At 54.0% G+C, this 56,300-nt stretch carries 57 protein-coding genes, 1 tRNA gene and 1 pseudogene (1 of these 59 running past the window's edge); 21 read left to right on the forward strand and 38 right to left on the reverse strand.

From position 1 onward, the window contains the following. Positions 1-358, reverse strand: a pseudogene (locus tag B2952_RS08175) (hypothetical protein); the annotation flags it as partial. Between the two features lie 22 nt (positions 359-380). Here B2952_RS08175 and B2952_RS08180 point away from each other — a divergent pair. The 3 genes from B2952_RS08180 (at position 381) to B2952_RS08185 (ending at position 2,517) form a co-directional block, all read left to right on the forward strand. Further along, positions 381-1,109, forward strand: coding sequence for an FISUMP domain-containing protein (locus B2952_RS08180; RefSeq protein WP_290728772.1), 729 nt, complete (start codon positions 381-383; stop codon positions 1,107-1,109). 30 nt (positions 1,110-1,139) lie between these two features. Beyond that, positions 1,140-1,232, forward strand: coding sequence for an LEPR-XLL domain-containing protein (locus B2952_RS14210; protein WP_366140415.1), 93 nt, complete (start codon positions 1,140-1,142; stop codon positions 1,230-1,232). A 67-nt stretch (positions 1,233-1,299) separates the two neighbouring features. Further along, positions 1,300-2,517, forward strand: coding sequence for an FISUMP domain-containing protein (locus tag B2952_RS08185; protein ID WP_290728773.1), 1,218 nt, complete (start codon positions 1,300-1,302; stop codon positions 2,515-2,517). On the opposite strand, the gene B2952_RS08190 is transcribed toward B2952_RS08185, so the two are convergent. Continuing rightward, positions 2,489-3,007 carry a hypothetical protein gene (locus B2952_RS08190; RefSeq protein WP_290728775.1) on the reverse strand — a complete coding sequence of 173 codons (519 nt, stop codon included), beginning with the start codon at positions 3,005-3,007 and terminating at the stop codon, positions 2,489-2,491. The two genes, B2952_RS08185 and B2952_RS08190, sit on opposite strands and share 29 nt — an antisense overlap. A gap of 142 nt (positions 3,008-3,149) precedes the next feature. Here B2952_RS08190 and B2952_RS08195 point away from each other — a divergent pair, with 142 nt between their 5' ends. The 4 genes from B2952_RS08195 (at position 3,150) to B2952_RS08205 (ending at position 5,042) form a co-directional block, all read left to right on the forward strand. After that, a complete protein-coding gene (locus tag B2952_RS08195) occupies positions 3,150-3,887 on the forward strand; it encodes an FISUMP domain-containing protein (protein ID WP_290781577.1) in 738 nt (245 codons plus the stop codon). A gap of 21 nt (positions 3,888-3,908) precedes the next feature. Further along, entirely contained in the window at positions 3,909-4,007 is a 99-nt protein-coding gene (locus B2952_RS14215; protein WP_367280930.1) for an LEPR-XLL domain-containing protein, read from the forward strand. A 353-nt stretch (positions 4,008-4,360) separates the two neighbouring features. Further along, positions 4,361-4,819, forward strand: coding sequence for a type II toxin-antitoxin system VapC family toxin (locus B2952_RS08200; protein ID WP_073054798.1), 459 nt, complete (start codon positions 4,361-4,363; stop codon positions 4,817-4,819). Next, positions 4,809-5,042, forward strand: coding sequence for a hypothetical protein (locus B2952_RS08205; RefSeq protein WP_073054800.1), 234 nt, complete (start codon positions 4,809-4,811; stop codon positions 5,040-5,042). The genes B2952_RS08200 and B2952_RS08205 overlap by 11 nt, the downstream gene beginning before the upstream one ends. Positions 5,043-5,303: 261 nt before the next feature. Here B2952_RS08205 and B2952_RS08210 read toward each other — a convergent pair whose 3' ends face one another. From B2952_RS08210 to B2952_RS08255, 10 genes are all read right to left on the reverse strand, one after another. Beyond that, entirely contained in the window at positions 5,304-5,717 is a 414-nt protein-coding gene (locus B2952_RS08210; RefSeq protein ID WP_072810370.1) for a putative toxin-antitoxin system toxin component, PIN family, read from the reverse strand. Beyond that, positions 5,714-6,001, reverse strand: a complete 288-nt coding sequence (locus B2952_RS08215) for a type II toxin-antitoxin system RelB/DinJ family antitoxin (RefSeq protein WP_073116314.1) — start codon at positions 5,999-6,001, stop codon at positions 5,714-5,716. The genes B2952_RS08210 and B2952_RS08215 overlap by 4 nt, the downstream gene beginning before the upstream one ends. Positions 6,002-6,297: 296 nt before the next feature. Then, on the reverse strand, positions 6,298-7,113 hold the full coding sequence (larE, locus tag B2952_RS08220) for an ATP-dependent sacrificial sulfur transferase LarE (RefSeq protein ID WP_290734477.1): 816 nt from the start codon (positions 7,111-7,113) through the stop codon (positions 6,298-6,300). A gap of 40 nt (positions 7,114-7,153) precedes the next feature. Then, entirely contained in the window at positions 7,154-8,230 is a 1,077-nt protein-coding gene (locus B2952_RS08225; protein WP_290734475.1) for a LarC family nickel insertion protein, read from the reverse strand. Continuing rightward, positions 8,203-8,445, reverse strand: coding sequence for a nickel insertion protein (larC, locus tag B2952_RS08230; protein WP_290734473.1), 243 nt, complete (start codon positions 8,443-8,445; stop codon positions 8,203-8,205). Before larC ends, B2952_RS08225 begins: the two co-directional genes overlap by 28 nt. Next, positions 8,442-9,170, reverse strand: a complete 729-nt coding sequence (larB, locus tag B2952_RS08235; RefSeq protein ID WP_290734471.1) for a nickel pincer cofactor biosynthesis protein LarB — start codon at positions 9,168-9,170, stop codon at positions 8,442-8,444. The genes larC and larB overlap by 4 nt, the downstream gene beginning before the upstream one ends. 54 nt (positions 9,171-9,224) lie before the next feature. Further along, positions 9,225-10,166, reverse strand: coding sequence for a twin-arginine translocase subunit TatC (tatC, locus tag B2952_RS08240; protein WP_290734469.1), 942 nt, complete (start codon positions 10,164-10,166; stop codon positions 9,225-9,227). 117 nt (positions 10,167-10,283) lie between these two features. Next, a complete protein-coding gene (locus tag B2952_RS08245; protein WP_290734467.1) occupies positions 10,284-10,484 on the reverse strand; it encodes a Sec-independent protein translocase subunit TatA/TatB in 201 nt (66 codons plus the stop codon). An 81-nt stretch (positions 10,485-10,565) separates the two neighbouring features. Continuing rightward, positions 10,566-11,570 carry a DUF362 domain-containing protein gene (locus B2952_RS08250; protein ID WP_290728792.1) on the reverse strand — a complete coding sequence of 335 codons (1,005 nt, stop codon included), beginning with the start codon at positions 11,568-11,570 and terminating at the stop codon, positions 10,566-10,568. Between the two features lie 64 nt (positions 11,571-11,634). Then, the gene (locus B2952_RS08255; protein WP_290728794.1) at positions 11,635-12,039 is read right to left on the reverse strand and encodes a hypothetical protein; all 405 of its coding nucleotides are present in this window, start codon (positions 12,037-12,039) and stop codon (positions 11,635-11,637) included. Between the two features lie 147 nt (positions 12,040-12,186). Here B2952_RS08255 and B2952_RS08260 point away from each other — a divergent pair, with 147 nt between their 5' ends. The 3 genes from B2952_RS08260 to B2952_RS08270 are packed head-to-tail and all read left to right on the forward strand — an operon-like array spanning position 12,187 to position 14,359. Further along, a complete protein-coding gene (locus tag B2952_RS08260) occupies positions 12,187-12,633 on the forward strand; it encodes a MerR family transcriptional regulator (protein WP_290734465.1) in 447 nt (148 codons plus the stop codon). 42 nt (positions 12,634-12,675) lie between these two features. Further along, a complete protein-coding gene (locus tag B2952_RS08265; protein WP_290728798.1) occupies positions 12,676-13,257 on the forward strand; it encodes a flavodoxin family protein in 582 nt (193 codons plus the stop codon). A gap of 1 nt (position 13,258) precedes the next feature. Next, complete coding sequence (locus tag B2952_RS08270) at positions 13,259-14,359, forward strand: MBL fold metallo-hydrolase (RefSeq protein WP_290781579.1); 1,101 nt, start codon at positions 13,259-13,261, stop codon at positions 14,357-14,359. A gap of 1 nt (position 14,360) precedes the next feature. Here the strand turns inward: B2952_RS08270 and B2952_RS08275 are convergent, their stop codons facing one another. Then, a complete protein-coding gene (locus B2952_RS08275) occupies positions 14,361-14,840 on the reverse strand; it encodes a GNAT family N-acetyltransferase (protein WP_290727016.1) in 480 nt (159 codons plus the stop codon). A 63-nt stretch (positions 14,841-14,903) separates the two neighbouring features. On the opposite strand from B2952_RS08275, the gene B2952_RS08280 reads away from it, so the two are divergent. The 3 genes from B2952_RS08280 to B2952_RS08290 are packed head-to-tail and all read left to right on the forward strand — an operon-like array spanning position 14,904 to position 18,143. Continuing rightward, positions 14,904-15,950: a hypothetical protein gene (locus B2952_RS08280; RefSeq protein WP_290781581.1), complete on the forward strand. Its 1,047-nt coding sequence runs from the start codon at positions 14,904-14,906 to the stop codon at positions 15,948-15,950. Next, complete coding sequence (gene hisA, locus B2952_RS08285; RefSeq protein WP_290734463.1) at positions 15,950-16,732, forward strand: phosphoribosylformimino-5-aminoimidazole carboxamide ribotide isomerase; 783 nt, start codon at positions 15,950-15,952, stop codon at positions 16,730-16,732. The genes B2952_RS08280 and hisA overlap by 1 nt, the downstream gene beginning before the upstream one ends. Further along, the gene (locus B2952_RS08290; protein ID WP_290734461.1) at positions 16,701-18,143 is read left to right on the forward strand and encodes a glycosyltransferase; all 1,443 of its coding nucleotides are present in this window, start codon (positions 16,701-16,703) and stop codon (positions 18,141-18,143) included. The genes hisA and B2952_RS08290 overlap by 32 nt, the downstream gene beginning before the upstream one ends. Before the next feature lie 16 nt (positions 18,144-18,159). On the opposite strand, the gene B2952_RS08295 is transcribed toward B2952_RS08290, so the two are convergent. The 14 genes from B2952_RS08295 to B2952_RS08360 all read right to left on the reverse strand — a co-directional run bounded on the left by B2952_RS08295 (position 18,160) and on the right by B2952_RS08360 (position 33,064). Continuing rightward, the gene (locus B2952_RS08295) at positions 18,160-19,542 is read right to left on the reverse strand and encodes a TldD/PmbA family protein (RefSeq protein ID WP_290728809.1); all 1,383 of its coding nucleotides are present in this window, start codon (positions 19,540-19,542) and stop codon (positions 18,160-18,162) included. A 1-nt stretch (position 19,543) separates the two neighbouring features. Next, positions 19,544-20,335, reverse strand: a complete 792-nt coding sequence (hisF, locus tag B2952_RS08300; RefSeq protein WP_173365178.1) for an imidazole glycerol phosphate synthase subunit HisF — start codon at positions 20,333-20,335, stop codon at positions 19,544-19,546. Positions 20,336-20,339: 4 nt separating this feature from the next. Further along, complete coding sequence (gene trxA, locus B2952_RS08305; protein WP_072808313.1) at positions 20,340-20,663, reverse strand: thioredoxin; 324 nt, start codon at positions 20,661-20,663, stop codon at positions 20,340-20,342. Positions 20,664-20,704: 41 nt separating this feature from the next. Then, positions 20,705-21,355 (reverse strand): DUF3575 domain-containing protein, encoded by a 651-nt coding sequence (locus tag B2952_RS08310; protein WP_290734458.1) that lies wholly within the window; start codon positions 21,353-21,355, stop codon positions 20,705-20,707. Positions 21,356-21,409: 54 nt separating this feature from the next. Continuing rightward, positions 21,410-23,134 (reverse strand): PCMD domain-containing protein, encoded by a 1,725-nt coding sequence (locus B2952_RS08315; RefSeq protein ID WP_290734456.1) that lies wholly within the window; start codon positions 23,132-23,134, stop codon positions 21,410-21,412. Positions 23,135-23,143: 9 nt separating this feature from the next. Next, complete coding sequence (locus B2952_RS08320; RefSeq protein ID WP_290781583.1) at positions 23,144-24,673, reverse strand: PCMD domain-containing protein; 1,530 nt, start codon at positions 24,671-24,673, stop codon at positions 23,144-23,146. Positions 24,674-24,682: 9 nt separating this feature from the next. After that, a complete protein-coding gene (locus B2952_RS08325) occupies positions 24,683-25,486 on the reverse strand; it encodes a hypothetical protein (RefSeq protein ID WP_290734452.1) in 804 nt (267 codons plus the stop codon). A 67-nt stretch (positions 25,487-25,553) separates the two neighbouring features. Beyond that, positions 25,554-27,692 (reverse strand): FISUMP domain-containing protein, encoded by a 2,139-nt coding sequence (locus tag B2952_RS08330; protein WP_290734450.1) that lies wholly within the window; start codon positions 27,690-27,692, stop codon positions 25,554-25,556. A 52-nt stretch (positions 27,693-27,744) separates the two neighbouring features. Beyond that, on the reverse strand, positions 27,745-28,395 hold the full coding sequence (locus B2952_RS08335) for a DUF1007 family protein (protein WP_349678379.1): 651 nt from the start codon (positions 28,393-28,395) through the stop codon (positions 27,745-27,747). Further along, a complete protein-coding gene (locus B2952_RS08340) occupies positions 28,343-29,866 on the reverse strand; it encodes a hypothetical protein (RefSeq protein ID WP_290734448.1) in 1,524 nt (507 codons plus the stop codon). Before B2952_RS08340 ends, B2952_RS08335 begins: the two co-directional genes overlap by 53 nt. 28 nt (positions 29,867-29,894) lie before the next feature. Further along, positions 29,895-30,656, reverse strand: a complete 762-nt coding sequence (locus B2952_RS08345; protein ID WP_290734446.1) for an RNA methyltransferase — start codon at positions 30,654-30,656, stop codon at positions 29,895-29,897. A gap of 38 nt (positions 30,657-30,694) precedes the next feature. Next, positions 30,695-30,765, reverse strand: a tRNA-Gln gene (locus B2952_RS08350). Between the two features lie 53 nt (positions 30,766-30,818). Next, positions 30,819-32,210, reverse strand: coding sequence for a carboxypeptidase regulatory-like domain-containing protein (locus tag B2952_RS08355; protein WP_290727029.1), 1,392 nt, complete (start codon positions 32,208-32,210; stop codon positions 30,819-30,821). Then, positions 32,207-33,064, reverse strand: coding sequence for a TIGR02147 family protein (locus B2952_RS08360; protein WP_290728829.1), 858 nt, complete (start codon positions 33,062-33,064; stop codon positions 32,207-32,209). Before B2952_RS08360 ends, B2952_RS08355 begins: the two co-directional genes overlap by 4 nt. A gap of 247 nt (positions 33,065-33,311) precedes the next feature. Here B2952_RS08360 and B2952_RS08365 point away from each other — a divergent pair, with 247 nt between their 5' ends. The 3 genes from B2952_RS08365 (at position 33,312) to B2952_RS08375 (ending at position 35,459) form a co-directional block, all read left to right on the forward strand. After that, positions 33,312-34,094 carry an alpha/beta hydrolase gene (locus B2952_RS08365; RefSeq protein ID WP_290734444.1) on the forward strand — a complete coding sequence of 261 codons (783 nt, stop codon included), beginning with the start codon at positions 33,312-33,314 and terminating at the stop codon, positions 34,092-34,094. Positions 34,095-34,305: 211 nt separating this feature from the next. Beyond that, positions 34,306-35,001, forward strand: coding sequence for a hypothetical protein (locus tag B2952_RS08370; protein ID WP_173365191.1), 696 nt, complete (start codon positions 34,306-34,308; stop codon positions 34,999-35,001). Positions 35,002-35,018: 17 nt separating this feature from the next. After that, complete coding sequence (locus B2952_RS08375) at positions 35,019-35,459, forward strand: hypothetical protein (protein ID WP_173365192.1); 441 nt, start codon at positions 35,019-35,021, stop codon at positions 35,457-35,459. A gap of 7 nt (positions 35,460-35,466) precedes the next feature. On the opposite strand, the gene B2952_RS08380 is transcribed toward B2952_RS08375, so the two are convergent. After that, a complete protein-coding gene (locus B2952_RS08380) occupies positions 35,467-36,186 on the reverse strand; it encodes a UDP-2,3-diacylglucosamine diphosphatase (RefSeq protein WP_290734442.1) in 720 nt (239 codons plus the stop codon). A 101-nt stretch (positions 36,187-36,287) separates the two neighbouring features. Between B2952_RS08380 and B2952_RS08385 the strand changes: the two genes are divergently transcribed. The 4 genes from B2952_RS08385 to B2952_RS08400 are packed head-to-tail and all read left to right on the forward strand — an operon-like array spanning position 36,288 to position 43,335. Then, on the forward strand, positions 36,288-36,845 hold the full coding sequence (locus tag B2952_RS08385; RefSeq protein ID WP_290728835.1) for a hypothetical protein: 558 nt from the start codon (positions 36,288-36,290) through the stop codon (positions 36,843-36,845). A gap of 1 nt (position 36,846) precedes the next feature. Then, on the forward strand, positions 36,847-37,530 hold the full coding sequence (gene rsmI, locus B2952_RS08390) for a 16S rRNA (cytidine(1402)-2'-O)-methyltransferase (protein WP_097036602.1): 684 nt from the start codon (positions 36,847-36,849) through the stop codon (positions 37,528-37,530). Positions 37,531-37,563: 33 nt separating this feature from the next. Continuing rightward, positions 37,564-39,540 (forward strand): apolipoprotein N-acyltransferase, encoded by a 1,977-nt coding sequence (gene lnt / locus B2952_RS08395; RefSeq protein ID WP_290734440.1) that lies wholly within the window; start codon positions 37,564-37,566, stop codon positions 39,538-39,540. A 42-nt stretch (positions 39,541-39,582) separates the two neighbouring features. Beyond that, positions 39,583-43,335, forward strand: coding sequence for an SNF2-related protein (locus tag B2952_RS08400; RefSeq protein WP_290734438.1), 3,753 nt, complete (start codon positions 39,583-39,585; stop codon positions 43,333-43,335). Positions 43,336-43,455: 120 nt separating this feature from the next. Here the strand turns inward: B2952_RS08400 and B2952_RS08405 are convergent, their stop codons facing one another. The 10 genes from B2952_RS08405 to B2952_RS08450 form a co-directional block, all read right to left on the reverse strand. Next, a complete protein-coding gene (locus B2952_RS08405; protein ID WP_290781585.1) occupies positions 43,456-44,082 on the reverse strand; it encodes a hypothetical protein in 627 nt (208 codons plus the stop codon). 30 nt (positions 44,083-44,112) lie between these two features. After that, positions 44,113-45,024 carry a riboflavin biosynthesis protein RibF gene (ribF, locus tag B2952_RS08410; protein WP_290734434.1) on the reverse strand — a complete coding sequence of 304 codons (912 nt, stop codon included), beginning with the start codon at positions 45,022-45,024 and terminating at the stop codon, positions 44,113-44,115. Between the two features lie 42 nt (positions 45,025-45,066). Continuing rightward, positions 45,067-45,993, reverse strand: coding sequence for a tRNA pseudouridine(55) synthase TruB (truB, locus tag B2952_RS08415; protein ID WP_290734432.1), 927 nt, complete (start codon positions 45,991-45,993; stop codon positions 45,067-45,069). Then, a complete protein-coding gene (rbfA, locus tag B2952_RS08420) occupies positions 45,994-46,347 on the reverse strand; it encodes a 30S ribosome-binding factor RbfA (protein WP_072808365.1) in 354 nt (117 codons plus the stop codon). Continuing rightward, positions 46,347-49,349 (reverse strand): translation initiation factor IF-2, encoded by a 3,003-nt coding sequence (infB, locus tag B2952_RS08425; protein WP_290734429.1) that lies wholly within the window; start codon positions 49,347-49,349, stop codon positions 46,347-46,349. Before infB ends, rbfA begins: the two co-directional genes overlap by 1 nt. 39 nt (positions 49,350-49,388) lie before the next feature. Next, the gene (gene nusA / locus B2952_RS08430; protein ID WP_290728850.1) at positions 49,389-50,651 is read right to left on the reverse strand and encodes a transcription termination factor NusA; all 1,263 of its coding nucleotides are present in this window, start codon (positions 50,649-50,651) and stop codon (positions 49,389-49,391) included. A 14-nt stretch (positions 50,652-50,665) separates the two neighbouring features. Beyond that, complete coding sequence (gene rimP / locus B2952_RS08435) at positions 50,666-51,112, reverse strand: ribosome maturation factor RimP (protein WP_290722995.1); 447 nt, start codon at positions 51,110-51,112, stop codon at positions 50,666-50,668. A gap of 155 nt (positions 51,113-51,267) precedes the next feature. Further along, complete coding sequence (locus tag B2952_RS08440) at positions 51,268-52,101, reverse strand: Cof-type HAD-IIB family hydrolase (protein WP_290734427.1); 834 nt, start codon at positions 52,099-52,101, stop codon at positions 51,268-51,270. 17 nt (positions 52,102-52,118) lie between these two features. Then, positions 52,119-53,078: a fibrobacter succinogenes major paralogous domain-containing protein gene (locus tag B2952_RS08445; RefSeq protein ID WP_290734425.1), complete on the reverse strand. Its 960-nt coding sequence runs from the start codon at positions 53,076-53,078 to the stop codon at positions 52,119-52,121. Positions 53,079-53,135: 57 nt separating this feature from the next. Beyond that, positions 53,136-55,505, reverse strand: a complete 2,370-nt coding sequence (locus B2952_RS08450; RefSeq protein ID WP_290734423.1) for a sodium-translocating pyrophosphatase — start codon at positions 55,503-55,505, stop codon at positions 53,136-53,138. 104 nt (positions 55,506-55,609) lie between these two features. Between B2952_RS08450 and B2952_RS08455 the strand changes: the two genes are divergently transcribed. Then, positions 55,610-56,300, forward strand: partial view of a hypothetical protein gene (locus tag B2952_RS08455; RefSeq protein WP_173364872.1) — the 5' portion only. 92 nt of this gene lie beyond the right edge of the window; the window shows 691 of its 783 coding nt (coding positions 1-691); its start codon is at positions 55,610-55,612; its stop codon lies beyond the right edge, outside the window.

The raw sequence follows: 56,300 nt of genomic DNA on the forward strand, positions 1-56,300 counted from the left end.
CGAAGGGCCGGCTCATAACCATCTTCTTGTTGGCGGCATTCTTCGCCCTTTCCGCCTGCGATGACTCGTCGTCGGCTAGTTCCGATGAAACAAGTGTTTCCTGTTCATCGGTAGAGTCGTCTGATTCGGAAGAGTCGTCATCGTCTGTTGACAAGAAGTCGTCTGGCAATGAATCTACAGAAAAAAACAAGTCTTCCAGTAGTGTCAAGGGTTCAGAGCCTGCCGATGTATCGAGCAGTTCCGCGAAAGAAACAAAGAATTCATCCGACTCCAAGAGTTCCAGTTCTGTGAAGTCCGATGACTCATCCAGCAGCAACAAGGACAACTCTAGTTCATCGGTGAGCTCGTCTTCAAGCAAGAACCAAAGTAGTAGTTCTTCCGTGAAACAATCAAGTTCTAGTTCAAATGTTACTCAATCGTCAAGCAGTATTGTAAAAGGGGAGTACTTTAATCCAAGTCTCTCATATAGTGAGTTTGAAGATGATAGAGACCATCGTGTTTACAAGTATTTGACTATTACAGGGGAAAATCAAAAAGGTGAACGCGCTTCTGTTACCGTTATGGCTGAAAACTTGAATGTTGGCGAAATGATTGATGGAACGTTGAATCAGTCTAACGAATCTAAAATTGAAAAATACTGCTATAACAATGATACTGCGATTTGCTTGACTTATGGTGGACTTTACCAATGGGCGGAAATGATGCAATTGCCGAGCCGTTGTAATACAGAAAGTTGTGCAGATTTGATTCACGAAAACCATCAGGGAATTTGCCCGAAGGGTTGGAGACTTTTAACATACGACGACTTTTATATTGTTGCACATGCTGATAAAAACAAGAATGGTGTTTCTGATGTTCGGGCAACATTCTTTGGCGGCTTGAATTATAGTGGATACACCTTGATTGGAGCTGGAGAGAATTGGAATAAAAAATTCAAAAGTTTGAATGAACATACGTATTGGTTTTATCCAGAAGAATCAGATGAATACAAAAATGAAGGTGCTTGGGCGGGTTCTCAAAGTCGAACTTCTACGGGCGTCGGAAGATCTCAACAATATAAAACACAGGGCTTTTCTGCTCGTTGTGTAAAGGTTGAACAAAAAGATTAGACTCGTTTACAATTTTTTTAGGAGCTTTCAATGTCCAAGAAAAACAATAAAACAAAATCCACCTGTAATAATTTCAAAATCGAACAACTCGAACCTCGTTTGATGATGGATTTTGCGGTATAGATTCCACATTCCATATTTCACATTGCTTGGTTTGTGGGTGGTGAAAATTTTTACAGGAGATAACGGTATGAAGTGTGTCAAGGGTCTTGGTTTCTTGTGGGTGGCGGTGCTCGCGGCATTCTTCGCCCTTTCCGCCTGCGATGATTCGTCGTCTGCCTCTAGCAATGGACCGGATGAAAGTGCGACCGTTGATTCCTCGTCTTCAATTTGTAAGGATTGTGATGATGGGGATAGATCGAGTAGTTCTAAGAAAGTAGAATCCTCTGATAGTCAGAGTAAGGATGCTTCGAATGATGCAAAATTGAATAGTTCATCTTCCAAAAAAGGAAATGCTACAAATAGTTCGTCGTCTGAAAAAAATACATCGAACTCATCCGCAGATGTATTAAACGGTAATTGCCAAGATGGTGACACAAAATCAAATCTTATTGCTGATGTTGCCATGGCATATTACCATTGCGAAAATGGTATGTGGGTAAGGGACTCCCTTGTAGTGGTTGTAGACACTTCTGAAACGTGGATTCCCAGGCCGAATCTCGACAGCGTGTTCAACCCCGATGTGGAATACGGTGAATTTAAGGATAAACGCGACGGGAATGTGTATAAGACGATAACTTTTGTTGACGGGTATGGTGATACTCGGACGATGTTCGCCCAGAACCTGAACTACGGCACATTTGTGAAATTGGGTGAGAATTCCGATGCAGAGGTGCAGAAGCACTGTTACGATGATGACGAATGGTATTGCGACCATTATTTTGGTGGACTCTACACGTGGAGCGAAACCTTTGGTTTCCCGAGAGCCTGCGATACCATACCCGTAGGGACGAGTCCTGCGTGTCCTGATACTGTTTGGTACGATCCGGATCCGGATGTTAATAACGATGGATGGAAAAGCATCATACACAAACAGGGAATTTGTCCTGATGGGTGGCATATTCTAACTTATGATGAATGGAATGCTGCCATTGGACAAACTGTGTTGTGGCGAGCATTATCTAAAGCTTCTTGGTGGTATGAAAAAGATGCAACCAATCAGGCCGGAATTTCTCTTTTAGCAACTGGGTATATTGACGAAAAAACATTCAAATATAGAGGTGAACAAACTGAGTTCTGGTATAGTGTTCATGCAGGTTATGGTGTTGATATGTTAGGAACGGATAAGGCTAAAGGATTTCGTATTTATACTGATGAAAAATACATAAAAACGGCTACTTTGACTAAAGTTGCTTACTATCCCAAAAAAACGGCCTTTCCTATCCGCTGTGTAATGGATAAGGAATAAAAAAAAGGGGTTCAATATGTTCAATGAAAATAAAAAGACTGCAAAAAGGGTTTGTATGAAAAATAAAGTTAAAAAGGATGTTAATCTTTACCGAATTGAACAACTTGAACCCCGCATGATGATGGACTTTGCGGTATAAATTCCACATTCCATATTTCACATTGCTTGGTTTGTGGGTGGTGAAAATTTTTACAGGAGATAATGGTATGAAGTGTGTCAAGGGTCTTGGTTTCTTGTGGGTGGCGGTGCTCGCGGCAATCTTCGCCCTTTCCGCCTGCGACGATTCTTCGTCGGCTAGTTCCGATGAAACAAGTGTTTCCAGTTCATCGGTAGAGTCGCCTGATTCGAGTGTCACCCTGAGCGGAGCGTCAGCGGAGTCGAATGGGTCTAGTAACGAAACCAAAGACAAGTCATCGAGTAGTGAGAATAAGTCTAGCAGTTCCACAAAAGAACCAAAAGTCTCTTCTGATTCCAAGAGCTCCAGTTCCATAAAGTCAGGAGATTCTTCTAGCAGCAAGAAGGATGTATCTAGTTCGTCGGTGAGTTCATCTTCGAGTGAAATAACCGACTATGTTGGGTTGCCCTGTGAAGGCATACTTTCAGATGGAAATACGGGAAAAATATATTTGTGTGTGGATGGACGATATGTGCTTTATGTGCCTACGGAAAGTTCCAGTTCTGGGCCCTATGAACCGTTCGACCAAACTCTGCCTTTGAAAAAGTTTGAGGAAGAGCGCTACAAGACATTTACTGACTCGCGCAATGGCCGTGTCTATTATTACCTGACAATCATGGGCAAAGATGAAGATGGTGTCAAGGATACCATAGACGTTATGGCACAGAACTTGAATATCGCCGATGTCACCTTGAAGGCTGGCGAAAACATGACCGACGACACGAAAATCGAACGCTACTGCTACAACGACGACACCACCAAGTGCGACCGTTACGGCGGCCTTTACCAGTGGGCAGAGATGATGGGTTTCAATGACAGCTGTAATACTAAGAGTTGTGCCGACCTTATACGGCCAAACCACCAGGGAATTTGCCCAAAAGGCTGGCGTTTGATGACGCGGCATGATTTTGAAGTTGCCCGAAGCAGTACGGAATACGGGGTCTATGGCTTGCGTTCTGAATATAATTTTACAGGAAACAATGAAAGCGGACTTTCTCTTACCGGGTCGGGCAGGTATTTCTACCAAGAAAGATATGAATATATAGATGATAGCTTCTTTATGTTCTATCCCAAAGAGTTGTATGATGGGACCGTGGTTAGTAGTCAAAATATTTCGCGTGATTCAGACGGGTCTGCGCTTTCTGTGGAGTCCAAACTTAACGCCCTTTCCGTCCGTTGTGTCAAATTAAAATAAATTTCAACAAAGACATCCAAGATGAAAAACAAGTCTAAGAAATCTTCCAAGAAGAACTCTCAAAATAATTTCAATATTGAACCCCTTGAACCGCGCCTACTCATGGCTGCCGTCAAATAGTCATTCCACACCCCACACTACACATTCCACACTGGAATCGCGTTAGGGGGCGTCGCACCGCCACGCGGTGGCGAGACTTGCGATAGATCCTGCTCCTACGAACCTAACTCAACTAAGGCAACAAGTTGCCAAGTTTCGTATATCGACTTCGCCCTGACGGGCTTCGCTCAGGATGACGCATCGCAAGGCTCGATGAGCCGAGGGTGCTCGGCGAGCAGCACCCGACCCGGCCCCAGGCCGGGGAACGCCCATAAGAAAACAGATTTAGGTTATTGTCCTTATATTCCCGAATATATGAAATGGGGTGTTTGCTTTTTTGTGCAAAGAAAGGTATATTTTAGAAGAGGATTTCGATGGAACGCTTGAAGATATATTTGGACAACTGTTGCTATAATCGTCCTTACGACGACCAGTCTCAACTAAAGGTCAGTTTAGAGGCTCAGGCTAAATTGGAAATCCAACAGCAGATTCGTAATGGGGTGTTCGATTTGGTCACGTCGTATATTCTCGTTGCCGAAAATGCGGCCAACCGATTTGAGTCGAAAAGGAACGATATCCAGGATTTTATAGATACTTACACGCATACGTATGTGAGTGAAAATGTTGATGGACAAGTAAAGTCTCTCGCAAAGGAAATTACGGCGACTGGCGTTAAGTTGATGGATGCGTGTCATGTGGCAAGTTCAATTATAGCAGAATGTGATTATTTTTTGACGACCGACAAGCGCTTACTTAAATATCAAACCGATAAAATCAAAATCCTTAATCCCATGACTTTCATTCTTGAAGTGGAGGAAAACCATGAGCCCTAGTTCTGTCGATGTCATTGAAAAAGGAATGCGTTGCCTAAGTGAAAACATGGGTGCAATGGAGACCGAACTCTTTATAGCAACCCTGTTGCGAGAGCGCTTTGATTATACAAAGTGGCGTTCTTCTTTGGTGGACAACGTCAAGACATTTGATGATTTGGACAAGTTTGTCCAGTCTTCCCGTGGCGTGATGAAATTTTCGGGAAATCCGAAAGTAGTCTTGTAAGAGATTTCTTTATTAATGCTGGTTTCGTTCTGTTCGTTACCTCAAGGATTCCGATTAACCCGCCGATAAACAATCATTCCACACCCCACACTACACATTTCACACCCGCTTCTGCGTTAGGGGGCGTCGCACCGCCGTGCGGTGGCGAGACGCGCAAGCGGCTCGATGAGCCGACTCCGGATCAGGTCCGGGGTGACGAGAGGCGAGCAGCACCCGACCCGGCCCCAGGCCGGGGAACGCCCTGTTTTTACATTAGGCAGACTACAGGTTGTCCAGAATTCTCAGCATTTCCGCAGGGGTGACGACTTTCGGGTGTTGCGGAAAATGCTTCTGGTTGCCCGTGACCAGAAAGGTTTCATCGGTCTTGTTCTTCTCCATGGCGACCTCGAAAAACACCACGTCTTTCGGATCGGGAAAATCGCCAACGAGAGTTTCAACGGCAGCAAGGTTCACGCCGATGGATTTCAGGCGAGAAATCAAGAAATCCACGGTTTCTGTTGGAAAATGAAACTTCTTGCGCGACAGGACTTCTTCGTATTCCTGTAAAATGGAATCGTTGAAAACGGGAATAATCTCGTGGGCGTAGGTCTGTTGAACGACCTGCCCAGGAACGGAATCCCACCGCAAAAGCGCAGAAACTAGCACGTTGGTGTCAATGACGGCGTAGCACTTCATTTGCCTGCCCGCGCCTGTGCGATTTCGGCGTTGATTTCTTCAAGGGACATGTCGGCGACTCCTGCATCGGCGGCGGACTGTGAAGCCTGCTTCATGGCTTCAAGGACATCGTCGGGTGCGGTCGGGCGGAGTTTCATGCTGAAAGGAATGCCGTTTTCGAGAATGGTGCGGGCAAGGAACATTCGGACGGCTGTCGGCAGGTCTATACCGAGTCTTTCGAAAATACTCCCTGCTGCGGAACGGGTCTTTTCGTCCACCCTGACTTGTAGCAATGTGCTCTGCATGGCATACCTCCGTATTTACAAAATATACAAATGTATTCTGTGTGAATGCAGATGACTTTAATATTAATATATAATTTTTAAGGCTTTATAGGTTAATTTTCTCAAAAAATACGGAGAAATTAGCCCATTTCAGGACCCCCACACTACACACTGAAATCGCGTTAGGGGGCGTCGCACCGCCACGCGGTGGCGAGACGCGTAAGCGGCTCGATGAGCCGACCCCGGATCAGGTCCGGGGTGACGAGAGGCGAGCAGCACCCGCCCCGGCCCCAGGCCGGGGAACGCCCAATAGTGGGCTAAACTTGCTTTGTGGCTAAAGTTTCGTTCAGGCTGCCGCTGCGGAAGCCCTGAAGGTCAAGCGAAATGTAGGTAAATCCGATTTTCTTGAAGGCTGCGAGAATCTGGTCGCGCTTTTCTAGAACCTTGTTGAAATCTTCGGGCAACACCTCGATGCGTGCGAGGTTGCCGTGCAGGCGCACGCGGAACTGCTTGAAGCCCAGTTCAAAAAGCAGTTGCTCCGCATTTGATATCATGGAAAGCTTTTCCCGGGAAATGGGTTCTCCGTAAGGGATGCGGCTTGCGAGGCAGGCGAAGGAAGGCTTGTCCCACGTGGGTAAATCCAGTTGGCGCGAAAGTTCGCGGATGTCTGCTTTTGTGAGCCCGCATTCCAGGAGAGGGCTCCTGATGCCTAGTTCCTGGAGGGCGCGCATTCCCGGGCGGTAATCGTGAATGTCGTCGGCATTGCTGCCTTCGCAGACGGTTGAAAATCCTGCGGCTTTTGCGCATTCTGTAATTTTCGAAAACAGGTTGCGCTTGCAGAAGTAGCAACGTTCCCTGGAGTTTTCGGCAAAGCCTTCTACCTGCATTTCGTCAACTTCTATCAGCTGCTGCGGGATTCCGTGCAACTTGCAGAACTCTCGGGAAAATGCGATTTCGCGCTCGGGGACCATTCCCGCCTGGACGGTGTAGGCGACCATGTTGCTGCCCAGTGCGTCGTGGGCGACTTTCGCAAGGAACGTGGAATCTACGCCGGCAGAAAATGCGATGGCGACGCGGTCCATTTCGCGCAAGAGGTTTTTCAGTTTTTCAAACTTTTGGCTCAAGCTTTCCATGTAAAGTAAAATACAAAAATTGCGGCTTGGCAATTCACTTTTAGTGCAGTTTCTTCTCGATCGCTTTCTGGATTTCGCGGATGGGAACGCCCGCCTTGTCGGCGCATGCTTTCAGGTCGTCAAATTCGGGTTTGATTTTTTCGATGCCGCCCAAAACGGATTTCTTGACGCGAACCTTGCCAAATTCCGTTTCGACTTCGAAGGTGCTGCGGGCCATGCAGGTGCGTTCTACGGGGAAACGGCGTACGCCGACGGTCGATGTATGCAAGAAAATGGCTTTCTCTACGGCGGCCAAGTGCTCGCTGTCGGCGAGGGCGCACAGGAGAGTGCCCATGCGGTTTTTCTTCATGTAGCAGGGGATAAAATGGACGTCGCGGGCCCCCGCCTCGAAAATTTTATCCATGGCGTAGCCCAGTTCTTCAGGAGTGGAATCGTCAATATTCGCTTCAATCTGGAAAACGTTGCAGTCAAGAGCCGCGGACCCCGTGGTACCGGATGTTGCGTCGCCGCATTTGTCGCCTGCGGAGTCCTCGATGATTTGTGCCCGCAAGAAGTTCGCTCGCCCGAAATCACGCTTGCCGAGACCCACGCCCGATTTTAAAATTTTGTAGCTTGCGGGGAGGCTTTCGCTTGTCCGAAGGGCCGCCACGATGCCTGCTCCCGTTGGGGTGACCATTTCGCCCTTCGTTTCGGTGATGTGAAGCGCGATGCCCGCAGCTTCTGCAATGTGCGCTACCGCCGGGACGGGAATCGGGAGCATTCCATGTTGCGTTTCTACAAAGCCAGAGCCTTCGTTGAGCCCTGTAACGATGAAGTTCTCTATGCCAAGGTCATCGGCAAGGACGGCGACCGCCAAGATATCGACGATGGAATCGACGGCACCCACTTCATGGAAATGAACTTCTTCTACGGGCACGCCGTGCGCCTTCGCTTCGGCTTCGGCGATGATGCGGAAAATCTTCTTTGCGGTTTCAAGGGCGCGGGGCGTGACTGTCCCTGCATTTGCTGCGCGGTCCAGAATCTCGTAAACCTCGGACAAGTGCCGATGCTCGTGATGATGGTGCCCGTGTTCATGGTGATGATGATGCTCTACATACCCTTCTTCGTGAGAATGCACGTGGTCTGCGTCGTGGTCATGGACATGCACTGCAAAAGAAAGCCCGCAATGCTGTAACTCTTTGAATTCTCCACATGGACGTGGACGCCTTCTAGGCCGAGCCCCGCAATCGCCGCATCCAGTTTTTCGCGTGATGCCCCAAGTCCAAGAAGTGCGGCAACCGTCATATCGCCGCTGATACCGCAAGATCCATCAAGATAGAGATATTTCATCATTTTACCTTCAACATTCTAAATGCGGCGATGGCCGCCCCGAAACCGTTATCGATATTTACCACCGTCACGCCCTCGGCGCAGGTGTTGAGCATGGTGAGCAGCGCGCTAATCCCGCCGAAAGATGCCCCGTACCCGACCGATGTAGGCACGGCAATCACGGGCGCTTTCACGAGTCCGGCAATCACGCCGGGGAGCGCGCCTTCCATTCCGGCAACGGCGATAACTACCGAAGCCTTGCGGATGTCCTCTACCTTCGAAAGCAGACGGTGTAGCCCCGCAATCCCGACGTCGTACTGGCGCAAGACTTTTACGCCGTTAAATTCCAGCGTCTTGGCGGCTTCTTCGGCGATAGGCAGGTCCGCAGTTCCTGCGCAACATACGGCCACGGGCCCGAGTTTTGCAACCGTTTGCGCAGCCTTGCCGCCGGAACGCCCGCGATTCTGCCTGGCAGGCGTTTCATCTGCTAGCGAAATCGTCCGGGAAAGTTCGTCGTAGCAGATTTTCTCACCTGCATTTGCGATGAATTCCGCCTGTTCCTTGCTGCATTTGGTCCCTAATACGCGGCAGCCTTTGTCCCGGAACTTTCTAAGAATTTTCAGGAGCTGTTCCGACGTCTTGCCCGCGCAATAAACGGCCTCGCTGGTGCCTGTGCGCGATTCGCGACTCACGTCCAGCTTGGCAAAACCGAGGTCTTCAAAGGAATCTTTTGAGACAAACTTTTTCATACTTCTAATATATCACTTAGAGTTGGCTCTAAGGAAAATAAATTTTTCTAAAAATCAATAAGGTTTCCAGTTGTCGGCGTCTTTTTCTGCGCCGACCTGGAACTTGGAAGTGGGGGCTGCAAAATCGATGTCGTCGGCCGCGGGGGAGTCGGTTTCGGCGAGGTCTTTTGCGGATTCGTTCGTCGCAGCGGTCTGCGCAGGCACAGATTCCGTCGCGGTTGCGGTTGAATCTCGCGGTGCGATGTTCGGGGCGTTTTCAGGGTGGACTTCTTTCAAGGCGCGCCCCTTGTAACGCCTGGCTGCTAGGAGACCCGCTTCGAAGAGCAGGTACGTCGGGACTCCGAGCAACAATTGGCTAACAACATCGGGGGGCGTGAGGAGGGCCGCTAGCACAAGGATTGCCACCACCACATAGGGGCGCTTGCTGCAGACGGTCTCGTAATTCACGATGCCCGCGCGGATAAGGGCGTAGGTCACCAGCGGGAACTGGAACATGCATCCGAACGCGAGCGAAAGCCAGAGTGCGAGTGTTACCAGGTTAGAGACGCCGAATACGGGTTGCAGGGTGGTACTTGCAAAGCTCATGCCGAACTGCACAATCAGCGGGAAGCAGACGACAAGGCAGAAGGCGACGCCTGCGATAAACAGCCCGCTGGTCATGGCCACGATGGAGCGGATGAATCGTTTCTCGTTGTCGTATAGGGCGGGGAGCACGAACTGCCACATGTTCCAGGCGATGTAGGGCGAAAACAGCACGCAGTCCAGGAGAGCAGAAATCTTGAGCTGCAGCAGGAACACTTCCATCGGGGAAAAGTAGTGGAGCGTGACGCCGCCTTGCAGGGCGATTTGCTTACAGAACCAGTCCAGAACGTAGGGCGAAACAAGGAACAGGGGCACTATGCCGATGGCAAGGGCGATAATAGAACGCAAAAGCGCCCGTCGGAGCGCTTCCAAATGCGAAATCAGCGTATCCTCTTGATCCTGCTTGGTAGTCATAGTGATTAGTGGTTGACTTGTAAACCAAAGTATGTCACTCTGGAGCGAAGCGATAGAGTCCATGGATCCTATCGACACTTCGTGTCTCCAGGATGACATTGGCTCAACCACTGCTTACTATTTCTTATCTTCTGCCTCGGCGGCTTTTTCCACCGTCTTCTGCAGGTCTTCGGCTTCTTCCTTTAGGGCGTCTTTCGCCTTCTTGTACTCGTTCTGGGCCTTGCCCAAAGAACGTGCAAGTTCAGGAATGCGCTTTGCCCCAAACAAAAGGAGCACCACGACCACAATCAGGATTATTTCTGGAATTCCAAGGGACATATTTTACCTGCCTTTTCTTAGAAATATAACATAATCCGCGACGGTGACGAGAATTTATCTACGGTGCCGTCGCGAACTAGGCTACAGTTCGATAATCCTGTATTTGCGGTTACCCATCTTCAGTTTTTCCATGGCGGGCAGCTGGTGCAGGCCCTCGCGGGTCTCGATGCGTTCCTTGAGGTCGTGCAGTTCCTTGGGCGGGAGCTTGTAAACCATGTCGACGCTTGCCTGGTCCACCGCCACGATGTCTGTGGAAGCGAGAATGCCGATGTCGCGGCACTTGGGTTCCGCTGCAGAAAGCCCCGCGCAGTCGCAGTCTACGGACATGCGGCGCAGCACGTTGATAAAGCAGATGTGACCCTTGAAAAAGTCACAGGTTGCCTTTGCGGAATCGGCCATGGTTTCCATGAACAGGGCTCCGCTGGTTTTCCAGCCTGCCGTGCCGCCCGGTTCCATCTTGGTGGGGCCGCCCTTCACGTATTCGTGAATCATCTTCTTGCCCAGGCGTCCGCCCGCGCAACCGATGGCGATGTTCTTCATGGAACCGCCAAAACCGCCCATGGCGTGGCCCTTGAAGTGTGTCAGCACGATCATGGAGTCGTAATTCTTGATGTGTGCACCCATGGACATTTCCTTGAAAATGAGGCCGTCCTTTACGGGAAGCATCACTTCGCCATCTTCGTCCATGATATCCACGTCGCAGAAGGTCCAGCCGTTCACCTTGAGGGTTTCGCGGTGCTGTTCGGTAGTGTACCGGTCGCCTTCGTACCAGGTGTTGGTCTCCACAATCTTGGAGTTGGGAACCTGTGCCTGGAATTCCTTGACCCATTCGCGAGGCAGGATATTGGGGCCGTTCTTTTCGCCGGTGTGGAGCTTGATGGCCACGCGTCCGGTAATGCCCTCGTTGATTTTCTTGTACAACTTGATGAGGCCGGCGGCACTCAGGTCCTTGGTGAAATAGACGTTGGAAACGTCCTTTCCGGGTTCCTTCTGTTCCATGGATTTCCCTTTCGCGAAAGCGGGTGTGAATACGGCGGAAGCGAGTGCTGCTGCGCCTGCGGTTTTTAAAAAGTCTCTTCTGTCCATAGTTTACCTTGAGCCTGTCATTCTGGAGAACCGAAGGTTCGATAGAATCCAGGCAGTTGCTTATTTAGTGGTTAGTGTGGACCTCGGCCTTGGCGAGGGTTTGGGCCTTGTACTTGCGTGCGATAATCATCACCGCCCATACGGACGTGATAAATGCCGACATGGCAACGCCTACCGTTGACATTTCCCGCACCATCTCGGAAACACCTTCGGGGCTTGTGGCAGCGGTAAAGAAGGGATAACTCCACATGAGTTCTCCGTTCATGACATGGTCGATAATTAGGACGCCAGTCACGAGCCAGAGCATACGGGCAAGCAGGCGCAGGCTTTTATAGAAGGGTTGCGGACCGCCAGAAACCGCGGCTTCAAGGTTTCTGGATTCACTTTTAGACTTGTCGGTCTGCTGCAACACGAGGGTTGCGATGGTGGTGACGACCGCTTCGGCCATGGGCACGACAAAACAGGCCATAAAATCTCCTTTTGAATAAGTTCTATAAGAAATATAATACTTAGAGTTTACTCTAGGTGTTGAGTTTTTGTGAAAAAAGTTGAAAAATTTAATTTAGAGTTGGCTCTAACTCTATCATTTGGGCGAAAATATTTATATTTTGTAAATATGAGTTACTCCATAGGTGATGTCGTCAAGAAAACAGGACTTTCGGCCTATACCCTGCGCTATTACGAAAAAGAGGGCCTGCTTCCCTTTGTCAAGAAGAACGCCTCGGGCGTGCGGGCCTACAGCGACGAAGACCTTCGCTGGCTTACCATGATTGAATGCCTCAAGGATTCGGGACTGCAAATCAAGGAAATCCGCCAGTACATCGAGTGGTTCAACGAGGGCGATTCTACGCTTTCCCAAAGGCTGTCCCTTTTTGAAAACCGCCGCAAGATTCTTGAAAAGGAAATGGCCCGCCTTACGGTGGTCATGAACAAGATTCGCTACAAGGAACTGCTGTACCGGGAAGCCATTCGGGTGGGGAACCTGGAAATCGCCACCAACGAAAAGCGGTTCATGCAGCTGAAGAAAAAGTTGTTCGAATCCCCGGACGATTTTGACAAGTAGAATTTTAATAAAGAAACATTTTTCATAACAAAGGAATTTATCATGAAGGTCGTTTTATTCAATGGTAGCCGTCGCGAAAAGGGTTGCACCTACACGGCTCTGAACCTGGTGGCTGGCGAACTCAAGGCCGCTGGCATCGAGACGGAAATCTTCTTTGTGGGTGGTCGCGTGCTGAAGGGCGAAACCGATGCCGTGGTTCACGAAGCCAAGGAAATCCTTAAAACTGCCGACGCCGTCGTTTACGGCTCCCCGGTCTATTATGCATCCCCGAGTGGCGAGATGCTGATGTTCTTGGACAGGCTTTACGGCATTGCCGAAGCGGAACTGCTCTTTAAGCCCGCCGCAACGGTTGCTTCTGCCCGCCGTGCCGGCACTACCGCAACGCTCGACGCCCTGAACAAGTACCCCACCTTTGCGCAACAGCCCCTGGTGACATCTCGCTATTGGAACATGGTTCACGGTTCCAGCCCGGAAGATGTGCTGAAGGACGATGAGGGCGTGCAGATTATGAAGGAACTGGGCCGCAACATGGCGTGGATCCTGAAGAGCATCGAAGCGGGCAAGAAGGCGGGTGTCGTGCAGCCTATTGCCGAAAAGAAAATCTTCACGAACTTTATCCGCTAGAATGGGAACGATGCGCTTGCGTTTTGCAAAGAACAAGAAACTCATGATTACGGCGATTATCTTATCTGTACTTTTTATTTTGGGAGATGTGGGCGTGTTGTTCTTATCGCAGGCAAGTTTCGGGCGCATCCCGCAGGGCAAGCGCCTTGAACGTATCAAGCAGTCGCCGAATTACGACGGAAAGCAGTTCATGAACGAGGTAGAAACCGTCACCATGACGGGCGACAGGAGCGTATTTGCCGTTTGGAAGGATTTCCTGTTCGGAGACAAGAGTCAGACCGTTCCCGACACCGCATTGAACGTCATCAAGACGGACCTGAAGTCGCTACCGCAGGACCGCGATTGGATTGTGTGGTTCGGACATTCCTCGTACCTGCTTAATTTATCCGGAAAGAAAGTGCTGGTGGACCCGGTTTTTTACCAGGGTTCGCCGGTGAGTTTCGTGAACAAGATGTTCAAGGGAACGGACGTCTACAAGCCCGTCGACATGCCGGATATTGACTACCTGGTGATTTCGCACGACCACTGGGACCACTTGGATTACCGGGTGGTGACGGAACTGGAACCCCGCGTAAAGCGCGTGGTGACTGGCCTCGGCGTGGGCGAGCATTTTGAATACTGGAAGTATCCCGTTGAAAAACTTACGGAACTCGACTGGTGGGAATCTGTTGACCTGGGCGAAGGCTTTAACGTGACGGCGACTCCGGCAAGGCATTTTTCGGGCCGCGATCTTCACCAGAATAAGACTCTGTGGGCGTCGTTCGCGTTCAAGTCTCCTAAGCGCACAATTTGGATTGGCGGCGATTCGGGTTATGGCCCGCACTTCGAGAAAATCGGAAAGAAATTTACCGACATCGATTTGGCGATTCTTGAAAATGGGCAGTACGACAAGGATTGGTCGCTTATCCACACCATGCCGGAATACCTGGGCAAGGAAATGGTGGAACTAGGCGCGAACCGCTACATGACGGTTCACCACTCCAAGTTCTGCCTGAGTAAGCATTCGTACACGGAACCGCTGGAAAATGCGAAACGCGCCGCCCAGGAATCGGGCAAGCCCGTGCTCATGCCGCAAATGGGCGAGGTCGTGTACCTGGAATAAATTACAACTCGTGATAGTACGGGCAGATGTTTTCGTAATGCCCGTCCTTCATTCGAAAACCTTTCGGAATGGTTCCGAGCTGGACAAATCCGAGGCGTTCGTACAGGTGTCGCGCGTGCGTGTTGCTTTCGACGACGGCATTAAACTGCAAGACTCCGAAGCCATGCTTTTTAGCTTGTTCAAGACAGTCCTTCACCAGCTTTTCGCCGATATGCTTGCCCCTGGATTCCGAAGCGACTGCGTAGCTCGCATTTGAAATGTGCCCGCAACGGCCCACATTGTTCGGGTGAAGAATGTATAGCCCGAAAATCTTGTCGTCCTCAACCGCAACGGCGCAGTAGGTCTGTGCGGTAAAGAACTGCTTGCCGCTTTCGGGTGTGAGCAAGTCCTCTTGCGGGAAGGCGATGCCGTCTTCGACCACCTCGTTCCAGATGCGGATCATTGCCGTAAGGTCCGCTTCGTTGTACTGCCTGATAACCATAAAATAAATATAGTTATTCATGGGACACAATTTTTTTCATAACCCTTTTTTCTATTTTTTTATATGATGAACAAAATGACAAACATTATTTTTTCTGTACTCCTGGCTTTTGCTGTGGCAACCGTCTATGCAGTCGATGTTTCTGCACCGTCAGGAGCAACGCGTAACCTTACAGCAAATGACTTCTTGCCACACCAAAATAGCGCAAAGGAATTCAACGAAACATGGAGCTACCAGTTTGTATTTGACAACGGCACCCGTGCTTTTGTAAACTACTCCACGCTATATGTTCCGGCGTCCGGCAAAAAAGTTGGCTGCGACCTGACCTTCTGGAATTTCAAGAGCAAGACCCACGCCGTCGGACGCCAGTATCCTCCGGAGCGCCTGAAAGTTCTCAAGGAAAAAACATCCATCGATATCAAAGGTGAATATGCGATGGAAGGCAAGCCCGGCAAGGGCCACCGCGTGTATTTTACCGCCGACAAGGAGGGAAAATTTTTCCTGGATTTGACATTTGAAAGCGCCGAACAGGGCAAGGTCAACGGAGACGGCATCTGGAAAGTCGGCAACGACAAGTTCGCCCAATACATCCATATTCCCTATGGCCGTGTCTCGGGCCGCATCGGCTACAACGAAGACACCATCGCCGTTAAGGGATACGCCTACATGGACCAGACCTGGCAAACGGTACAGGCAACGGATCTCACCATTCGCTCGCTGAATTTCAGCACGAATGCGAGGAACCCGATGTTCGCAGGACGCATCTCGCTCACCAAGGACGGGAAGTCCTTCGGCTATGCGCTCTACAACGACGGAAACGGTTCCAAGGTCGTAATCCCGGCAAGCATCAAGGAAGGCGAAGAAACCTACAACGGGAAGAAGTTCCCCAAGAATCCGCTCGCCATTGAATGGAAAGAAGCCTCCCCCATGCTCAGTTTCCCCGTGAACAAGACTTACCAAAAAGCAAGCCTCTTGGACAAGGTAGACGGTTGGATCGCGAAAAAGGCGATGAAGATGGCAGCCGGTGGCGAAGTCCTGTTCTACCGCGGCCGTAGCGATGGAAGCAACGGCAAAAAAATTGACTGGACGGTCACAGGAGTGAAGGACTAATGACCAAGTTCCGCCCCTGCATAGACCTGCACGACGGCCGCGTAAAGCAGATTGTCGGAAGTTCCCTCTCTGACAGCGGAGAAGGACTCAAGACGAATTTCGAGACCGATCGTTCCCCAGCCTGGTTCGCCGAGCTCTACAAAAAAGATGGAATCAAGGGCGGGCATGTAATCATGCTCGGAAAGGGAAACGACAAAGCGGCGAAAGCAGCCCTCGCGGCATACCCCGGAGGACTGCAGGTCGGAGGCGGAATCAACGCCGAAAACGCTCGCGAATATATCGATGCGGGCGCATCGCATGTTATTGTGACAAGCTGGATTTTTCCAGAAGGCAAGCTCGACCGCGAAAGGCTCGAACTGCTATCGGCAACCGTAGGCCGCAAGCATCTCGTCCTTGACCTGAGCTGCAAGCGCACAGCCGACACGTATAGCAATGCAAGGCCCCGTTGGAAGATAGCCATTAACCGTTGGCAAACGCTCATCGATATCGAGATTACGGCAGAGACGCTAAACGACCTTTCGCACTATTGCGACGAATTCCTAATTCATGCCGCCGACGTGGAAGGAAAGCAGCAAGGCATGGACGATGAACTTATCGTTTTCCTAGCAGAAAACAGCCCTATTCCCTGCACCTACGCGGGGGGAGCCAAGTCACTTGCCGACCTTGAACATTGCAAAAAAATTTCTAACGGAAAGATTGACCTCACCATCGGATCGGCCCTTGACCTTTTCGGTGGCAAAGGAGTAAAATATGAAGACTGCGTCAGGTTCAACAAAGCTTAAGGCGACCGACGCGCTGGATTCGCGCCCCCATATCTTCGGGCGCACTGTCACGAGCACCTTCAGGAAGATGTTCAGTTTCAGACACCAGCCCCCAGGAAACCTCCGCACCGGCTTGATTCCGCCCGTAGTATTCTTGGCGCTCCTCGTAAACGTTCCCAAGCTCCTTAAGCTACGCTTCTATTTAAAGCAGGAACGCAAAAAGCGTCCCGCCGACGACGTGCGCATCCTTTTCTACTCTGACAACCTGGACGAGACAAACGGAATCGCAAACAACCTGAGAAACGTGATTCCCTACATGCGCGCCCACAACATGAAGGCTTTCCTTGCGGGAAGCGCGTTCAACACGCGCCCCTGCGGTGTCGTCGAAAACAGCTACTGCATTTTGCTTCCGCGCCTGTTCAGCATGGAACAGCTCGGGTACGCGAACAGCGAACTCGCCATTCCGCGCATAGGCCCCGTTCTACGACTGCTCAAACGCTACCCCGTCGACCTCATCGAACTTGAGACGCCGAGTCCCGGTGCCTGGCTCGTATGCTTCTGTGCAAAGGTTGCGGGCATCAAGGTATTCAGCCACTACCGCACCGACGTGCCCACCTACACGCGCACGCTTGTAAAGGCAAAGTGGATGTACTATTTCGTGCTTTGGCTCATGAAAACCTTCTATGGCATGACCAAACCCGTCGTAAGCCCCTGCAAGGACTACGCAGACATTCTCACCTCGCAACTGAAAGTTCCCAAGAACCAGGTCCAGATTCTACCCCGTGGACTCCCGCTCGAAAAATTTTCGCCCGACCTGCGCGGCAAAGGCGTGTGGGAACAGTTCAACGGCACCGCAGCATCGGCACAAGCCGAGCACAAGGTGCGATTCTCGTTCATCGGCCGCATCTCGAAAGAAAAGAACCTGGAATTCCTGAACAACGTGTGGAAAAAATTCGCTGCCAAGCACAATGATGTGGAACTCATGTATGTTGGTTACGGCTGGTATCTCGAAGAAATCAAGAAGTTCTTCGAAGGCGACAGCAGCGTGCACTTTGCCGGAGAACAGGGCGGCGACACTCTCGCAAGCCTCTACGCAGATTCAGACTTTTTCCTATTCCCGAGCGTAACCGATACTTTCGGAAACGTCGTGGTCGAAGCCATGGCGACGGGGACACCCGCCCTCGTAAGCGACTATGGCGGTCCCCACGATATCGTGATGGACAACGATGCCGGGCACATTCTCCCCATCGAAGAAAACGCCTGGCTCGATGCGCTGGAAGAAAGCCGACGTCTCTATCTCGAAGAACCGGAAGCATACCGGAAAATGCGCGAGACCGCATACGAACGCACGCGCAAATACACGATGCAGAGTTCCACCAGGGCTCAGTTCGAGTATTTCAGGAAACTGAAGAAAGAAGCCTACGGGCTATAAAAAGCAAAAGTATCGCCTAGCGGCCGCCGACGAGAATCTGATCGACCTTAATGCTCGGCTGTCCCACGGTCACGGGCACATGTCCCGAAGAGGCTCCGCAGACTCCCGCAGCCAATTCCCAGTCACTCCCGACCATGCTGATGCGCGGCATGATTTCGTGCCCCTTGCCGATGAGAGCAGCCCCGCGCACAGGTTCGCAAATCTTGCCATTGCGGATGACATAGCCTTCGTCGACCGCGAAATTGAACTCGCCCGTCGCAGGGTTCACGGAGCCGCCTGCCATGCGAGCTGCATAGAGACCATTGTCGACGCTCGCAATCATGGAATCGAGCGTATCCTTGCCAGGTGCGATAAACGTGTTTCGCATGCGGCTCACGGGCGCATACTTGTAGCTTTCGCGACGCGCAGACCCCGTGCGGGCAATCCCCACTTCGGCAGCGCCCACGCGGTCGCTCATGTAAGTTTTCAAAATACCATTCTCGATAAGAGTCGTGCGCTGCGTGGGCATCCCTTCGTCATCGAACTTGAGACTTCCCCACACGCCATCGAGCGTGCCGTCGTCAATGGCTGTAAGGCACGGTTGGCCAATAGCCTCACCGAGTTTACCACAGAAGGGACTAGCACCACGACGCACCGCTTCCGTTTCGAGCGGATGGCCGCACGCCTCGTGGAAAATTACACCACCAAAGCCGTTACCCATCACCACGGGCATCTGACCGCCTGCAATGTAGCCTGCATCGAGCATACGCACGACGCGTTCGGCACAGACAGTCGCCAATTCCTCCGGAGAGTAATTATCGAGAAGTTCGTAGCCGCCAAGTGCGCCCGGAGCTTCGTGCGTCGTCAATCTCTCGGTTCCATCCGTCGCCGTGACCGTTACGTTCACACGGAGACGAGAACGATCCAGAACGAGATTCAAGCCCTCGCTGTTCATGAGCGTTATCATGGAACAGGAATCCGTTACCGAAGCGCCCACCTGGACTACCTTGTCCGAAATTTCACGAGCAGCCTTGTCGGCACGGAAAAGAAAATCTTGCTTGACCGCCTGCCCAAGCACGCGAGGATCGCGGAACGCATCCGCATTGAAATCCGCCACGCGCTTCCGAGGTGCAAATTCTACAGGTTTCGCCGACATGCCGGCGATGCGTCCAAAAGCAAGCGTCTGCACCAATTTGACCAAAGCATCTTCGCTATCATCGCTCGTAAAGCCGTAAAGGACCTCGGTCCCGTACAAGAGGCGAATGCCGATACCGTATTCTGTCCCTGCCGTTGCAGTCTCTATATGGCGATCCTTGAGCCCGAGAGAGGAACTGCGGGTTTCTTCTTCGAAAATTTCGACAAAGTCGGCACCGGCAGCCTTGCCCGCCTCGAAAATTTTGACAGCGACTGACGGATTCACTTTAAACCTCGCCGTTCATCTTCTTGCGCACGGGGATTCCCGCCGCAAGCATTTCCTTCTTGATTCCAGGAACCGTGTAGTCGCCGAAGTGAACCATCGAAGCAACCAGCGCCGCATCGGCAGAAGTCTTGCGGAACAAGTCCACGATATGCGCCGGAGTACCAGCGCCACCGCTCGCAATTACAGGCACCTGCACGGCTCGCGCCACCTGGTCGGTGATGTTGAGTTCGTAGCCGTTGCGCACGCCGTCGGTATCAATGGCGTTCAGGCAGATTTCGCCTACGCCCAAATCTTCAGCCTTTTTCGCCCACTCGACAGCATCGATGCCCATCGCCTGGCGACCGCCACGGATATACACCTCGTAGCCGCTTTTGAACTTGTCCGAAACACCCACGAACTTCGCGTCCATGCCGAGCACCACGCACTGGCGACCAAACGCCTTCGCGCCGTCGGCTATGATTTCGGGATGCAGCACGGCAAGGCTGTTCACGCTCACCTTCTCGGCACCTGCGAGCAGGGCCTCGTGCATGTCGTCGAGGTTGCGGATTCCGCCACCTACGGCAAACGGAATAAACACGCGCTTAGCAATCTGGCGTATCATTTCCATGTCGCACGGGCGGTTCTCGGCGCTCGCTGTAATATCGTAAAAAACGAGCTCGTCCACGCCATCGGCACTATACTGCGCCCCCATTTCCACAGGGTCGCCGATATCGATATTGCCCTTGAACTTGACGCCCTTCGTCACCTTGCGGTTGCGGACATCGAGGCAAACAATCAGACGTTTTGTCAACATGGAACTACAGGTTCCTGTCGATGACGGCCTTGACGGTCGCCTTGGGCACGGCACCCACCACGTTTCCTACTTCTACGCCGTTCTTGAACAGCTTCATGTTCGGGATGTTCGTGATGCCGAAGCGGGCGCAAATGTCCTTCGCGCCATCGCTGTCCACGTCCATCTTTGCGATAATGGCCTTGCCGTTGTATTCGTCGGCAAGTTCATCGATAATGGGCCCCATCATCATGCACGGACGGCACCAGGTTGCCCAGAAATCCACAAAAACAAGCTGACCAGAAGAAATGGCCTTGTCAAAATTTTCAGCAGTCAAATGTATTGCCGGCATAAAAATCTCCGTTTTTGTGGATAAAAATAGAAAATTCTAGGCTAGAAAGCAAAGCCCATGGAGAAGTTCAGATCGAAACCAAAACCGTTTCCGGCAATTTCCTCGGCATCTTGAGCATCGCTGGCAGAACCCGACATTACCGTATAACCCATACCGACATCCATGGCCATGACGAAGCGCCCGCTCGTATACTTATAACCGCCATAAACAACAAAGACAAACGCATTCACGGCAGCCTCCTTGTCATCGTCATGATCATATTTGTAAGTGTACTCCATCGAAACATGTTCATAGCCAATCTGCGGGGAGACGTACCAACCACGATGTCCTTCTCTAAAATAGTACCTGACACCTTCATAGAGGCCAACCAAGAACATGCTGATCGATTCGTCTTTATCCGAAACGTCCAGCCACATCAATTCCGGACGGGACACCAGGGACAAGTGGGCGCCAAGATTATTTTCGACCGTCGCAATAATCGAAGGCATTCCAATAAGAGAGAAAATAGCCATCGATATCGGGTGAATGGACACGGACATGGAGTAGTCGTCCGACGGAGCCGAAGCAGCCGGCTGGGCTTCCTGGCTAGACTGCGTGGCGCTATTTTCGGCAGAATCCCCATAGCTATAATCGTCCTGGGCATTCGCGAGAACAGCGACAAGGAGGGAAGTGACAATGATTCGTTTGAACATTTTGATCTCCTTCTAGTAAAGAATGATTAAATTTCTATCAAATATAGTAATAAATTAATAGAACAAGCGCATCTCGTCAACCCAGAGAGTAGCCCCGACAGTCCCCTTGTAGAGATTTCCGAGCGCACTGGATGCCACGACAACGCGGATATGCGTCACGTCAAAGTCATCCGGGGTTTCCGTCTGCACCATATGGTTGTCGATTCCGGCGGAATTCTTGAGGTTCTTGTTAAAAGCGCTAGAATTGAAAATCGGCGACCCTTCTAGGGGGGGGCCATACTTGAGCGCAAGGCGGATAGTCTTGTAGCCATCGCGTCCGGCATCGGTAATGGAGACCACATCCGGGTCATCCTCGCTCTCGACCGTCGTCGCGCGGTACCATGCAGAGGCCACCATCGTGTTCACGTCGCTGGACGTGCGGTACTGGTTCTTGCCCTCGTTGCTCGTGCGGCTGCGGTGTTCGAGAATCACGTAGAGGTCACAGGAATCCTTCTTGCCCTCGTACTTCACGTCGAATTCCACAAACTTCGGGCGACCGTAGAACGGCCTGCCAAAATCTATGAGTTCGTTGCCGTCGTCGTAGCTGGTCAACTTGAGCGTGCCTACGCCCTTGGGATTGAAATAGCCGATAAACATGTTGCCACTCGCAAAGCGGCCTATGCCTAAAACAGTCGCATTTATCGATTCCATCTTGATAACTTCTTCATCCTCATTCACAGTAAGAGTCTTGGTCGACGAAATGGCGGAGTTGTTGCCATTATCCCAGCCATCGATATCGTTCTTGTTGCCAAAGTCATCCTTCGCCCAGTGGTTGAAATCGCTGCCCGGATACTGGTAGCCCGCCTTCACGGTGTAGGTTCGCTCAGCATCGTCATTAGAAAGAGTCACCTTCAATCCACGCGAAAAGTCGTAGGACTCGCCCACCTTAACACTTGCCGTAGCGCCATCCGAAAGTTCCAAACCCTTGATTTCGAGGTCGCGCAAGTCCAAATCAATTGCATAATCCATATTCAGGAAAACCGTACCGGCATCCTGGTCGATTTCGCCCTCGACTTCGCCCACACCGGCAATAAACCTGAGGAGTTTCGGGGCATTCGCGGGCACCTCCACCGACGAGGAGGATTCCGGTTCCTCGCCACTCGCCGAAGACTTTCCACTGCTTGCAGAATCGCCACCCTTTGAAGAACTGCTAGACGTCTCCTTCTTCGCGCTACTCGAAGAATCATCCTTATCGGAATCTTTTGCCGAAGACGATGACTTGCTAGAGCCTTTTGCCGAAGAGGACGACTTGTCCGATTCCTTCTTTTCGGGAATTTCAAACGCGATCTGCCACAAGTCGGGAATACCGCTTTCGGAAACAACCACCACATAGACAATCCCGCTCGAAGGAATGCGAATCTTATCGCCTTCGCGCAAGCGTTCCTTCGCATACGAGACCTCCTGCGAAAGCGAATCCAAAGTAGCGGAATCTTGCGGGAACTCCTTGAACTTGCTGGTGACGAGATGGAGCGTCGCCATGGAGCTTATATCGAGATTGCCAATAGCCACAGAATCCCAGGTATCGAGACTGTCGGGAATCTCGGAGAGAGTCACCATAATCTTATGTTCATCGGGATAGACCGTCGCATTGCCATCCTGTTCCTCGAACGCAATCTCGTTCATCTTCCGGTAATCAGAAGTTCCAAACGTGTCGTAATCGGCGGTACAACCGAACAAGACGGCACTCAGGAAAGCCGTCAAAATCCATTTCAGAGAAAGCCTATTCTTAAACGTTTTCATCCCTTTCTCCTAGTATATCAGTTTAAAGTCATCCAGCACAAGCGCCGAATTTTCGCCACCACGATACTTGTCATCATTGCCCAGCGTCCCGCCACTCACGACATGAGCGTATGCGGAAGAAGCGAACATCACATGAATCGCGACCACATCCTCGTCACCCTTGCCAAGCGAAAGGCCTTCCGCGACAGGATATTCGCCCGAAAGCAGCCCGAACGGATCCTTGCCGTAAGAAAGATTCACCGTACGGTTTTTCATATCCACGTTCGCTTCGTCCGAGAACGCCCCCGTAGCCACGACCTTGCCGTTCTTCCCCACGAGCATCACGTAAACGAGGCTCTTCTGAGGGTAATCCGAAGATTTTCCAGTCTCATGATGGTAAGAATACCTCAATTCGAAGGCAACCGGACGCGCAGTAAAGGGCTTACCGAAACTCATGTCTTTTGCAATGTAAGAATCGCCAGTCGAAGGTGTACCTCCCTCAGAGCCCTGCTCATAAATATCCAGCGCCGTCTCGCCTGCGTATTCCCCGCTAAAGTAGAAACCGCCCGCCATCTTCCAGCTTCCATCAATAAACAGGAATGAGCCTTCCACTTCGCGGGTCGTAACAGTCGCCATACCGCCATCGAATTCAAGATTCGCCTTCGAAGAAACCTTTATGGCGGCAGACGATGTCTTCGTCGCCATTGCATCGCTCGTTGTAGCCCAGAAGTCGTTGCGGGCGCTAAAGTCGGAACCGGGCAGCTGCACTCCGGCAACCACGCTGTAGGTTGCAACTTTCCCGGAATCATCCGCAAATTCCATCGTTACCCTGTGCCGCAAGTCGTTCACCGTATCGAGCGGCAAAAGATTCACCTTCGAGATGTCCGTTCCGTAGGGCACTTCCACATACACGAGCGAATCTTTCACCGTCACTGTTCCCTTAGCGACAGAAAGCTCCGAAAGTTTCACCGCCTCGCTGGAACTAGACTCCGGCATTTCACTGCTCGACGATTCCTCGGCAGAACTGGATTCAGGCATCTCGCTGGACGACGACTCTTCCTCCGACGAGCTCGATTCCTCACTAGAAGAACTTTTTGCCGATGACGAAGATTTTTCACTTGAAGAACTCGACTTCGCCTTTACACTACTCGAGGATTTTCTTTCAGGCAATCTTATCGTCCAGACCGCAACGACACGGTTCGCATCATCAAGGACGACTATCCGGAGCCCCTCGTCATCAAGTTCAAGTTCTGTACCTGTATTTACGGGATTGTCCCAGTCAATTTCGGGATCTACCGGATCGTCGTCGAGCGCGAGATAGCACTTGCTGCCGCCAAGGGCCGCAATATTATCGACCGTAAACGAATTTAGCCCATCGGGAAGCACAATCAAGTGCGACTCGATGTCGATTTTGGCATCGTCTACATCTTCAAAGAGTTCGGACATATCAGGCGCTGCAACAGGAACTTCCGGTTCCTCCGCGCAAGCGTGCAGCAAAAAGGCAAAAGAGCACAAAAAGCCCACACCCAGCAATTTCTTCCATTGAAAAGCAAACCGCATTGGAACCTCCTAGAAGAACGTCACCAGCGAGAACTTGAGCGCCAGGAGGTTGATTGTAAAATTGACGACATTATATACGACACGGCTCTTTGTTTCGTCATTTTCTTCCACATCGATGATGCTTGAGCTAAGCCCCAGAAGTCCCACCGATGTTTCAAAAGCAATGCGGTTCAACACCATGATGCAGATGCCCGGATTTATACCCGCTTCGATGGACCAGCCCGTATTGCGGGTTTTCTTCAGGTCTTCGCCGTCATCCGTCTGCGAGATTCCGTAGGAATACTCCACCAAAACGGAAGTCTCGTTGAAGAGGTAGAAAATGCGCGAATCCAGCACCTTCAGGTAATTTTTCAAAAGCGGTTGCACAAAGAAGCCGTTGCTCACATACTTGCGGCGCTCCTTCACGTCCATCAGGTCTTCCAGAAGCGAGAAATCGACATCGAACCAAGTGCGAGAATAGCCCGCACGCAAGCCAAGCGCCATCGCATCGCGGATAAAATAGCCCCCGAAGCCCTCTACCGTGAACGTGTATCCGTAAGCATCATACACATCGCCGATAAGAATGTTCAAGGCATCGTCTTCCGTATTCGCCTGAATCAGCGAAAGCGTTGCGCCCGCATAAAAATTCCCTTTTGCAATCGATTCGTCCGGTTCAACCGGGAAAAGGGCACCCAGAAGGCCCGATTTCTTTGCAGGCTTTAGTTCCTCGGTCTGCACGGGAACTACGGCCTGGGCAGAATCCGAAACCGCCTCCTGGGCAAACACGGGTAAAAAGGCCAAAAGAAGGAATACGACAAAGGCGGCTTTTCTCATACCCCTAAATTTACCTTTTTACAAGGCAATGAGAAAGAGCCTCGAAATTATCTGTGAGAAATTTCAACTAATCTGGCGTATTTACGGCATCCCTGACGCAACGGACTGCATAACCCATGCGTTTATCGAAGGATTGCCCCTTGAATTCATTGACATGAAGGTACCAGTCAACGGCCGACCTTGAATTCGAAGATGTCGCGCTCCAGTAGTGGGCGTTTTCTCCGCTGGAATAAGCCCTTCCTTCACGACCATCCATCTCCCCCGACGGAACCGCTCCAAAACCGTAGGCGTCCGTCCCGCGAGGTACCGCCCACATTCTTGACCCGGGATAAATTCCAACAACGGACTGCAGCAGCAGCCACTCATCATCCGTCGGCACGTGGAATCCCGCAGGGCAAATTCCGCGAACAGGGCTATCGAGCGAGCAATCCTTTTCATACCCGCATTCTTCCTCTGTCTTCCCCATTGCTGCGTGCCACAGGTAAAGCGCCCCACGCACTTTGCAATTTTCGGGGTCATCCTGCCAGCAGAATGTGGAACCCTTGAGGACGGGCGTTTCCGTGCTGTCGACGTACCTCAGGTTTTCCGCCATCCAGACCTGCGTGCCAATTTCCACCACACGATAAACTTCACCATCACGCTCGTCCGTGAAGGTTTCCAGGTCATCGCGGAACACATAGCCCTCGCTACTCGAAGATTCCGCAAGCGTTTCGTTCGACGACGATGAAAAGCACGAGTAGTCACACGAATACTGAGGACGCGAAGAAGATGACGACTTTTCCGAACTGCTCGAGGGATCCGTGGGTATGATATACTTGTCGAGTTTAACCTCGCCCGAATCGGCAACGCAACGGAGCGCATACCCATACGACTTTCGGTAGCTTTGGCTATAGAAATTGGAATCTTTGCCACAGCGGTAATATTCGTACGAAGCTTCGGCATTCGCCTGTGACGCCGTCCAGTAGCGGGCACAGTTGTCCATCGTGGTTTTGCTTCCATGTTCACCGGTCGGGGCAGAGGGGAATCCGAGATAGCTATCGAGAGGCACGCCCAACGCGACAGCTTCCTTCAAAAGGAAATCCCATTCATCATTGGAAGGAACATGCCAGCCTTCCGGGCAGATACCCCTATGCGGGTAGGAAACTTCGCAGAGAGAATAGGCACATTCCGGAACATCCATCACAGCGGCGAAGTCGTACAGATAACCGTCTTTTCCGCAATCATCCCCAGAACCGATGCACCAGCTGTAAGACTTGAGAGCCGGGGACGCCGCCGTATCGTTGTACCGCAGGTTGTCCACCATCCAAATCTGCGGCCCTACCGTAAGGACGCGGTAGACATTGCCATCGCGCTTGTCCGTGAATGCGTTCAACCCTCCCTCAGCCACATACGATACATCTATTGTGTACGAAGACGATGACCGTTCCATGAAAGAACTTGAGCTCGAATATACCCTTCTTGAAGAAGACGACCCCTCATGCGAGCTAGGCCGTTCCGGTATTTCAAATTCGACATACTTGTCGAGTTTGACTTCGCCCGAATCGGCAACACAGCGGACCGCAAAGCCATTGTCCTTCGTGCTTTCAATATGAAAGAAATCCGCAAGGCCATCCTCGAGCAACCACACGAAAGCTTCGTTGCTTGCCCTGGCCGACGACGTCCAGTAATAAGAGTCGACATCATCTATCAACAAGTCCTCGTCCGCATAGTACATGCCCGTAGGCGACCAGTCGAATCCGGGATACTCCACAAGTAACGAATCCTGCCCAGCGGCAAAATCGAACAGTTCCTGCCATTCGTAATTCTCGGCGACATGCCAGCCCTCGGGACAGATTCCACGGTGCGGATAAACAACATCGCATTTCGATTTCGCACACGACGAATCGAGCATCACGGCCGCCCAGCTATAAAGAAAGCCTTCCTTTTCGCATTTCTTTTTGTCACCGGACGCGCACCAGGAATTATCCTCGAGAATCGGGTCGGCCTTGACATCCCGGTACCTGAGATTTTCGGCCATCCACATCCGGCCATCCACCTCGACAACGCGGTAGACGTTGCCATCGCGCTTGTCCGTAAAGGCATTGTATTCATCATTAGAAGCACCATCACGGGGATTCGACGGGCCGTCACCTCCATCACAGGCCAGAAGCAGGAACGCACCCCCGATTAGCGCCGGGAAAAGCAACTTGCCGAGTTCATTACGCATAAAGTCCTCCTATCAAACAATTCAAATATATATAATAGGCAAGGACAAAGGTCTACTTTTTCTTGTATCTCAGATAAAGGCCCTCTATTTCGGAACGAAAGGCCTTGAAAAGAGACAAACCGTCAAGTCCGTCAGCAAAATATTCCACTTCAAGCGATTCCGGGGACTGCACATCCGCATTTTCCATATCCGTCGTCATCTGGATGTAATTCGACGGATCGGCAACGACAACGACGAGCATCGTCCAGTCGGCGGCAACAGGTTTCGTAAGCTCCGCGACAAAATCGATTACCAGTTTTCCTTTCGACAGTTCCGCCTTGAAATTCTTGATGCGGGAAACCTTCAAGAAGTCCGTCCCCGCCTGCACGTAGTTGAAATAGTTTTGCTGCTTGATGGGGTCAAGGATTGCGGATTCGAGTATCTTCGCTTCGCTTTTCGAAATTTTCCCGTCTTTATCCTGGTCGGCGGAAGCCATCATCCCGGCGCTATACATCTCGTCGTAGACCCAGCGGTTCTCGACTCCCGTAAAACCGGACGCATCAAAAAGCGCCTTTACCGTAATATCGGCAAACACATGCGGATGCGCATGGGCCAGCACCGCAAATGCCAAAAAAAGAAGGAGCGCCGACAGGCGCCCCGTGCGAAAAAGACTAGAAGACAAAGACAACTCCCGCCACCAGAAGGCCGATTCCGAGCGCCCCAAGCCCTATGGCGACACCGCCCTTGACATCGCCCTGCTTGTTCAAGTCGTGATTGTCCTTGATGAGACGCTGCGCCTTCTCGCTATCGAACACGGAACGATCATACTCGTGCTTCTTGTCGGCCGCATCGCCCCAGTTGCGTTCAGCCAAGTACCAGAGGATGCCACCCGCGACAATCGGCGCGATGGAACTGAGCAGGAACACCTTACCTATGCGGCGGTCGCTGCGCTTCTGGTTGAATTCCCTCTGTCCCTGGATGTACTCGACATCGTCGATAGACTGGAGTTCGACATTGATGAAGTTCGGCATGAACGCCTTGACTTCTGTCGTGATGGTCGTATCGCGGTAACCCACCTTGCGGAAAAACAGTTGCAGCTGCGGCTGCGGCTTGATTTCGTCCACCACCACGTCGGTCACGTAGTCGGGCATGTGGTTCACCGAAGGTTCCTCGCCGATATAGACCTCGACCGCTTCGGGGTTCGTATTGAGCGTAAGCCTCGTCGACGGGCGCTCCACGGCGATATCCACCTTGTTCAGGCTGTCCGCGTTGATCTTTACCGTCTGCGTACCCCACCATTCCACGTCGCGCAGCACCCTCATCACGGAGATGGTGTACTTGCCCGGCTTGATATTCTTGATGGTATCGGGCGCCACCTGATGGAGCGGGATGCCGTTCACGAAGAGCGAGCACGCTTCCGGATTCGACGTCACGAACAGGTTCGCGTTTCCTGCAGGATAAAGTTCGATGGTCTCCTCTTCTTCCTTGACAACCGGGACCACGTAATTCGAAAGCGAAAGGTCAATCATCACCTTGTCTTCGAGGTTGTACAGGCGCTTGAGGTCAAGCCTGAAAATCTTGATGTAGGGGTTTTCGACAACGTTCGCAAGGCTGTCCTGGATTTCACGTTCGCGGATTTCGGCCTCGACCTTCGCGACTTCTTCCATCTTGAGGCGCTTTTCTTCCTTTTCGAGGGCAGCTTCAAGATCGTCTTCGGCATCGGCGGCAATCTCGGCAGCCTTCGCGGCCTCGGCGGCGGCAATGGAATCGGCAGCGGCGGCAGAATCGGACTTCGCGGCCAAAGAATCCTTCACGGCGTCGGTCATAATGATTTCGGCTGGCTTCGCGGGTTCGGCCTTGTCGTCATCCTCGAACTCGTCTTCTTCCTCGACCTTCTGGCCGTTGCTTTCCTGGAGCGCAACCGCCTCCTCGTCGCGGATTTCTTCAAGCACCTTCTGGGCGGCATCGTCCGGGGCACGCAGGTAGACGGTATCCTTCTCAATCTTCACGAAGATGGCTTCCTGTTCCACGGAATCACCCACAAGGAAGTAGCGGACGGGCACCTCGCGGGTCGTAGCCGTATCGGCTTTGGCCGGCACAGAAGATACAGGAGCGGCAGGGCTCTCGGCAGCAAACGCCAGGGCAGCAGCTAAGGACACAACAAAAAACACGAAAGGAGCAAATCGTTTCAGCATAGTCTAAAGATATATAAAAAAAGCCAAACTAGAGAGCCTTTTCGAGTTTTGCGCAATAAATAGGGCCGCGGCCTTCGCAACGGTCGGGCAAAATGTGGACGCCGAATTCCGTACGGTCGGCGCCGGAGGGCAGTTCCGCTATCTGCACGCTACGCATCGAGGGCCGCTTTTTGAGAATTCGCTTCACCACGTCGTCGTTTTCCATGGGCGAAAGTGCGCAGGTCCCGTACACGAGCGTTCCGCCGGGTTTCAGGGCATCGATTGCCGAAGCCAGGAGCCCGCCCTGTTCCACCGCAAGGCGCTTTACGCGCTTTACCGACCACACCTTGAGATGTTCCGGCGAATTCAGCACATGGCGGTCCGAAGAACAAGGGGCGTCGAGCAAAATCTTGCTGTAGGATTCCTTGCGGTGGAGCCCGAACTTCACGCCATCGTAGCCCGAGACCGAGACTATCTTGCGCCACTCCTCGGGGAGCGAATTCTCGATGACATGCGAAAGCCGTAGGCGCCTGTCGGGAGAACGATCATTGCTCTGCAAAAAGCCTTCGCCCTTGAGCATGGAGGCAAGCACAAGCGTCTTTCCGCCGGGAGCGGCGCACATGTCGAGCACGCTGTCTCCGGGACACACCCCGAGGGCGCGGGCCGCGAATACGGACGCCTCGTCGAGATAGTAGGGTTCGAGGCTCTCGCCAAAGCGGAGCTCCGTGGCCTTTCCCTCCCCCTTCAGGGATTCGAGCAGTGCGGGCCAGCGGTCGCCGAAAAGATTGGAAAAGTAGTCGAAGAACTCCATTTTTACCAAAAATAAAAAACCTCTCGGGCGAGAGGTTATTGAGCTACCAGGATTCGAACCTAGACAAACAGAGTCAGAATCTGTTGTGCTACCATTACACCATAGCTCAGTGTGGGCACAACTTTAGAAAAATTTCTTCAGCCGTGCAAGGGGTAAATTCAATTATTTTACAGATTTCGGCAAAGCGGGCGGGGTATAGGTCATTCCCTGCCATTCCAGCACGTCCCCTTCGGGGAGGTTCACAAAAACGCTCACCACATACTCGTCGAAAGCCATTTCGGCATCCTGGAGCGTCGAAATGACCTTCGCATCGCCGGAATAAAGCACCAGTTCCTGTTCCCCGGACGGGATTTCGGCAATGGACAAAGGCTTGCACGTCACCGCGCGGACAAAATGGGCGGTTCCCTTCGCTCCGATAACGACGCTATTCATCATGCAGTTGTCCGACTGGCTGGAATCCTGCTTGTCGATAACCAGGGCTATCCGGCTGTTGAGTCCCGACGGCTTGGAAAGTTCGACCGTACCAAGGTCCAAGGTGTCTTCCAGGTCCTCGACTTCCGACTTCATCACGTAGCGGCTGAGCCCCATCCCCGGCACCTTGCCCACCGCGCGGAACTCCACGCGGAAGCTGTCGGCGGGAATTTCGGACGGGACCGGCAGCCACCAGCGTCCCAGACTGTCGGTCGTGGTCTCGGCGACAAATTCGGAGACATCCCCTGCAAAGCCAAAGCCGAAGAGATCCGTAATCGCCATGACCTCCACTCCGGCACACTCCTTAGCATTCTTGCAGGCTACACGGCCGGAAATGCGCGAAACGGGCGTTTGTTCTTCCGGCTGGTTCATCAGGGAATCCACTTCGGACTCGGTGCTCCAGAGGAACGGCCCCGTAAGGAGCGTATCGCCAGGTTCGACCTCGACAGAATCCATGTTCCACACGCGGTAGATGAGGCTGTCGGCAACGCCCGAATCCTTGAGCTTAGCCACGATCTGCGGGTCGCCCGGGCAGAACCCGAACCACCACGTGCCGGCAGGGATCATCATGGAGAAGGAATCTCCCGCGAACACGCTCTGCGTGAACGGCATGCCGGGCATGTACACCATAAAGTGCGACCCGACCGGCACCGCAGGCTCGGTCACTTCCTCGTAGAAAAGCACTCCGCCGAACACGGCCGCCTTTTCGAGCTTAATCTTTTCGAAATCTTCCTTGGACGCCGCCGTTACGCGCGGCATGTAGGAGATTTCTTCTGCATCCTCGTCCACGACAGCAAGCTGGAACGTGTCGGCGATAGCGGAATCGAACGCGAACACGCCCGCCGTATCCGTCCGGACTTCGACAAATTCTGGAACGGAAAGATTTTCAGATTCATCGTAGATACGCGCCATGCGGACCACGGCATTCTTCGCATACGAGCCGTCCGTCCGGACAACAGAGCCCGAAACTTCCGCCGTTATCATGTTCTCGGTATCGGTCGCCGTGCCGGCAACCTTATCCCCATCGGAGCAGGCGCAAAGAGCAACCGCCGAAGCGAAGGCAATCTTCAAAAAGTTCTTCATGTTGCGTCCTCCACGTCCTCCACGGACTTCGAAGGTTCCCTCTCCTTGCTGAGGGGGAAAAACTGAACATTCAACTCACACACCATGGATTCACCACTATCCGACCGTACAATATCCAAGATTTCCTTGCGGAACACGTCTATCTTGTTGATGATGCGCTCCAGGCCCTCGGCCGAGACACTCATCGTAGTACAAGATACATTTCTGCGTTCGGTGCTATAATGGTCAAGAGCGTTTTTCGCAAGGTCAATCATCTGTTTCTGGAACTGGTGACCGAAAAGCGGGGCGATTTCGCGGCCGCTCGATATGGTCTTGTTCACGGAACGGTAGAAACCGTCCTCGGCAATCTCGATAAGCCCGAGGTCGAGCAGGAGCTGTACGGCCTGCTTCGCCTGCGGGAGCGAAATTTTAGGATTCAGGAAGAGCGCCACCTCCTGAATGTTCTTCTCGTTGATGTTCAATACCGAAAGCGCCTCGCGGACAGCCACGTAGTACCACTTGCTATAGTATTCCTGCTGGTTCCGGGTGAGCGTCTTGACAGTGCGGGGCAAAAGTGCCGACATCTGGTCGAAGATCTGCTGCTTGGACGCCGGAGTCGTCGCGTGCGTAAAATCCACCATCAGGGTAAAATAGCGGCTTTCGCGTTCGTTCAGGCCGAGCGCCTTGATAAACTTGGGCAACATCTGCGGGGTGAGCGACTTGCGGCCACGGATGAGGTCGAGATAGAGTCCGGACGACGAGTAGCCCGCCTTCTTCGCGAAGGACCGGTACGAGAAGTAGCGCTGGACGGACTTACGGTACTCGTAATAGTCCTGCAGGTACTTCCTGTAATTGTAGTAGGCGTAGACGTTCATTGCTTACAAAAATAATTTTTTATTTTCTCGGGAACACCCCCTTTTTACGATTTTTGATAAAATTTGCGATATTTGTCAAATTTTGGGTAAAAAAGAACACTTCGAGAACACTTTTCGTATTCCACCTATACCCTTTGCCAAAAAATTTGGATATATTTGGGGAACACCCAATCCCATCCCTCGGACCTTCGCTGATACTCCTAGCGAAGGTCCTTTTTTTCGCCCCCTTATTTCTATATTTGCGCGCATGGACATCAAGAAGAGCGCTACCGGAATCGCATTCCGCATTTTACGTCTTGTGGGAATCCTCGCCGTCATCTACGTGAGCATGGTTTTCTACCTCGCGCTTACCGAACGCCGGAACGCCTTCCCGAGAGCCATCACGCACAAGGAAGCGCGAGAGGCCATCGCAAACAGCGCTAAATCCATCACCTGCACCACCAAGGACGGAATTGCGCTCGAAGGCTGGACCATCGGCAATTCGGTCGCACCCTTACTGCTCTATTACCCCGACGCAAACGAGGATGCAGCGCAGTTCCTCGCCGAGGCCCAAGGTCAAAAAGGGTTCTCGCTCGCCGCATTCAACTACAGGGGCAGCGGTTCGAACAAAGGAACGCCCTCGCAGGAGGCATTCGAGGCCGACGCGAAGGACATCGCCGAATGCGCAGCACAAATCGGCGGTAAATCTCCAGAATTCCTTGCAGGACGTGGAACCGGAGCCATTCTAGCCGCCGAACAGTTCAACGGGAACGGGAACCTGCTCCTTATCGACCCCGCCATGAGCATTGCCGACGCTATCGGGGCAAAATACCGCTTTCTCTATCCGAAGTTTTTGGTGCGTGCCAATGTAAAAATGCCGACAGAGAAGCTAGAAAAGTTCGGGAAGCGCACCACAATCCTTCTGGACCGCAGTTTTAGCCGTGATGCAAATCACACGTTCAAAAGCCGTTTCGGCGGTCTAAACTCCTTGGAAAGAGGCGAAAAAAGCTTCGCAGAAATCCTCCTCTACTGGATTACTCAATCGTATTAAAACGCCTCCAGTCCCTTATTTTATAAGGGTTTTTATAGGAAACGTTATTTAATGAAACAACGTAATGTGCAAAATAGTTTTCATGCAAAAATACAAGAAAGTGAAATACCTCACATTCCGCTTTTTTGAACAACCGCTTGACAAAAGCCCCTTATTTTGTTTATCTTTTATATGGGGTGAAGAAATAATCAAATAAAATAAGAGGTGTATAATGGACTCTATCAACGTCAAAATGGACATCCGCGGATTCATCCGCTTCTCCAACGAAGCTGTCAAGGAACTCAAGCTCGACAAGAATCCGTATGCGGATCTTGAAATCGATGTCGTCGGCAAGCGCATCGCCGTGACCCCGAGCAAGACACTCAAGCCCACATCCTTCCGCTTCATGCCGAACGGTGCCGGCTACCTTCTCTACTTCAAGGGTGCCATGAACGCCACCGGCTTCCAGATTGTCACCGGAAGCTACACCATGGTCAGAGAAGGCAACAAGTTTGTATTCACGGGCAAGGCCCCCGCCAAAAAGAAGGGCGCATGGGAAATCATCGCCTGCCGCAATTCCGTCGGCATCCCGATGCTCTCCATCGACTCCCGCGGCACCATCATTTTTGACAAGCGCACGAGCACTGCCGTCGAAACGGCCAAGAACGACACCATGATCGCCGAATACGACATGGCGAAGAAGACCTTCAAGCTCACCTTCAGCAAGAAGGGCTTCATCAACGTCCGCACTATTGCAAGCCATGCGAATGCCTCCTTCATGGGCACGCTCTCCTCTCACGGGATTGCGCTTCCGAAGAAGAGCTTCCGCACCGAATGCAAAATCGACGGCAAGGTCGTCACCTTCAGCGTTGCGGCTCTCGTCGCCGAACAGAAGGCCCTTGAAAAAGCGGCAAAGGCAAAAAAGTAAACAACTAGGCGGTAGCCATGATTGACGTTCTCAAGGCATTTTACAGCGTTCACTACAATTTCGGCATCCTCGCCATAATCATCCTGTTGATCGGCATCCTCTTCGCGACGAAGAAAATGTGGATTTTCCTTGCGATTACGGTAGTTATCGTGCTCGTCATGAACGTTGCCTTCTACAAGATGACCGATGGGAAATCCTGGACCATCGAACCTGCAGTCGTCAAGACCGAGTTCGGCGAGACCAAGGGTTCTCCCATGACGTTCGATGTCAAAAAGAACTGGGTCAACGAAGAAGGTGTCATTGTGGATCGTGGCGACACCATCCACCACTGGTGCTGGGTCGACCAGATCTGGGAAAATTTCTCGGAGACCGATGTCATCGGAGCACTGTGGGGCGAAAACAAGAGCAAGAAGATGATCAAGGCGTCTGAATCGCACGGCGAAGGCGTCGGCGAATAGCGAATCGCTACCATTCCTGAAGTTTCAACGCACCTTCTTCCATCTGGAGGAAGGTGCGTTTCCATATCCATTCCCCGGGAGAGGCGACCACGCCGCCCTCGACATCCCAAACGCCCGCGATATGGTGGTGGCCGTGGACGCAGAAGTCGCAATTATTGCGCTTGAGGATGGACTTGCCCCAACCCAGGTATTCCTGGAGGTTGATTTTACGGGACTCGCCGATTTTCCGACTGTTGCGGCCCACAAAACGCGCGAGCGCCATGCCCCAATCCGGGTGAATTTGTTTGAAAAGCCAGCGGTTCAGCGGGAAGTCGAGCACGCGCCGCATGATGCGGTAACCGAAATCGGATTTCGCGACACCATCGCCGTGATGGAAATAAACGCGCTTGCCCTGGATTTCAAGGACAAGGCTCCTGTGGACCTGAACACCCAGCGCCTTCGGGAAGAAATCCCCGTAGGCAAAGTCGTGGTTCCCGCGCAAGATATGCACCTCGCAGCCCGCCTGGACAAGTTCACGGAGCGTGAAGAAGAGTTCCATGTGGTTCTTGTTCACGTAGTCGCTGTACTCGTACCAGAACTCGAACAGGTCGCCCACGACTACCAGGTGCGACGCCTTGCCCTTGATGGAGGCGAGGAAGTCCACGAGCATCTTCTCGCGGTCGGGCAACGCTCCCGGAGGGTTTACCCCCAGGTGGGCATCGGATATGAAGTAGGCACAGGATTCCATTGTAGAAGAATATAGTAATTAGTTGGCAGAGCGCAGAACTTAGTTGGCAGAGCGCTGAACTTAGTTGGCAGTAGGTGAACAAAAGAATTATATTTAAGGTAATGAAATTTTCCGTAGCAAAATCGCTGGCCATTGCAGGTTGTGCGCTCATTGTGGGGTGCTCGATGAGCCTCACGAAATACGACCTGCAGGAATACCCGAAGACTATCCCGTTCTTCGAGCCCATCACGATTGCATACGGCGGGGACACGCTCTACCTCGATACGAACCTGCAGCGCGCCTACACGCGGGTAATAGACACGCTTAGCTACCCGATGGAAAGCTGCCGCGGGGTAGCCCACATCAATGCAAGCGTCTCGCAGGACGAACAGCCAAGCGCCTGGAACGTGGGTCTCGCATTCGTGCCGTTCTGGCCGATTGCCCCCGTGAAAGAAACGTGGACCTACAGGATGGACGTGCGCATTTTTTGCAACGGCTCCCTCACCTTCAAGGCGGAACTCGAAGAAAGCGAACACGTGGACGCCTTCTGGTACGGCAAGTTCCGGGCCGACCTCGTGAACGATGCCTCGCAGGAGATGCACCGCAAGCTGCTGGAGCGCATCCGGTACGAAACGCAACTCGGAAGGAACACCGACCTCAATTCCGCGCAGGACTTTTAGCATGCACACTCTCTATATTGTCGCGACCCCCATCGGGAACATGGAAGACATCACCTACCGCGCCGTGCGGATCCTCAAGGAAGTCCCGCTCGTGCTCGCCGAGGACACGCGACACACGCGCATCCTGTTCGACAACTACGGGATAAGCACCCCGATGGAAGCCTACCACGACTTCAACAAGGAGAAGGTGACCCCGAAGTACGTGGAATTTCTGAAAAACGAGGGCGATATCGCGCTCGTGAGCGACGCGGGAACGCCGGGCGTCGCCGACCCCGCATTCAATCTGGTGCGGCAGTGCGTACGTGAAGGCATCGACGTGCGTGCGGTTCCAGGGCCCTGCGCGATGATTACCGCGCTTGTTTCGAGCGGCATGCCCACAGACCACTTCACGTTCCAGTACTTTTCGCCCAAGAAGAGCGCCCAGCGCATCCACCTGCTCGAAAAGCTGAAGGACGAAGAGGCGACGCAGATTTTTTACGCGAGCCCGCACAATATCGACAAGTTCGTCGAGGAAATCGGCCAGGTTTTCGGCGAAATCAAGATTGCGTTGATGCGCGAGCTCACCAAGAAGTTCGAAGAGCACCTCATCGGCACGCCGGCCGAGATTACGGCGCACTTCAAGGCGCACCCGCCCAAGGGCGAATTCGTGCTGATATTCAACCCGAAGGACAAGAGCGGACTGTAGGTTAGACGATAGATGGCAGATTTTTTGAACCAATTGAAATTGCGGGTTAGCTCGCTCCCGAAAATTTACTGGATTTATTTTGCAGCTCTTTTTGTAGCGGAACTTGTCGCGTTCGCGCTCCGGCCCAACGAACCGGGGTTATACTCGAACCCCGTGCACTTCGCGCCGCTCGCCATCGCGCTCGGATTCCTCTTTACGCGCGAGGCCCGCAAGAACTTCCGCCGCCACATATACACCTACGGCATATTGCAGTTCGTTTTCCTCGCCCTCGACTACACCCTCGGGGACAATGCCGGCACAGGACATGCGGGCCTGTACCAGATAGCGACCCTCGCCCTCCCGCTGTTTATCTTCTGGCTCGTGCTTTTCGCCCGCTGGAACGTGGCCCGCATCCGCGAGTTCGATTCCCGCAGGGCGCTTCTCCTAAGCGGCATCGCCTGGGGGCTTTTCGCATTCGCCTTCCCGCCTCTCCCGCTCGGGCCCGCCGCCCTCCTGCTTCTCGTGCCCTGGTTCATCGTGCTTGACCGCTACAACAGGAACACCGCAATATTCGCGACGTTCTGGTCGGGAATGATTTACAACACGGTGAACTACTACTGGATTTACAACGTGATGAACGTGGATTCCGCGCCCTCCGGCCTAATCTGCCTCGGTGTGTTCCTGCTCATCGCATTCTTCAGCGCGTACAGCGTGTTCGCCGCGTTCATCTACACGCTCGCAAAGAACATCAAGTTCGGTGGCCGCGCCTGGCTACTCGCGCTCTACCCCATATTCTACGCGGGTCTCGAGATGACGCGCACACGCGGGGATTTCGCCTTCCCGTGGAGCCACCTCGGGTACGTTTTCGGCAACACGCTCGAATCCCTGCAGGCGCTCTCCGTCATCGGCATCTTCGGGTACACGGCCCTCATCATCGCGTCGAACATGATGGTCGCGAAGGCCATCGAAAGCCCGTGGAAAATGCCCGCAGGCGGCAACCGCACAAAATTCGTTCTCGCAAAGCTCCCGCTGGCCGTGCCCGCGCTGGTATACGCCGCCCTCCTGGTTCACGGGAACGTGGTGCTCAGCAAGCCCGAGGCGCAGCCCTTCTACGGCGCAGAAGCCCCCGAAACGCCCCTGATGGCGATGATCCAGCCGAGCATCGAGCAGGGAGAAAAATGGAGCAAGGCTCGGTTCGATTCCATTACCGCAAAGACATTTGGCATGGTGAACGACAGCGTGCAGAAGGGAACAAACCTCATCATCCTCGCCGAGACCGCCGTCCCCGACCATATCCGCAGGCAGCCCGCGACCATCAGGGAACTCCACAAGCTCGCGGAACGCCACAAGGCAAGCATTCTCACGGGTGCACTCGACTTCCACCGTAACGAGCCGGACAATCCGCGCAAATACGACATCTACAACGCGTCATTCCTGTTCACTCCCGACAATTTCCATTCGTACCAACGCTACATCAAGAAGCACCTGGTGCCATTCAGCGAACGCATTCCCTTCGACGACATCTTCCCCATCCTCAACTACGTGGACCTGGGCGAAGGCGATTTCGTTCCCGGCAAAGAGACTCCCGTATACGAACCATACAAGTGGACGCCCTTCATCTGCTACGACGCCATCTTCGGCGACCTCGTGCGCGAGGCAATCAACGCGGGTTCACGCCTGATGGTGAACATTACGAATGACGGCTGGTTCGGCAGGAGCACCGCTCCCTACCAGCACCTGAACCTCGTGCGTTACCGCGCCATCGAGAACGGCATGCCCACCGCAAGGCTTGCGAACAGCGGCGTCACGGCGTTTATCGACCAGTACGGGCATTACGACAAGAACACCGAAATCTTTACCGACCGCGTAGTCTCGCGCAAGATGCAGCTCAAAACCCGCGACACGCCCTACCAGCACTACGGCGACAGCGTAGAGACCGCCCTCCTGTGGTTCTTCGCCATCTATGTGCTGGCATGCTTCGGCATTGCCACCATCAACAGACGCCCCGCACCCGCTTGCAAAGCAGCGTAAAATCTATGCACAAATGAGCAATTTTTTGCTATATTTGGCGCGATGGATTTTGGAACACGCGTAAATACCTGGTGGAGCCGCAAGTGGCTCGACACGCTCCTGGAATCGGCCGACGAGCAGGCCGTGAAGCAGGGGCTAAAGTTCATGGAACGCGGGCAGGTAACGAGCATCGACATCATCGACAACCGCGTGATTTCCGTAGTGAAGGGCCCGAACGGCGGGCTCCACAACAACTACATCGTGTTCCCGAAGTTCAAGGACGAGAAGGCCGATGTGTTCATGAACCTGCTGATGCAGCAGCCCGCCGAAATGCTCGCACTCAAGAACGGGGCAATGAACCTGCCGCTCGAACTTCTGCTCGCAAAGAGCGGGCTCACGCTTTTCGACAGCATCGCCGACGTGAAGATGGGCTGCGACTGCCGCGACCCCGTGCCCTGCAAGTACATCGTGGCGACTTTCGTGAAGATTGCCGAGCAGGCCGATTCGAGCCCCAACCTGCTGTTCAAGCTGCACGGGCTCGACCTGGAAGCCTACCGCGAGCACCACACGCTGGAAGCGAACCTCGAAGCCCCGCAGGAACAGAAAATCGTGCGCGCCCTGGGCGGCAAGAGCAAGATTTTCGAACAGGCGGTAGACAACCGGCTCGACTTCGCCGAGGATTCCAGCGACAGCCTGTTTGCAGGCTCGCAGGGTTCCGTTACCCACACGCCCCGGCAGATACTGCCGCAATTCGATTTCGATTCCTGGAAGGACTACTCGCGCATACTGCCCGCCATGCTGCCGAACTACCCCAAGTTCTGCCCCGCCGGGAACTTCCGCAAGAGCTTTACCGACGAGCTGGAAGGCTGCCGCAAATTCTTCGCAAACTACGAGAACTTCGACCAGTTCCTGGAGCACTACCGCGTAAACAACTCCAAGACGTTTATCGCCGAGAACGAGGCCCTGCGCATCTACCACAAGAACGGCTGGCGCTGGCATTTCGACCACCTGAACGAAGGAGGGAACGTCATCGAGACAGGCCTCAGCGTGCCCCAGGTGATGGGAGCCGTGAGCTGGCTCGGGGGCCGCAACCTCTCCTGGCACCACTACACGGCATGCTACCTGTTCTTGCTACTGAAGGTGGCGTTCCACCTGGTACGCACGGGCGCCATATACCCGCAGGTCTTCTGGACGCACAAGGATGTCGCGCAGGTGCGCTGGCTCCCCGCCGAAATGCTGCCCGATATCCTCGGGATTGTCGCGGACCTCGAGGCGGCCGCCCCGCAAAAGTTCGCATTTACCGCCCGCGAAGAGGATTTCGTGGAAATGGCGGAACCCGCGGAACAGGTGCTCTCGCTGTTTATTTCGCAGCTGCTGCGGTTCGCGCACACGTACAAGCCCGCGCTCAAGACAAACCACGGGAACCTGCTATCGTTCTTCTTCACGTGCGTCTCGGGCAGGCTTGCGGGCAACATGCTCTCCGTACCGGCGGGCATCCAGAAGTGGTTTTCCGTCTATTCGAGCCTAGACTTCCGCACGCAACTGCTATTCAAGTGCTACGAGAGCGGCGAGCAGGTCGCACTCGAAGTTTTCGTTATCAATACGGACAAACTCTCACCCCTTTCTACTTTATTCGAAGAGAACGACGCGCGCCTGCTCTCGATTTTGAACATCCTGAACGGCATCGCGGATTCTTTCAAGCCGATGGGCTCCTACATCGAGAACCGTGCGGCCTCCCCCATCATGATGCAGGGAGCCGTACTGCTCCAGTTTTTACAGGATTGCCTCAAGAAGCTCGAAATTTTCGGCATCAAGACCGAAATTCCGAAGAACCTGATGAACGTGGGCAAGCCCAAGCCCAAGATTCGCCTGCAAGGGAGCATGAGTTTTGGCGCGTTTACCGCGAACGACCTGCTCGATTTTGACTGGGAAGTGGCGATTGGCGACGAGAACGTGTCGGCGGAAGAATTCCTGGAACTTGCCGAAAACGCGGATGGGCTTCTGAAATACAAGTCGCAGTATGTAGAGGTGAGCGCCGAGGACCTGCAACGCATCCGCGAGCAGATTGAAGGCCGCGCGAAAGGCGCGAAAGGCCCCGATGCGGGTGCGGAAGGCTCTGCGGGTAAGGACAGCGCGGGTTCCGCCGCAGGTACGGAAGGCGCGAACGGCGAAAGCGCGGACGACGAACCAGTCATCACGCAGGCGAAACTCGTGCAGGCGTGCTTCACCGGAGAATGCGACGGCATCCCGGTCGACATGGCGGGCGAATTCAAGCAGCAGTTCGATTCCTGGCGCAGCGAAACCGAAGTCGCCCTCCCCAAGCACCTGAACGCGACCATGCGCCCCTACCAGGTGCGTGGCTACTCGTGGATGTACAAGAACCTCGAAATCGGTTTCGGCTGCATCCTCGCCGACGACATGGGCCTCGGAAAGACCCTCCAGGTCATCGCGTTCCTCCTCAAGATGCACGAAGAAGGCAAGCTCGCCGAAAAGAAGGCGCTCGTGGTGATGCCCGCGGGCCTGCTGTGCAACTGGCAGGTCGAAATCAAGAAATTCGCGCCAGAACTCACGTTCTTCGCCTACCACGGCGGAAGCCGCGACCTCGAGAAGTTCCACGCCGATGTGCTGCTCACGACCTACGCCACCTTCCGCAAGGACTTCGACGAACTGAACGAACGCCCGTGGCAGGTCATCGTCATCGACGAGGCGCAGAACATCAAGAATGCGGACAGCGAGCAGAGCAGGCTGTTGCGCCGGATGCGCGCCCCCATGAAAATCGCGATGAGCGGCACCCCCGTCGAGAACCGCCTCATGGAATTCTGGACCATCATGGACTTCGCAAACCGCGGGTTCTTCCCGAGCGCCGCCGAATTCCGCGAAAAGTTCGAGACGCCCATCCAGAAAATGGGCAACGAGAAGGTGGCGGAAACGTTCCGGAAGATTACAGCACCCTTCATGCTGCGCCGCCTCAAGACCGACAAGAGCATCATCAGCGACCTGCCCGACAAGATTATCCAGGACGAATACGCCGAACTCACCAAGCCGCAGGCGGCGCTGTACCAGAAGACGCTCGAGCACTTTATGCAGGAACTCGAGATGGAGCAGGCGCTGAGCGAGAAGGCGAACGACGCGCACGCGCTATTCAAGCGCAAGGGAATCATATTGCAGATGATTCTCGCCCTCAAGCAAATATGCAACCACCCCGCGACATTCCTGAAGGGAGCCGCAGCCGCATCGCAAGAGAAGGTTGCTGAACCCGCCGAAGCGACGCCGGCCCTTTCCTCCGGCAAAATGCAGATGCTCCTCGACCTGCTCACCTCCATCCAGGAACAAGGCGAAAAGACGCTCATCTTCACGCAGTTCGCCGAAATGGGATTCCTGCTCGAAAAGACCATCACCGAGGAACTCGGGCTCCGCACGCACTTCTACCACGGCGGCTGCACGCAGACGCAGCGCTCCTCCATGATCGAGGACTTCCAGAAGAACCCCGAATGCAAGGTGCTCATCCTCTCGCTCAAGGCGGGCGGAACGGGCCTCAACCTCACCGCCGCATCGCAGGTCATCCATTACGATTTGTGGTGGAACCCCGCCATCGAAGCGCAGGCCACCGACCGCGCCTTCCGTATCGGGCAGACGCGCAACGTGCAGGTCCACAGGTTCATCACCAAGGGAACGTTCGAAGAAAAAATCAACGCGCTTCTCGAGACAAAGAAATCCATCGCGAACATGACCGTAAGTGCAGGCGAAACCTGGCTCGCCGACATGGACGACAAGCAGCTCGGCGAAGTCTTCGGCCTCGACAACACGCTCGTCTAGCAAGCCTTCAGCACTTAACGCAAAAGGCCGCCGAGGGCGACCCTTTTTAATCATTTCATTTTACGCTTTTGAGAAGCCATCCTTCGTATTTTTTCTTCAATTGAGCTTGCCCTCGGTCACTTAAAAAGTTAATAGAAGATGTTTTTTGCATCCATGAACAAAGACTTCTTTCGCAAAGAAAATGTACATGTCATCTTCTCCTCTGAGTTCTTCATTGCCTGGAAAATACTCAAATCTATCTTTTAATGTACCATACTTTTTGCTTTTACCCTTCCACACGAACAAGGAAATTCTTGGTCCATTTTTTGTCGGTTCCTTTTTCGTCACAATTCTCACTTTATTTTCAATATTATTTAATCTTTCCATTTGCTCCGGCGATAGATTCTCATATACACCGCAAACACCCGACCAGACCTTATTTACTTCTTTGTTCTTGGAGTACATAAAATAATTGTCATCCGCCGGAAGCTTGTAAATCACAAGATCATCATCTAAAGAAAAAGAGTTGTCAAAATGACTAAAGTAATATCTCAAGAACAGCTCAAAAGTCATATAAAAGTCTTCATTATACGAGCACTGCTTGCACCGATTTATCATCGCTCTGTCAAGGGTTGATTGACTAGAACTGATTTCGCTAAATACCGGATCTACTTTTTCTGTTTCCTCGCTTTTCTCACAGCCCAGGAAAACAAGCAATAGTAAAAAGCAGCATTTTATTTTCATGTTGAACCCCACCTCTCCAATCATAGGAAATTTTAGGCGGCTCGGACTTGCTTTCTATTCGGCCCAGTGGTTTCCGTTGTAGTTCTTGGCGGTGTCGGCGTCCATGCCGATTTGGCGCACGAGGTCTTCCATGCTGGCAAATTTCTGTTCGGGGCGCAGGTAGGCCATCAGGTCGAGCACCAGGTGCTGCCCGTAGATATCCTCGCTAAAGTCGAGAAGGTAGGCTTCGATGGCCATCTGGTGGGGCCCGGGCGCAGAGGGCTGCACGCCGATATTCACCACGGCGCGGCAGATGCGGCCATCCGCAAGCCTCGCGGACGCCACGTACACGCCGGATTTCGGCAGGAACTTGTACTGTTCCACCTGCAAATTCGCGGTCGGGAACCCGATGGTATGCCCGAGGCGCTTGCCCACGACTACGGTTCCGGAGAGGCGGTAGGGGCGCCCGAGGTATGTCTGCGCGCGGGAAACGTCGCCGTTCAATAACGCATTGCGCACGGCGGAAGAACTCACGCGTTCGCCCTTGTGCAGCACTATGGAAAGCATCTGCGTGCTGAGTTCCGGGAACGCGGCGGTAATTGTCTCGTAGTTGCCCTTGCCGCCCGCGCCAAAGCAGTGGTCGTGCCCGAAGAACATGGAGCACACGCCGCGCTTCTCAATGAGTTCCTTACGGACAAATTCATCGAACGGGAGTTTCGCGACTTCGGGCGTAAACGGCAGCACCAGAAAATCGAGCCCGAGGCTCTCGATGAACTCGCGCTTTTCTTCGGTGGTGGTGAGGAGCAGCGGGTCGCCGGGGCCGCGCAACACGTAGTTGGAATGGGGTTCGAAGGTGATGACGGTCGGAGTCCAGCCGTTCACTTCGGCGACGGCCTTCAGGGTGCGGAAAAGCGCCTGGTGCCCCAGGTGGCACCCGTCAAAATTACCCATCGTCACGGCTCTTTTCTGTTTCTCGTTCACCGGCATTTGTTCCCTACCTTGTCATTCCCGCGAAGGCGGGAATCTTCCTTACTCATCTTCCCCTAAATATATCTTCGGGCAGATGCGGCCCGGTTCGTAGCGGCACACGCTCAGCACATTGCCATTCGCATCGGCGGCGAACACGAGCCTTTCGCAATCGTCACCGCGGCCCTGCTGCCTTTCGGCGCCTTCCACAGATTCATGCCATGGGACCCAATTGCCCTTGCGGATAACCGCCATCTGGTCATCATCAAGTTTCACGACCGGGAAGTCGAGCACCTGCTCCACGGACTTGAGGTGTTCGCGCGTCAGGTCTTCCCCGCGCACGGCGGATTCCACGGAGACCTTCCCGATGCAGTGGCGGCGAATCTGCGAGACGCACCCGCAGGTCCCGAGAGCGCGGGCAATGTCGCGCCCGAGCGCACGCACGTAGGTACCCTTGCTGCACACGCACTCGATATCGAACGTCGCAAATTCCTTGCCGGAGCAGCCTTCGGTTAAGCCACCCTCGCCCACGACCCTGAGCGATTCGATGTGGATGCGGCGCGGCTTCATCTCGAAATCCTTCCCGCGCTCGGCCCAGTCGCTCGCGCGGCGGCCGTCAATCTTCACCGCGCAATAGCGGGGCGGAACCTGGTCTATGTCGCCCGTGAACTGCGGAAGAATTGCTTCAAGGGCGGCACGGCTCACCGTCAACGCGGCCCCTTGCTCCACGACGTCCCCATCCCATTCGAGGGTGTCGGTCTCGTAGCCCAGATGCAGGCGGAACGTGTAGCACTTGTCCTTCGCCTCCACATAAGGCAACAGGCGCGTCGCACGCCCGGTGGCAGCGATAATCAGGCCCGATGCCCGCAAGTCGAGCGTCCCGGCATGCCCCACGCGCTTAGTACAAAAGACCCTTTTCAACGGGAAAAGGGCCTTGAACGATGTTTCGCCGGCAGCTTTGTCCAGCAGGATGAATCCCGAAGGAGCCAACTAGAGTTCCCCTTTCTGCTTCAGCTCGGCGAGGATTTCCTCGATGTGCATCGCATGTTCCAGGTTCTCGTCCAGCACGAACTTCAGTTCGGGAATCTTGCGTATCTTGAGCGACTTGCCCAGCACGCCGCGGATAAAGCCCGCGGAATTGTTGAGGCCTATCAGGGAATCGGTCTTTTCCTTGTCGGTACCCATGACGGACACGAGAATCTTCGCATAGCTCAGGTCCTCGGTAATCGTCACGCGGGTAATGCTCGCAAGGCTGCTCACGCGAGGATCCTTCAAGCCTTTCTGCAAAAGCTTTCCGATTTCCTCGCGGAACTGTTCGCCCAGTCTGTCTGTTCTGCGGCTCATTAGGCGTCCTTTTCCTCGGCAGCCTTCTTGGCCTTCTCTTCGGCTTCTTCGCGGGCGACGTCTTCAAGCGTACGTGCAACCTTGACTTCCTTGAAGAAGATGAGGCTGTCGCCTTCCTTGATATCGTCGTAGCCCTTGAGGCCGATACCGCACTCGAAGCCACGAGCGACAGACTTGACGTCGTCCTTCATGCGCTTGAGCGACTGGACCACGGTCGTACCGAGTTCCACGCCGTTGCGGTACACGCGAACGTGAGAGGTGCGGTCCACTTCGCCGTCGGTAACCATACAGCCGGCGATAAGGCCGATCTTCGGAATCTTGAACACCTGGCGGATTTCGGCTTCGCCCGAAAGTTCCTCGCGCATAATCGGCTTGAGGAGGCCTTCCACGGCGTTCTTGATATCCTCGATGCAGTCGTAAATCACGCGGTAGTTGCGGATTTCGATGCCTTCCTTCTGCGCCATCTCGCGGATAGAGAGCGAGGGCATCAGGTGGAACGAGACGATAATGGCAGACGCGGTCGTTGCAAGCAGGATATCGGATTCCGTAATGGTACCCACACCCTTGCGGATGATGTTGACGCGCACTTCCCTGTTGGTAAGCTTTTCGAGGGATGCGGCAAGAGCTTCGGCAGAACCACCCACGTCGGCCTTGACGATGAGGTTGAGTTCGGAGAGCTTGCCTTCCTTCTTGTCGTTGAAGGAGTTCTCGAGAGAAACAGTCTTGCGGGCGCGCAGGTCGCGTTCGCGAGCGGCCATGCGGCGCTTGCTCGCGATCTCACGTGCCGTCTTTTCGTCGTCGACCACGATGAGGTCGTCACCGGCCTGCGGCGTACCGTCGAAGCCGAGCACCTGGCACGGGCTGGAAGGCGGCACGGCCTTGAGCTGCTCGCCACGTTCGTTGAACATGGCGCGCACGCGACCGGCGTAAATACCACACACGAACGGGTCACCCACATGGAGCGTACCGTTCTGCACGAGGATTGTAGCCATGGAGCCCTTGCCCACGTCGAGCTTGGATTCCACCACGGCACCGCGGGCGTGAGCGTCCGGGTTCGCCTTGAGTTCCTGAACTTCGGCTTCGAGCGCGAGCGTTTCGAGGAGCTGGTCCATGCCCTGACCCGTACGGGCAGAGACTTCCACACAGCTCGTGGTACCGCCCCACTGTTCCACTTCCACGCCGCGTTCGGCGAGCTGGGCGCGGATCTTGTCGGGGTTCGCCGTCGGAAGGTCAATCTTCGTGATGGCGACAACCATCGGAACCTTCTCGCGCTTTGCAAGTTCAATACATTCAACCGTCTGGGGCATCACCATGGAGTCGGCAGCCACGACGAGCACGATCACGTCGGTCACCTGGGAACCGCGGGCACGCATGGCGCTGAACGCCTCGTGACCCGGAGTATCGAGGAAGGTCACCTTGCCCTGGGCCGTCGTTACTTCGTATGCACCGATGTGCTGGGTAATGCCACCCGATTCGCCAGAAACCACGTGGGTCTTGCGGATCCAGTCGAGGAGAGAAGTCTTACCATGGTCCACGTGGCCCATCACGGTCACCACCGGATGGCGCGGCTTCAGGTTTTCCTGAGATTCCTCTTCCACGCCGAGAGCTTCCTCTTCGTATTCCTCCATGAGCTGGGCCTCGTAGCCAAACTCGTCGGCAAGAATCTGGATGGTCTCGAAATCGAGGCGGGCGTTGATGGTCACCATCATGCCCATCTCCATGCACTTCGCAATCACGCGGGCGGGCATCTGGTCCATAAGGCCGGCGAGTTCGCCCACGGTAATGAAGTCGGAGGTCTTGAGAATCTTCTTCTCTTCGCCGGAACCGTTGTCGTTGTGTTCCTTGCGATAAACTTTCTTGACAGGCTTCTTGGAAAGGTCGGCCATCACGCGCGAGACGTTCTGGCGTACCATTTCCTGCTGCTGTTCTTTCTGCTGTTCCTGGCGGTCACGGCTGTTGCCACGGCGGTTCTTGTCGTTGCCGTGACGGCCATTCTGGCCCTTGCCCTGAGCGTTGCCGCCCTTGCCGGCATTCTGCGCGCCCATCCCGGATGCGCTCGCGTTGAACGCCTCCTGCATGGAGCCGCTGGAGAACCCGCCGTTACGGCCGGTGTAGCCGCCGCGGGAGGAACTTGCATTCTGGCCGCCTTGGCGACCACGGTTGTCGTTGTTGCCGCGTGGGCCGAACGAACCGGTGTACCCCTGGGCATTGCCCTGCGGGCGTCCGCCAGGACGGCGGTTGCCACCCGGGCCGCGGCCACCCTGCTGTTGCTGCTGGCTCTTCGCGATACGCGCGAGGATTGCAGCATCGGGCTTGAAGACCTGGGCCTTCATCGGCGGTTGCTTGAGTTCGGTATTGGCCGTCATCATCGTAGGCGCGGCCGGTGCCGGAGCGGCAGGCTTCGGGGCGGGAGCCGCAACAGGCTTGGGATCCGTCTTGGGCGCCTCTGGCTTCGGCTCGGCCTCGGCGACAGGCGCTGCAACAGGCTTTTCGGGAGCAGCGGGTGCGGGAGTCACCGGAGCCGGCTTTTCGGGAGCCTTCTCTACGGGCTTTGCGACGACGGGTTCTGCAGCAGGAGCCGCATCCGGCTTCGGAGCGGGAGCCGCGGGCTTTTCGACCGCAGGCTTTTCTGCAGCGGGTTTCGAAGGCTTCGGCACAGCGGGTTTCGCGACCTTCGCAGCAGAATCCTTCTTGACTGCAGCCTTCTTGAGGCTTACCTTCACGCCGTTTTTCGTCGTCGATGTCGTCGTCGACTTCTTCTCGGCAGGGGCTGCGTCAGACTCCGAAGAAGACGCCTTCTTCAAGTTCTTCGCACGGGAGTCCTGCTTCTGCTTTTCGGCAGCGGCGGCCTCTTCAATCTTCTCGAAATCGGCGGCATCCACCTTGGACACATGGGTACGAACGGTGACTCCCGCATCACGCAGGAGCTTCATGACCACGTCTACCTTGAGTCCGTGCTTGTTCGCCCAATCGATCGGTTTAATTTGTTCTTCAATACTCATCAATTAGCCTGTTTATAAAACCCTTTTCCTGAGATGCGACTACTCGTTCTCCTGAGCTTCCGCCACAGCCTCTTCCTGAGGTTCGGCAGCAGCGTTCTCCTGCTTGGCGGCATCGCCAAAGAGAGCATCGGCCTTGCGGGCGGCGGCACGGCGCAGTTCCTGCGGGCGCGGAGCGAGCACGAGAGCCTTAGCCTCGTCGTCCTTCTCGGACCATTCCTTCTCGCCGAACACGTCGAGGTCACGTTCCACAAGCTGGGAAGCGAGCTTCACGTTCTGGCCGTTCTTGCCGATAGCCTGCGCGAGATTGTCGTCATTGATGACCACCACCACACGGCGCGTGCCCGGGACTTCGGAAAGCTTCACTACATTCGCCGGAGCGAGGGCACGGGTAATGAACACGTCCATGTTCGGATTCCAGTGCACGATGTCGATGCGTTCGTTACCGAGTTCGCGGACAATCGTCTGCACGCGAGCACCCTTCATGCCGACGCATGCGCCGACCGGGTCGATCTTCTCGTCGCGGGAGTATACGGCAATCTTTGCACGGTACCCCGGTTCGCGGGCGACACCCTTGATTTCGACGGAGCCATCGTAAATTTCCGGGACTTCCTGGCGGAAGAGTTCCTTGAGGAAGTCGCCACTTGCGCGGGAAAGAACGACCTGTGCGCCGTTCTTCGCGGAATCTTCAACGCGGGCGATGACAGCCTTCACGGACTGGCCCTGCACGAGGCGTTCGTGACCAATCTGTTCGCGGGGAGGAATCATGGCCTCGGTCTGCTTGCCCAAGGAAACAATCACGTTGCGGCCTTCGAGGCGGAGCACTTCGCCGCTGATCATCGTGCCGATGCGGCCGCGGTAGGTGTCCGTAATCTTCTGACGTTCGGCATCGCGGATTTGCTGGGTCAGGAGCTGCTTGGCGGTCTGGATGGCCTGGCGACCGAAGGAGGTGGTCGGAACTTCCATTTCGAGGAAGTCACCCGGCTGGGCATCTTCGTTATATTCCTGGGCCTCGGCTACAAGCATGTAGCCTTCGTCCATCTCCTCGACTTCCTCGGCGGTCATGTTCGGGTCGTAGTCCGGATAGTCGTCCACAACTTCAACGCGGAGGAACACGTGAATTTCGTTCGTTTCCTTGTCGATGTCGACTTCAATCTTCTTGTCGATATGCAGGTACTTGCGCGCAGCAGAAATCAACGCCTGCTTGAGGGCTCCCTCGATGACGGAGTCGTCCATGTTCTTGGCATCCATCACTTCCTTGAGCACTTCAACCAAATTGACCTTGGGTTCTTTAATTTTAGCCATTCTAGACCTTCCTATTATATTTGTACATCCACTTTCGCCACAAGCACCTCGGAGCGCGGCACGACGATATCGCCGGCATTTCCCTTGAGGGTGAGCGTCAAACTTTCTTCATCGCAAGCCTTGAGCTTGCCTGTCACGGGCTTTCCGGTGCTGCGGGTCACCCGCAAAAAACGACCGATGTTGCGTGTAAAATCAGCGACCGACTTGAGGGGGCGGTCCAACCCGGGAGACGACACTTCGAGCGTGTAGGCCCCCTCAATAATCTCAGGGTCAAGGTCCAGGGCGTCAGAAAGGTGACGGCTCACGTTCGAGCAGTCGTCAATCGAGACCCCTTCGGGTTTGTCTATGTAAAGGCGCAGCGTCTTGCGCTTCCCGGCACGGAACATGTCCTGTTCCACTAGTGTCACGCCTGCAGCCTCGCAAGCCTCGGCGATAAGCGTATCCAGTTTCTGGTTAACCAAATAGACCTCGTATAATAAACGGCGTTCGTATACGGCCCCGAAATCTGCTCATTTAAGCCGAAAACGGGTCCACGAACGTCAAGACGCACCAAATAGAGAAAAATTTTTTGCCTTAGGCAACCCAAAGAATCAAAAACAAGCGGCAAACGGGGCTATTAACGGGCCAGCACGAACTTCTCGATAACCTCGGTGATTCCCGAATGGTTGTTGTCGTTTACCGTCACGTAGTCGGCAATGTCTTTAGCCACCCGCGAGGCGTTTGCCATCGCGACACCTGTACCCGCCGCCTCTATCATCGGGCAATCGTTTTCCTCGTCGCCCACCGCAATCGTATCTTCGATGCCCACCTTGTAGAAGTCGGCCATGAACTTCACCGCAGCTCCCTTGTTGCTCTGCATATGCGAGAACTCGAGCATTTCGGGCTTGCTGAACACGTCAAAGAGCTTGCCCTCGGTAGTCTTGCGCATCTCGGTGCGGAAATCCACGAGGCCAGAATGCTCGAAGGGCGTAATGATGTTCACCTTGATGGGGGGCTTCACCACGACATTCACAAACTTGCCGTAATACTCGCGAATGTCATTTACAACAACGTAATCCATCTTCATCAGGCGGCAATACGTCTTGAGCTGTTCCGTCTCGTATTCCGAAACAACCAGGTCGCCCGAGTAGGTGTGTGCGTGCATCCCGCGGGCGTGAGCGGCATCCATGATGGCCTTGACTTCGTCAACGGGAATGTACCGCGTGAGAATCGGCTTCTTTTCGCCGCAATCGTAAATGAGCCCGCCGTTGAAACTCACGAGAAAAAATCCCGGCTCCAGGAACCCGTACTGCTCCGCCAGTTGCTTGACGCTCGTGAGCGGCCTGCCTGTAGTCATCACGAACTTGTGTCCCGCATCGATCATCGCGCGGATAGAGCGCATGTCGGTTTCCGAAATGCGCTTGTCGTCGGTCAGGAGCGTGCCGTCAAGGTCTGTGAACAGGATTTTCATCGAGGACAAATATAGAATTAGTCCTTCACGCAACGGACAGAATAAGCGCAGTACTCAAGGACGTGAGGCAGCTCTGCATAGTCGTTGTCGTAGTACAAACTCATTTGGTACGCATTTCTGCTATCGTACGCAGTAGAACTCCAGAAAAACGCGTAGTAGCGCTCACTGTAATACCCAGAGCCACCCCTGCCAGCAGGCAGCGCCGAGAACCCAAAATCATCCGTGCCATTGCCATTGCTAAACCACCCAGACGTTGACTTGAGTTTTGTTCCAGCAGTGGAAGAATCGCCGACTGCAGTGCACAAAGTTTTCCACTCTATTTTGCTGGGTAGATGCCAACCTGTGGGGCAAACGCCACGCACGGGATAAGTCGGCGAGCACCTCTTGTCATATCCGCACCCCTTGCCGTTCGTACTCCATATACCAGCACTATCCATGGCGTCACTCCATAAATAAAGGCGACCGTACTTGGCGCAGTTGCTGGTGTAATCGTTGTAGCATTGGCTATTCGACGTTTCGTAGTTCAGGTTCTCCGCCATCCATACTTGGTCACCAATTTTCACAGTCCTGTAAGTTTGGCCGTCACGTTCGTCCTTAAAGCAGTTCTCGTCTATTTCAACATTACACTGATCCCTTTTATCTTCAGGATCAGACGACTTCGCAGAACTGCTGTTCGTCATGACGGACAGAGCCTGCTCTGAACTTGATGAATGAAATTCGCCATCTCCCCTATTGCTACTAGATTCAGCACTGCTACTGGACACGTTTGTCTCGCCATCGCTCGACTGCAATATAATACTAGACGAAGATTTCGCCAAACTGCTGGACATAACAGAAGAAGACGAATCGCCGGAAGGCTTCGTCGCGAAATCGCTGTCATCGTCGCTACAGGCGACAAGCATCGCCGCACAAAGAAACGCAATGGATCCTATCAGTCGCCTGCGGCTCCTTCCAGGATGACACCATAAATTTGTCATATATCCTCCTTTTATATTTCAAAAATATAATAAAGAGGAATTTAGAGTCAAGAGCAATCAGAAAAACATATCTCCAAAGCGGACGATGACTCCGGCGAAAACGACGCTCACCATGGTCATGAGCTTGATGAGGATGTTGAGCGAGGGGCCCGCGGTATCCTTGAACGGGTCGCCCACGGTATCGCCCACTACGGCAGCCTTGTGCGTATCGGAGCCCTTGCCACCATAGTTGCCCTTCTCGACAAACTTCTTCGCGTTATCCCAGGCACCACCCGAGTTGTTAAGCATGGTGGCAAGCGCAAACCCGCTCGCAAGCCCGCCGGCCAACAGCCCGAACACGCCCGCTACACCCATGAATAGGCCCACCAGCACGGGCACGATCACCGCAAGGATAGACGGCACGATCATCTCGTGCTGGGCTCCCGTCGTCGAGATATCCACGCAGCGCGCGTAGTTCGGCTCGGCGGTGCCCTCCATGATTCCCGGAATCTCGCGGAACTGGCGGCGAACCTCTTCCACCATAGCACTTGCAGCACGCCCCACCGCCTTGATGGTGAGCGCACAGAACACGAACGTCATCATCGCGCCGATAAACAGGCCGCCGAGCAGCATGGGATTCATCAGGTTCAGGTTGTATATCTGCATGAAGTCCGCGTAATTTACCTTGCTCGCGACCATACCGAGCAGGTCGCCGTTCTCAGTAATCGCACGCGTGCCACCATCCAGGAACTTGACGCCCGCGACACCCGAGAGCGCGTTCGCAAGCTCGTTCGCGCCGTTCGCAAACGCGACGGAGCCCACCTTCCACACGCCTTCCGCAGAGGTCGCGAGGTGCCCAAGCCAAATCTTCACTTCTTCCACATACGAGGCGAGCAAAGCCATCGCGGTAAGGGCGGCAGAACCAATCGCGAATCCCTTGCCCGTCGCGGCGGTAGTGTTCCCGAGCATATCGAGTTCGTCGGTACGGGCACGCACTTCGGGGTCGAGGCCCGCCATCTCGGCGTTACCGCCCGCATTGTCGGCAATCGGCCCGAAGGCATCGGTCGCAAGCGTAATGCCGAGCGTGCTGAGCATACCCACCGCAGCAAAGCCCACGCCATAGAGGCCCATCGCCATGTTGTCAAATCCGCCGGAGCAGCCAAACGAGAAGATGATACCCACCACAATCGTCACCACCGGAAGCCCCGTGGAGAACATGCCCACGGAAATGCCGTCGATAATCGTGGTCGCGGCCCCGAGTTTTGCCTGGCCCGCAATGCCACGCGTGGGCTTGTACGCATCGGAGGTGTAGTACTCGGTAAACTGCCCGATAAGGATTCCCGCGGCAAGGCCCGAAAGCACGGAGCCGAATATGCCCATCGATATGAAGTCGAACTTCACGAGCACGAGGAGCGCCACGAGGATAAGCACCGAGGAGCCAAGCGTCCCCGTAAGGAGCGAACGTAACAGCGACTTCGTGTCGGCGGTTTCCTTCGTGCGCACCGCAAAAATCCCCACGAGGGAAAGGACAATCCCGATTGCCGCCACCACCATCGGGGCAATTACGAGCTTCATGCCGCCCATCGGGAGGGCCGCCCCGAGGGCAGCCGTCGAGAGTATGGACCCGCAGTAAGATTCGTAGAGGTCGGCGCCCATCCCGGCGACATCCCCCACGTTGTCACCGACGTTATCCGCAATGGTCGCCGGGTTGCGCGGGTCATCCTCGGGGATGCCCGCCTCGACCTTGCCCACAAGGTCGGCGCCGACATCGGCCGCCTTCGTGTAAATGCCTCCACCCACGCGGGCGAACAGCGCCTGCAGGGATGCACCCATCCCGAAGGTAAGCATGGTCGTGGTGATTTCCACCATCTTCGCGTGCGCCCATTCGGCGTTATTCACCATATCGGTGCTCCAGGCCCCGAGCGAGAGCTTTGCGGCCACATCGGCACCGAAGTTCCACACGTTGTGGTCGTAAATGTAGTTGAGCGCAAAGAACCAGGCCGAAATATCGAGCAGGCCAAAACCAACGACCACGAGCCCCATCACAGCCCCGCTACGGAACGCGATGACAAGCCCGCGGTTCAAACTGCTGATGGCACCGTTCGCCGTGCGGGAACTCGCGTACGTCGCCGTCTTCATGCCCAAAAAGCCACAAAGCCCGCTGAAGAAGCCGCCCGTAAGGAAGGCCACCGGCACGAACGGGTTCTGGATGCCCATGACGGCCAGCACCACGAACACCACGAAAAGTACGGCAAACACGATAGAGACCGTCTTGTACTGTCGCCGGAGGTAGGCAAATGCACCCACGCGCACAAAATGCGCAATCGCCTTCATTTTCTTATTGCCGTCGGGTTGCCGTTTCATGAAGCGGTAGAAGAAGAACGCCATGGCGAGCGCCACCAGCGCTGCGACCGGAACCAAATACCAATAGCATGGAATAGTAAGCATAGAGACCTCTTTTTTTACTAGACCTGGCCGGCATCCGACGACCTTATAAAGAAATCTATACCGAAAAAGCCGAAAAAGGAGTAAAATTTTTAAATTTTCCCTCCATGTTGGAAAACCTCAATTTCCATTTCGCGTTTTACGACTGGCTGCTCGTGTTCATGGTGACCGCTTTAGGCGTTTTCAGCGCCTACACCAAGGACCCCCAGCTCAAGGCCGTCGCCGCCACCATCCCCATCCCCTGCGGTTTCGCCTACATCGCCGTCGGTCTCCCGATGGGGGCAGCTAACGCCATTTCGGGGTTCATGTGCCTCCTGTACGTGCATATCGTGCGGATCATGCACTACAAGGTCAAAATCCCGATTATTCCCTCCATCGTGATCGGTCTTGCCTGCTTTGTCGCCCTCGGGACCTTCCTCATGCCCATCGTCCCCGACACCGAGGCAATGTTCCTCGGGGCGTGCGCATTTGATTTCACCGTAGGCGTAATCCTCTTCCAAAAACAGAAATACAAGTCCGGCGTACGCTACAAGACGCCCCTCCCCGTCTACATCAAGGCCCCGGCCATCGCGGGCGTAGTCGCCGGGCTCATGGTCATCAAGAGGCTCATGGGCGGGTTCTGCACGAGTTTCCCGATGATGAACTCCATCGTGAGCTACGAAAGCCGCTTTTCGCTGGGCGACCAGTGCAGGCAGCTCCCGCTATTCCTCATCGCGGGCCCCTTCATGTTCATTGAGATGCGCTACCTGGAAATTTTCCTGCACCTGAACCACTGGATTGTGCTCCTGTGCGGCTACA

This window comes from Fibrobacter sp. UBA7003 (assembly GCA_002449765.1).
Lineage (GTDB): Bacteria > Fibrobacterota > Fibrobacteria > Fibrobacterales > Fibrobacteraceae > Fibrobacter.

Bases quoted from the DNA above. Each gene is read 5' to 3' on its own strand.
- B2952_RS14210 (WP_366140415.1), top strand. From the start codon at position 1,140: ATGTCCAAGAAAAACAATAAAACAAAATCCACCTGTAATAATTTCAAA.
- B2952_RS08185 (WP_290728773.1), top strand. From the start codon at position 1,300: ATGAAGTGTGTCAAGGGTCTTGGTTTCTTGTGGGTGGCGGTGCTCGCG.
- B2952_RS08190 (WP_290728775.1), bottom strand. From the start codon at position 3,007: ATGGAACTGGAGCTCTTGGAATCAGAAGAGACTTTTGGTTCTTTTGTG.
- B2952_RS14215 (WP_367280930.1), top strand. From the start codon at position 3,909: ATGAAAAACAAGTCTAAGAAATCTTCCAAGAAGAACTCTCAAAATAAT.
- B2952_RS08200 (WP_073054798.1), top strand. From the start codon at position 4,361: ATGGAACGCTTGAAGATATATTTGGACAACTGTTGCTATAATCGTCCT.
- B2952_RS08205 (WP_073054800.1), top strand. From the start codon at position 4,809: ATGAGCCCTAGTTCTGTCGATGTCATTGAAAAAGGAATGCGTTGCCTA.
- B2952_RS08210 (WP_072810370.1), bottom strand. From the start codon at position 5,717: ATGAAGTGCTACGCCGTCATTGACACCAACGTGCTAGTTTCTGCGCTT.
- B2952_RS08215 (WP_073116314.1), bottom strand. From the start codon at position 6,001: ATGCAGAGCACATTGCTACAAGTCAGGGTGGACGAAAAGACCCGTTCC.
- larE (WP_290734477.1), bottom strand. From the start codon at position 7,113: ATGGAAAGCTTGAGCCAAAAGTTTGAAAAACTGAAAAACCTCTTGCGC.
- larC (WP_290734473.1), bottom strand. From the start codon at position 8,445: ATGATGAAATATCTCTATCTTGATGGATCTTGCGGTATCAGCGGCGAT.
- larB (WP_290734471.1), bottom strand. From the start codon at position 9,170: ATGAAAAAGTTTGTCTCAAAAGATTCCTTTGAAGACCTCGGTTTTGCC.
- tatC (WP_290734469.1), bottom strand. From the start codon at position 10,166: ATGACTACCAAGCAGGATCAAGAGGATACGCTGATTTCGCATTTGGAA.
- B2952_RS08245 (WP_290734467.1), bottom strand. From the start codon at position 10,484: ATGTCCCTTGGAATTCCAGAAATAATCCTGATTGTGGTCGTGGTGCTC.
- B2952_RS08250 (WP_290728792.1), bottom strand. From the start codon at position 11,570: ATGGACAGAAGAGACTTTTTAAAAACCGCAGGCGCAGCAGCACTCGCT.
- B2952_RS08255 (WP_290728794.1), bottom strand. From the start codon at position 12,039: ATGGCCTGTTTTGTCGTGCCCATGGCCGAAGCGGTCGTCACCACCATC.
- B2952_RS08260 (WP_290734465.1), top strand. From the start codon at position 12,187: ATGAGTTACTCCATAGGTGATGTCGTCAAGAAAACAGGACTTTCGGCC.
- B2952_RS08265 (WP_290728798.1), top strand. From the start codon at position 12,676: ATGAAGGTCGTTTTATTCAATGGTAGCCGTCGCGAAAAGGGTTGCACC.
- B2952_RS08270 (WP_290781579.1), top strand. From the start codon at position 13,259: ATGGGAACGATGCGCTTGCGTTTTGCAAAGAACAAGAAACTCATGATT.
- B2952_RS08275 (WP_290727016.1), bottom strand. From the start codon at position 14,840: ATGGTTATCAGGCAGTACAACGAAGCGGACCTTACGGCAATGATCCGC.
- B2952_RS08280 (WP_290781581.1), top strand. From the start codon at position 14,904: ATGATGAACAAAATGACAAACATTATTTTTTCTGTACTCCTGGCTTTT.
- hisA (WP_290734463.1), top strand. From the start codon at position 15,950: ATGACCAAGTTCCGCCCCTGCATAGACCTGCACGACGGCCGCGTAAAG.
- B2952_RS08290 (WP_290734461.1), top strand. From the start codon at position 16,701: ATGAAGACTGCGTCAGGTTCAACAAAGCTTAAGGCGACCGACGCGCTG.
- hisF (WP_173365178.1), bottom strand. From the start codon at position 20,335: ATGTTGACAAAACGTCTGATTGTTTGCCTCGATGTCCGCAACCGCAAG.
- trxA (WP_072808313.1), bottom strand. From the start codon at position 20,663: ATGCCGGCAATACATTTGACTGCTGAAAATTTTGACAAGGCCATTTCT.
- B2952_RS08310 (WP_290734458.1), bottom strand. From the start codon at position 21,355: ATGTTCAAACGAATCATTGTCACTTCCCTCCTTGTCGCTGTTCTCGCG.
- B2952_RS08315 (WP_290734456.1), bottom strand. From the start codon at position 23,134: ATGAAAACGTTTAAGAATAGGCTTTCTCTGAAATGGATTTTGACGGCT.
- B2952_RS08320 (WP_290781583.1), bottom strand. From the start codon at position 24,673: ATGCGGTTTGCTTTTCAATGGAAGAAATTGCTGGGTGTGGGCTTTTTG.
- B2952_RS08325 (WP_290734452.1), bottom strand. From the start codon at position 25,486: ATGAGAAAAGCCGCCTTTGTCGTATTCCTTCTTTTGGCCTTTTTACCC.
- B2952_RS08330 (WP_290734450.1), bottom strand. From the start codon at position 27,692: ATGCGTAATGAACTCGGCAAGTTGCTTTTCCCGGCGCTAATCGGGGGT.
- B2952_RS08340 (WP_290734448.1), bottom strand. From the start codon at position 29,866: ATGCTGAAACGATTTGCTCCTTTCGTGTTTTTTGTTGTGTCCTTAGCT.
- B2952_RS08345 (WP_290734446.1), bottom strand. From the start codon at position 30,656: ATGGAGTTCTTCGACTACTTTTCCAATCTTTTCGGCGACCGCTGGCCC.
- B2952_RS08355 (WP_290727029.1), bottom strand. From the start codon at position 32,210: ATGAAGAACTTTTTGAAGATTGCCTTCGCTTCGGCGGTTGCTCTTTGC.
- B2952_RS08360 (WP_290728829.1), bottom strand. From the start codon at position 33,064: ATGAACGTCTACGCCTACTACAATTACAGGAAGTACCTGCAGGACTAT.
- B2952_RS08365 (WP_290734444.1), top strand. From the start codon at position 33,312: ATGGACATCAAGAAGAGCGCTACCGGAATCGCATTCCGCATTTTACGT.
- B2952_RS08370 (WP_173365191.1), top strand. From the start codon at position 34,306: ATGGACTCTATCAACGTCAAAATGGACATCCGCGGATTCATCCGCTTC.
- B2952_RS08375 (WP_173365192.1), top strand. From the start codon at position 35,019: ATGATTGACGTTCTCAAGGCATTTTACAGCGTTCACTACAATTTCGGC.
- B2952_RS08380 (WP_290734442.1), bottom strand. From the start codon at position 36,186: ATGGAATCCTGTGCCTACTTCATATCCGATGCCCACCTGGGGGTAAAC.
- B2952_RS08385 (WP_290728835.1), top strand. From the start codon at position 36,288: ATGAAATTTTCCGTAGCAAAATCGCTGGCCATTGCAGGTTGTGCGCTC.
- rsmI (WP_097036602.1), top strand. From the start codon at position 36,847: ATGCACACTCTCTATATTGTCGCGACCCCCATCGGGAACATGGAAGAC.
- B2952_RS08400 (WP_290734438.1), top strand. From the start codon at position 39,583: ATGGATTTTGGAACACGCGTAAATACCTGGTGGAGCCGCAAGTGGCTC.
- B2952_RS08405 (WP_290781585.1), bottom strand. From the start codon at position 44,082: ATGATTGGAGAGGTGGGGTTCAACATGAAAATAAAATGCTGCTTTTTA.
- ribF (WP_290734434.1), bottom strand. From the start codon at position 45,024: ATGCCGGTGAACGAGAAACAGAAAAGAGCCGTGACGATGGGTAATTTT.
- rbfA (WP_072808365.1), bottom strand. From the start codon at position 46,347: ATGAGCCGCAGAACAGACAGACTGGGCGAACAGTTCCGCGAGGAAATC.
- infB (WP_290734429.1), bottom strand. From the start codon at position 49,349: ATGAGTATTGAAGAACAAATTAAACCGATCGATTGGGCGAACAAGCAC.
- nusA (WP_290728850.1), bottom strand. From the start codon at position 50,651: ATGGCTAAAATTAAAGAACCCAAGGTCAATTTGGTTGAAGTGCTCAAG.
- B2952_RS08440 (WP_290734427.1), bottom strand. From the start codon at position 52,101: ATGAAAATCCTGTTCACAGACCTTGACGGCACGCTCCTGACCGACGAC.
- B2952_RS08445 (WP_290734425.1), bottom strand. From the start codon at position 53,078: ATGACAAATTTATGGTGTCATCCTGGAAGGAGCCGCAGGCGACTGATA.
- B2952_RS08450 (WP_290734423.1), bottom strand. From the start codon at position 55,505: ATGCTTACTATTCCATGCTATTGGTATTTGGTTCCGGTCGCAGCGCTG.